The organism is Streptomyces sp. NRRL S-1022, assembly GCF_000720135.1.
In the GTDB taxonomy this organism is placed as follows: domain Bacteria; phylum Actinomycetota; class Actinomycetes; order Streptomycetales; family Streptomycetaceae; genus Streptomyces.
Genome location: NZ_JOIU01000006.1, coordinates 111,897 through 168,386, shown reverse-complemented (window position 1 = coordinate 168,386; position 56,490 = coordinate 111,897). Strand labels below are relative to the sequence as shown.

53 protein-coding genes and 2 pseudogenes (2 of these 55 running past the window's edge) are annotated in these 56,490 nt (G+C 74.7%); 30 read left to right on the top strand and 25 right to left on the bottom strand.

Features of this window, described 5'->3' with window-relative positions:
* The 4 genes from IG05_RS0108835 to IG05_RS0108820 all read right to left on the bottom strand — a co-directional run.
* A protein-coding gene (locus tag IG05_RS0108835; RefSeq protein WP_030340729.1) for a helix-turn-helix domain-containing protein crosses the window boundary here: on the bottom strand, positions 1-3,251 show its 5' portion. Its footprint begins 601 nt before the window's first position; the window shows 3,251 of its 3,852 coding nt (coding positions 1-3,251); the start codon lies at positions 3,249-3,251; its stop codon lies off the left edge, out of view.
* 215 nt (positions 3,252-3,466) lie between these two features.
* A complete protein-coding gene (locus IG05_RS0108830; protein WP_030340727.1) occupies positions 3,467-3,835 on the bottom strand; it encodes a hypothetical protein in 369 nt (122 codons plus the stop codon).
* A 252-nt stretch (positions 3,836-4,087) separates the two neighbouring features.
* Complete coding sequence (locus tag IG05_RS0108825) at positions 4,088-4,936, bottom strand: class I SAM-dependent methyltransferase (RefSeq protein WP_030340726.1); 849 nt, start codon at positions 4,934-4,936, stop codon at positions 4,088-4,090.
* A gap of 87 nt (positions 4,937-5,023) precedes the next feature.
* Entirely contained in the window at positions 5,024-6,340 is a 1,317-nt protein-coding gene (locus IG05_RS0108820; RefSeq protein ID WP_234335799.1) for an arginine deiminase family protein, read from the bottom strand.
* 439 nt (positions 6,341-6,779) lie between these two features.
* On the opposite strand from IG05_RS0108820, the gene IG05_RS0108815 reads away from it, so the two are divergent.
* The 6 genes from IG05_RS0108815 to IG05_RS0108790 are packed head-to-tail and all read left to right on the top strand — an operon-like array spanning position 6,780 to position 15,987.
* A complete protein-coding gene (locus tag IG05_RS0108815) occupies positions 6,780-7,940 on the top strand; it encodes an acyl-CoA dehydrogenase family protein (RefSeq protein WP_158838831.1) in 1,161 nt (386 codons plus the stop codon).
* A 1-nt stretch (position 7,941) separates the two neighbouring features.
* Positions 7,942-10,848: an amino acid adenylation domain-containing protein gene (locus IG05_RS0108810; protein WP_030340722.1), complete on the top strand. Its 2,907-nt coding sequence runs from the start codon at positions 7,942-7,944 to the stop codon at positions 10,846-10,848.
* Positions 10,841-11,650, top strand: coding sequence for a thioesterase II family protein (locus IG05_RS0108805; protein ID WP_030340721.1), 810 nt, complete (start codon positions 10,841-10,843; stop codon positions 11,648-11,650). Before IG05_RS0108810 ends, IG05_RS0108805 begins: the two co-directional genes overlap by 8 nt.
* On the top strand, positions 11,647-13,662 hold the full coding sequence (locus IG05_RS0108800; protein ID WP_030340720.1) for a primary-amine oxidase: 2,016 nt from the start codon (positions 11,647-11,649) through the stop codon (positions 13,660-13,662). Before IG05_RS0108805 ends, IG05_RS0108800 begins: the two co-directional genes overlap by 4 nt.
* A complete protein-coding gene (gene thpD / locus IG05_RS0108795; protein ID WP_030340719.1) occupies positions 13,643-14,554 on the top strand; it encodes an ectoine hydroxylase in 912 nt (303 codons plus the stop codon). Before IG05_RS0108800 ends, thpD begins: the two co-directional genes overlap by 20 nt.
* A complete protein-coding gene (locus IG05_RS0108790) occupies positions 14,551-15,987 on the top strand; it encodes an aminobutyraldehyde dehydrogenase (RefSeq protein WP_030340718.1) in 1,437 nt (478 codons plus the stop codon). The genes thpD and IG05_RS0108790 overlap by 4 nt, the downstream gene beginning before the upstream one ends.
* Before the next feature lie 14 nt (positions 15,988-16,001).
* Here the strand turns inward: IG05_RS0108790 and IG05_RS0108785 are convergent, their stop codons facing one another.
* Positions 16,002-16,850, bottom strand: coding sequence for an EamA family transporter (locus IG05_RS0108785; protein WP_030340717.1), 849 nt, complete (start codon positions 16,848-16,850; stop codon positions 16,002-16,004).
* A gap of 142 nt (positions 16,851-16,992) precedes the next feature.
* On the bottom strand, positions 16,993-18,219 hold the full coding sequence (locus IG05_RS0108780; RefSeq protein WP_030340715.1) for a glycoside hydrolase family 88 protein: 1,227 nt from the start codon (positions 18,217-18,219) through the stop codon (positions 16,993-16,995).
* Positions 18,220-18,384: 165 nt separating this feature from the next.
* Between IG05_RS0108780 and IG05_RS0108775 the strand changes: the two genes are divergently transcribed.
* On the top strand, positions 18,385-19,491 hold the full coding sequence (locus IG05_RS0108775) for a diaminopropionate ammonia-lyase (RefSeq protein WP_037813362.1): 1,107 nt from the start codon (positions 18,385-18,387) through the stop codon (positions 19,489-19,491).
* A gap of 172 nt (positions 19,492-19,663) precedes the next feature.
* The gene (locus IG05_RS0108770) at positions 19,664-20,299 is read left to right on the top strand and encodes a hypothetical protein (protein ID WP_030340713.1); all 636 of its coding nucleotides are present in this window, start codon (positions 19,664-19,666) and stop codon (positions 20,297-20,299) included.
* Positions 20,300-20,320: 21 nt separating this feature from the next.
* Here IG05_RS0108770 and IG05_RS0108765 read toward each other — a convergent pair whose 3' ends face one another.
* A complete protein-coding gene (locus tag IG05_RS0108765; protein WP_030340711.1) occupies positions 20,321-21,217 on the bottom strand; it encodes an NAD(P)-dependent oxidoreductase in 897 nt (298 codons plus the stop codon).
* A 391-nt stretch (positions 21,218-21,608) separates the two neighbouring features.
* On the opposite strand from IG05_RS0108765, the gene cpt reads away from it, so the two are divergent.
* A complete protein-coding gene (gene cpt, locus IG05_RS0108760; RefSeq protein ID WP_030340709.1) occupies positions 21,609-22,130 on the top strand; it encodes a chloramphenicol phosphotransferase CPT in 522 nt (173 codons plus the stop codon).
* Between the two features lie 29 nt (positions 22,131-22,159).
* A pseudogene (locus IG05_RS44795) lies at positions 22,160-22,392 on the top strand (alpha/beta hydrolase); the annotation flags it as partial.
* Between the two features lie 20 nt (positions 22,393-22,412).
* On the opposite strand, the gene IG05_RS0108750 reads toward IG05_RS44795, so the two are convergent.
* Positions 22,413-23,486, bottom strand: coding sequence for a CPBP family intramembrane glutamic endopeptidase (locus tag IG05_RS0108750; protein WP_234335797.1), 1,074 nt, complete (start codon positions 23,484-23,486; stop codon positions 22,413-22,415).
* A gap of 166 nt (positions 23,487-23,652) precedes the next feature.
* Between IG05_RS0108750 and IG05_RS0108745 the strand changes: the two genes are divergently transcribed.
* The 3 genes from IG05_RS0108745 (at position 23,653) to IG05_RS0108735 (ending at position 27,488) form a co-directional block, all read left to right on the top strand.
* Positions 23,653-25,986: a histidine kinase gene (locus IG05_RS0108745; RefSeq protein ID WP_158838829.1), complete on the top strand. Its 2,334-nt coding sequence runs from the start codon at positions 23,653-23,655 to the stop codon at positions 25,984-25,986.
* 8 nt (positions 25,987-25,994) lie between these two features.
* A complete protein-coding gene (locus IG05_RS0108740) occupies positions 25,995-26,654 on the top strand; it encodes a response regulator (protein WP_030340702.1) in 660 nt (219 codons plus the stop codon).
* An 84-nt stretch (positions 26,655-26,738) separates the two neighbouring features.
* On the top strand, positions 26,739-27,488 hold the full coding sequence (locus IG05_RS0108735) for an SDR family oxidoreductase (RefSeq protein ID WP_030340701.1): 750 nt from the start codon (positions 26,739-26,741) through the stop codon (positions 27,486-27,488).
* Between the two features lie 22 nt (positions 27,489-27,510).
* Here the strand turns inward: IG05_RS0108735 and IG05_RS49110 are convergent.
* From IG05_RS49110 to IG05_RS0108715, 5 genes and pseudogenes are all read right to left on the bottom strand, one after another.
* Positions 27,511-27,646 (bottom strand): annotated as a pseudogene (locus tag IG05_RS49110) (ribonuclease BN); the annotation flags it as partial.
* A gap of 207 nt (positions 27,647-27,853) precedes the next feature.
* Positions 27,854-28,303: a peptidoglycan-binding domain-containing protein gene (locus IG05_RS0108730; RefSeq protein WP_030340699.1), complete on the bottom strand. Its 450-nt coding sequence runs from the start codon at positions 28,301-28,303 to the stop codon at positions 27,854-27,856.
* 161 nt (positions 28,304-28,464) lie between these two features.
* Positions 28,465-29,067 carry a hypothetical protein gene (locus tag IG05_RS0108725; protein ID WP_030340697.1) on the bottom strand — a complete coding sequence of 201 codons (603 nt, stop codon included), beginning with the start codon at positions 29,065-29,067 and terminating at the stop codon, positions 28,465-28,467.
* 153 nt (positions 29,068-29,220) lie between these two features.
* Positions 29,221-29,958 (bottom strand): TIGR03943 family putative permease subunit, encoded by a 738-nt coding sequence (locus IG05_RS0108720; RefSeq protein ID WP_030340696.1) that lies wholly within the window; start codon positions 29,956-29,958, stop codon positions 29,221-29,223.
* Entirely contained in the window at positions 29,955-30,980 is a 1,026-nt protein-coding gene (locus tag IG05_RS0108715) for a permease (RefSeq protein ID WP_030340694.1), read from the bottom strand. Before IG05_RS0108715 ends, IG05_RS0108720 begins: the two co-directional genes overlap by 4 nt.
* A gap of 195 nt (positions 30,981-31,175) precedes the next feature.
* Between IG05_RS0108715 and IG05_RS0108710 the strand changes: the two genes are divergently transcribed.
* The 3 genes from IG05_RS0108710 to IG05_RS0108700 all read left to right on the top strand — a co-directional run bounded on the left by IG05_RS0108710 (position 31,176) and on the right by IG05_RS0108700 (position 32,958).
* Complete coding sequence (locus tag IG05_RS0108710; protein ID WP_030340692.1) at positions 31,176-31,994, top strand: serine hydrolase; 819 nt, start codon at positions 31,176-31,178, stop codon at positions 31,992-31,994.
* 178 nt (positions 31,995-32,172) lie between these two features.
* The gene (locus IG05_RS0108705; RefSeq protein ID WP_030340690.1) at positions 32,173-32,403 is read left to right on the top strand and encodes a response regulator transcription factor; all 231 of its coding nucleotides are present in this window, start codon (positions 32,173-32,175) and stop codon (positions 32,401-32,403) included.
* 141 nt (positions 32,404-32,544) lie between these two features.
* On the top strand, positions 32,545-32,958 hold the full coding sequence (locus tag IG05_RS0108700) for an SRPBCC family protein (RefSeq protein WP_030340689.1): 414 nt from the start codon (positions 32,545-32,547) through the stop codon (positions 32,956-32,958).
* Between the two features lie 133 nt (positions 32,959-33,091).
* Here the strand turns inward: IG05_RS0108700 and IG05_RS0108695 are convergent, their stop codons facing one another.
* Positions 33,092-34,687 carry a hypothetical protein gene (locus IG05_RS0108695; protein WP_420707571.1) on the bottom strand — a complete coding sequence of 532 codons (1,596 nt, stop codon included), beginning with the start codon at positions 34,685-34,687 and terminating at the stop codon, positions 33,092-33,094.
* A gap of 184 nt (positions 34,688-34,871) precedes the next feature.
* On the opposite strand from IG05_RS0108695, the gene IG05_RS47735 reads away from it, so the two are divergent.
* From IG05_RS47735 to hypA, 9 genes are all read left to right on the top strand, one after another.
* On the top strand, positions 34,872-35,015 hold the full coding sequence (locus IG05_RS47735; RefSeq protein WP_158838827.1) for a hypothetical protein: 144 nt from the start codon (positions 34,872-34,874) through the stop codon (positions 35,013-35,015).
* Between the two features lie 145 nt (positions 35,016-35,160).
* Entirely contained in the window at positions 35,161-36,624 is a 1,464-nt protein-coding gene (locus tag IG05_RS0108685; RefSeq protein WP_234335796.1) for a hypothetical protein, read from the top strand.
* Entirely contained in the window at positions 36,621-37,709 is a 1,089-nt protein-coding gene (locus tag IG05_RS0108680; protein WP_030340681.1) for a hydrogenase expression protein HypE, read from the top strand. Before IG05_RS0108685 ends, IG05_RS0108680 begins: the two co-directional genes overlap by 4 nt.
* Before the next feature lie 84 nt (positions 37,710-37,793).
* The gene (locus IG05_RS0108675) at positions 37,794-39,587 is read left to right on the top strand and encodes a nickel-dependent hydrogenase large subunit (protein WP_030340679.1); all 1,794 of its coding nucleotides are present in this window, start codon (positions 37,794-37,796) and stop codon (positions 39,585-39,587) included.
* The gene (locus IG05_RS0108670) at positions 39,580-40,134 is read left to right on the top strand and encodes a NifU family protein (RefSeq protein ID WP_030340678.1); all 555 of its coding nucleotides are present in this window, start codon (positions 39,580-39,582) and stop codon (positions 40,132-40,134) included. Before IG05_RS0108675 ends, IG05_RS0108670 begins: the two co-directional genes overlap by 8 nt.
* Positions 40,131-40,727 (top strand): DUF5947 family protein, encoded by a 597-nt coding sequence (locus IG05_RS0108665; RefSeq protein ID WP_030340676.1) that lies wholly within the window; start codon positions 40,131-40,133, stop codon positions 40,725-40,727. Before IG05_RS0108670 ends, IG05_RS0108665 begins: the two co-directional genes overlap by 4 nt.
* 20 nt (positions 40,728-40,747) lie before the next feature.
* On the top strand, positions 40,748-40,954 hold the full coding sequence (locus tag IG05_RS0108660; RefSeq protein ID WP_030340675.1) for a hypothetical protein: 207 nt from the start codon (positions 40,748-40,750) through the stop codon (positions 40,952-40,954).
* 20 nt (positions 40,955-40,974) lie between these two features.
* Entirely contained in the window at positions 40,975-41,163 is a 189-nt protein-coding gene (locus IG05_RS0108655; protein ID WP_234335808.1) for a hypothetical protein, read from the top strand.
* 7 nt (positions 41,164-41,170) lie between these two features.
* Positions 41,171-41,527 (top strand): hydrogenase maturation nickel metallochaperone HypA, encoded by a 357-nt coding sequence (hypA, locus tag IG05_RS0108650; RefSeq protein WP_030340672.1) that lies wholly within the window; start codon positions 41,171-41,173, stop codon positions 41,525-41,527.
* 20 nt (positions 41,528-41,547) lie between these two features.
* Here the strand turns inward: hypA and hypE are convergent, their stop codons facing one another.
* The 10 genes from hypE to IG05_RS0108600 form a co-directional block, all read right to left on the bottom strand.
* A complete protein-coding gene (gene hypE, locus IG05_RS0108645) occupies positions 41,548-42,630 on the bottom strand; it encodes a hydrogenase expression/formation protein HypE (protein WP_030340670.1) in 1,083 nt (360 codons plus the stop codon).
* Positions 42,623-43,768 carry a hydrogenase formation protein HypD gene (gene hypD / locus IG05_RS0108640; RefSeq protein ID WP_030340668.1) on the bottom strand — a complete coding sequence of 382 codons (1,146 nt, stop codon included), beginning with the start codon at positions 43,766-43,768 and terminating at the stop codon, positions 42,623-42,625. Before hypD ends, hypE begins: the two co-directional genes overlap by 8 nt.
* Positions 43,765-44,055, bottom strand: a complete 291-nt coding sequence (locus tag IG05_RS0108635) for a HypC/HybG/HupF family hydrogenase formation chaperone (protein ID WP_030340667.1) — start codon at positions 44,053-44,055, stop codon at positions 43,765-43,767. Before IG05_RS0108635 ends, hypD begins: the two co-directional genes overlap by 4 nt.
* A 3-nt stretch (positions 44,056-44,058) precedes the next feature.
* Positions 44,059-46,416: a carbamoyltransferase HypF gene (gene hypF / locus IG05_RS0108630; protein WP_030340666.1), complete on the bottom strand. Its 2,358-nt coding sequence runs from the start codon at positions 46,414-46,416 to the stop codon at positions 44,059-44,061.
* A complete protein-coding gene (hypB, locus tag IG05_RS0108625; protein ID WP_030340665.1) occupies positions 46,413-47,138 on the bottom strand; it encodes a hydrogenase nickel incorporation protein HypB in 726 nt (241 codons plus the stop codon). Before hypB ends, hypF begins: the two co-directional genes overlap by 4 nt.
* Before the next feature lie 74 nt (positions 47,139-47,212).
* A complete protein-coding gene (locus IG05_RS0108620) occupies positions 47,213-47,776 on the bottom strand; it encodes a hydrogenase maturation protease (RefSeq protein WP_030340664.1) in 564 nt (187 codons plus the stop codon).
* Positions 47,773-49,482, bottom strand: coding sequence for a hydrogenase maturation protein (locus tag IG05_RS0108615; protein WP_030340663.1), 1,710 nt, complete (start codon positions 49,480-49,482; stop codon positions 47,773-47,775). The genes IG05_RS0108620 and IG05_RS0108615 overlap by 4 nt, the downstream gene beginning before the upstream one ends.
* 66 nt (positions 49,483-49,548) lie before the next feature.
* Positions 49,549-49,917 carry a low affinity iron permease family protein gene (locus tag IG05_RS0108610; RefSeq protein WP_030340662.1) on the bottom strand — a complete coding sequence of 123 codons (369 nt, stop codon included), beginning with the start codon at positions 49,915-49,917 and terminating at the stop codon, positions 49,549-49,551.
* Between the two features lie 94 nt (positions 49,918-50,011).
* Positions 50,012-50,536 (bottom strand): hypothetical protein, encoded by a 525-nt coding sequence (locus IG05_RS0108605; protein ID WP_030340660.1) that lies wholly within the window; start codon positions 50,534-50,536, stop codon positions 50,012-50,014.
* 89 nt (positions 50,537-50,625) lie between these two features.
* Positions 50,626-51,951 (bottom strand): FAD-dependent oxidoreductase, encoded by a 1,326-nt coding sequence (locus tag IG05_RS0108600; protein WP_078893981.1) that lies wholly within the window; start codon positions 51,949-51,951, stop codon positions 50,626-50,628.
* Between the two features lie 172 nt (positions 51,952-52,123).
* On the opposite strand from IG05_RS0108600, the gene IG05_RS0108595 reads away from it, so the two are divergent.
* The 4 genes from IG05_RS0108595 (at position 52,124) to IG05_RS0108580 (ending at position 55,114) form a co-directional block, all read left to right on the top strand.
* Positions 52,124-52,615 carry a DUF1360 domain-containing protein gene (locus IG05_RS0108595; protein WP_030340657.1) on the top strand — a complete coding sequence of 164 codons (492 nt, stop codon included), beginning with the start codon at positions 52,124-52,126 and terminating at the stop codon, positions 52,613-52,615.
* A 117-nt stretch (positions 52,616-52,732) separates the two neighbouring features.
* The gene (locus IG05_RS0108590) at positions 52,733-53,167 is read left to right on the top strand and encodes a DUF2267 domain-containing protein (RefSeq protein WP_030340656.1); all 435 of its coding nucleotides are present in this window, start codon (positions 52,733-52,735) and stop codon (positions 53,165-53,167) included.
* Positions 53,168-53,335: 168 nt separating this feature from the next.
* Complete coding sequence (locus IG05_RS42010; RefSeq protein WP_078893979.1) at positions 53,336-53,728, top strand: ANTAR domain-containing protein; 393 nt, start codon at positions 53,336-53,338, stop codon at positions 53,726-53,728.
* Positions 53,729-53,941: 213 nt separating this feature from the next.
* Complete coding sequence (locus IG05_RS0108580) at positions 53,942-55,114, top strand: AI-2E family transporter (protein ID WP_030340652.1); 1,173 nt, start codon at positions 53,942-53,944, stop codon at positions 55,112-55,114.
* Between the two features lie 26 nt (positions 55,115-55,140).
* On the opposite strand, the gene IG05_RS0108575 is transcribed toward IG05_RS0108580, so the two are convergent.
* The gene (locus IG05_RS0108575) at positions 55,141-55,698 is read right to left on the bottom strand and encodes a TetR/AcrR family transcriptional regulator (RefSeq protein ID WP_030340650.1); all 558 of its coding nucleotides are present in this window, start codon (positions 55,696-55,698) and stop codon (positions 55,141-55,143) included.
* A 105-nt stretch (positions 55,699-55,803) separates the two neighbouring features.
* On the opposite strand from IG05_RS0108575, the gene IG05_RS0108570 reads away from it, so the two are divergent.
* Positions 55,804-56,490: the 5' portion of an FAD-dependent monooxygenase gene (locus IG05_RS0108570; protein ID WP_030340648.1), read on the top strand. Its footprint extends 480 nt past the window's final position; the window shows 687 of its 1,167 coding nt (coding positions 1-687); its start codon is at positions 55,804-55,806; its stop codon lies beyond the right edge, outside the window.

Sequence of the window (56,490 nt, the reverse complement as noted above, 5' to 3'; positions counted from 1 at the left end):
ACGGCGAGCGGGCGGTGGCCGGGGACGTCCCAGAGGCGTACGGTGCGGTCGGCGCCGGCGGAGGCGAGGGTGCGGCCGTCCGGCGCGAACGCCACCGCGAACACGGCGCCCTGATGGCCGTGCAGTACGGCGCGGGGGCGGCGGGCCGCCGGGTCCCACAGCACCACCGTGCCGTCGGAGCCGGCCGAGGCCAGGGTGCGGCCGTCGGGGGCGAACGCCACCGTGGTGACGCTGCCGCTGCCGCCCGTCAGGGTCGTGGGTGTCCCGCGCCGCCGGGCCGGGTCCGGGTCCCACAGCCGTACGGTGTGGTCGGCGTCCGCGGTGGCCAGCAGCCGCCCGTCCGGGCGGTAGGCGACGGCGGAGACCGGGGTGAACGGGCGTGCGGCCAGGGTCCGGCCGCGCAGGTCCCACAGGACCACGGACTGGTCGAAGCCGCCGGTGGCCAGCAGTGTGCCGGTGCTGTCGACCGCCACCGACATCACGTAGTCGGTGTGTCCGGTGAGGGTGGTGACGAGCCGTCCGCTGCGGACGTCCCACAGTCGGGTGGTGCCGTCCCCGCTCGCGCTGACGACGGTGGTGCCGTCGGGGGTGTAGGCGACGGCGTTGACGTCGTCGCTGTGTCCGGTGAGCGTCGCCGTGACGCGGCGGCCGTCGACGTCCCACAGGCGGACCGTGCGGTCCACTCCCCCGCTGGCCAGGCCGCGGCCGTCGGGCGCGAAGGCCAGGCCGAGCACGCCGTCGGTGTGGCCGCGCAGGACGGCCCGTTGCCGGGCCCGGCCGGCGTCCCACAGCCGTACGGTCCGGTCCGTGCCGGCCGAGGCGAGGGTGCGGCCGTCCGGGGCGAAGGCGAGCGCGTCGATCTCGCCGGAGTGGCCGGTGAGACGGGCCGTCCGCCGGGGGGTGCCGGCCGTGTCCCAGAGCTGGACGGCGCCGCCGGCGACGGCGACGGCGAGGGTGCGGCCGCGCCGCGCGAAGGCGAGCGCGCGGGCCGCGCGGGTGCCCGGGAGCAGGGTGGTGCGGGCCGGGCGGCCCGGGGACCACAGCCGTACCGGCCCGTCGGTCGCCGTGACCGCGAGGGTACGGCCGTCCGGGCCGAAGGCGAGGGAGCGGATCCGGCCGGGGACGGCGAGGCTCGCGGTCGTCCGGTGGTCGCTCAGGCGCCACAGCCGGACGGTGCCGTCCGAGCTGCCGGTGGCGAGGAACCGGCCGCCGGGTGCGAAGGCCACCGTGTTGACCGGTCCGCGGTGGCCGCCGAGCCGGGCCGTGAAGGGCTCGGCCTGGGTGCTCAGCAGGGCTCCGCGGGTCGTGGCGGTGGGTTCGGTGCGGTAGGCCTCGGCGGCGAGCAGCATGGACGCCTCGGGGCGGCCGCCGGCCAGCAGGGTGGACCGGACGGCGAGGGCCTGGGAGCGGGCGAGGCGTTCCTGGGCGAGTGCGTCGGCGCGCTGCCGGTGGGCGATGCCGCCGGCGGCCAGGGCGCAGCCGAGCAGTACGACGAGCGTGGCCACCAGAGCCTGGCGCAGGCGGGTCTGACGCCGGGTCCGGCGCTGCCCGGCCTCCTCCTCCGCCTGGCTGGCGCGCAGGAACGCCTCCTCGACCGGGCCCGGCGGGCCGAGGCCGTCGGTGTCCGCCGCCCAGGCGCGTACGGTGTCCAGGCGGGTGCCGCGGTAGAGCGCCGACGGGTCGCGGCCCTCGCGTTCCCAGGCGGCCGCCGCGTGGGTGAGTCGCTGGCGGACGAGCAGGCCGGCCCGGTCGGCGCTGATCCAGGCCCGCAGCCGGGGCCAGCTGTGCAGCAGGGCCTCGTGCGTGATCTCCACGCTGTCGCTGTCGACGGTGAGGAGCCGGGCGCGGACGAACACGTCGAGCGCGGTGTCGGCGCCCTCCGCGTCGGCCAGTTGTGTCATCAGGGCGGTGCGGCCGACCCGGCGGCGGGTGGCGCCGGCCCCGTCGGAGACCTGCACCAGCCGGGACAGGATGCGCCGGATGGTCTGCTGTTCGGCGGGATACAGCTGGGCGAACGCGTCCTCGGCGGTGCGCGCCACGGCTCCCTGGATGCCGCCGGTGCTCTCGTACCCGGCGACGGTCAGGGCGCCCGCCGCGCGGTGGCGCCAGGTGGCCAGCAGGGCGTGGGAGACCAGGGGCAGCGCTCCCGAAGGGACGCCGTGGGCGCCGGGTTCGCCGGTCAGTCCGGCGTCCCGCAGCAGCACCGGGACCAGGCCGGGGTCGAGGGTGACACCGGCGAGTTCGGCGGGACGGGTGATGGACTCGACCAGCTCCGCCGTGGTCATCGGGGGCAGGACGCAGAGGCCGTCGGTGAAGACGGGGGCGAGTTCGGGCAGGTCGAGACATCGGCCGGAGAAGTCGGCGCGCACGCCGAGGACGACCACCGCGGGGTCGTGCCCGGGTGACGGCGGCGGTGCGGCCAGCGTGCACAGCACGCGGGCGAAGGTGCGGCGTTCGGTGTCGTCGGCGCAGAGGGTGAACAGTTCCTCGAACTGGTCGACGAGCAGGACGAGCCGGGGCGGTGGTGGTGGCCGGCGCCCGGCGGGGGTCGCGTCCGCGCGGGTCCGGACGGCGGCCAGGAGGGCCTCGGGCCGCTCGGCCAGCCGGGCCGCGGTGACGTCCGGGTCGCCGCCCAGCACCTTGGCGGTGCGTTCCAGCAGTTCGTCCACCGGGTGCGCGGTGGGGGTGAGGGTGACGACGGGCCAGCGGTCGGCACCGGCCATCGGGAAACCGCCGGGCCGCCGCAGGGCGGGCACCAGACCGGCGTTGAGCAGCGAGGACTTGCCCGCGCCCGAGGGGGCGACGAGCAGCAGGGGCCCCTTGCCGACTCTGCCGAAGACGCGTTCCACGAGGGCGGCCGTGGCCCGCTCCCGGCCGAAGAAGCGGCCGGCGTCCCGCGGGGTGAACGCCGACAGGCCCGGGTAGGGGCAGGCCGGTCCCGTGACATCGTTGCCGTCGGCGGGGGCCGCCCTGCGCGGTGGTGCGACCAGGCGCAGCAACGCGCCGTCGGCGCGCAGGGTCTGGTCGCAGCGGCGGGCCACGTCGACGGTCGCGCGCTTCGCGCCGGTCTCGATCTTGCTGAGGTACCCCTTGCTGTAGTGGGTCTGTCTGGCCAGGTCGGCCAGGGACAGGCCGCGCTGCTGCCTCAGTCGTCGTAGCTGTGCGGGGAAGGACGGTGTGGTCGGCACCGTCCCGCCCGCGTCGTTGTCGTTCCGGTTGCCGGTGTCGGCTCCCTGTTGCGGCTCCCCCAAGGCGTCCCCCATGGCAAGCGTGCCCAGGCCGTGAGACGGCGGGAGCCCAGGCTACTGCCGGGGTGTGACAGGTGGCCCAGCCATGTGTGCGCAGTGGCCGAAAAAAGCTTCCGGAACCGCGGTCGCGGTTCCGGAAGCTTCCCCCGTGATGCCCCTCGGCCGGCCGTCGGTGGGGTGCGGCGGGCCGCGGGTCGTGGACCTGCGGGCCGTCCTGCCTACGGGCGGTTCAGGGTGATGGAGTTGATCGGCGTGAGGTCGGCGTACACGCCCGTGCCCTCGGCGATGGGCGTGCCGCAGCCGACGCCGTTGTAGCCCGTGCACAGGCTCGCCGTGGCGCCGCCGTACTGGTTGTTCAGGACCCAGTGCCGGCCGACCTGGTTGCTGAGGTTGTGCGGCCCGTAGCTGTAGAGGACCAGGCTCGGCGACTGGGCCGGGTTCTGGTTCTGCGGGTACACGCACACCGCCCCGTCCGGGCAGCCGGCCCACGGGTCGGCGGCCGGCTCGGCGTGGGCCGCGCCGCTCATCGTCAGTACCGCCGCCGCGGCGGTCGCGAACGCGGCGCCGGCACGCATGGTCTTGCGCATGGTTCCCCCTTGCGGTTCTCCTGCCTCGCGGCAGGCCGTACCTGGTGGTGACGACCACCACGTTGGCGCCGCGGCCGGCCGGAGTCGACGGGTTTCCCGTCGCCCGTCGCCGCGGCGTCCGGGAAACCGCGCTTGACCGGCGGGAACGGAAGAGGCGGGCAACCGCGTGATCCTCCGCGACGGCCGTGGTGGGGGCCGGCGCGGAGGGGCGGTGTCCGCGGGTCACGCGGACGGCACTTCGGCGGCCGGGCGTCAGACCGCCGGCTTCACCGCCTCCACGAGCAGGTGGTAGCCGAAGTGGTTGAAGGGCGGTATCTCGCCGAGGAACCGCTCGATCCGGTCGACGAAGGAGCGCACGGAGGAGTCCTGCAGGACCTCGTCCGCCAGCCAGGCCGCGAGGGGCGAGTTGCCGCGGATCCTGGTGACCGTCATCCCGGCGCCCGCGAACAGTGCCGTGAGGTCCTGCGGGCTGAAGCTGTACCAGGGCGCGAGGTAGTCCTCGCCGCTGCGGGTCCGGGTGAACATCAGCTGCTTGCCGGCCACGTCCGTGACGTCGACCGAGGCGAACCGGTCACCGGTGAACATCTCCTCGAACAGGGCGTTCTTCACCCCGAGCAGCATCCGGCCGCCGGGCCGCAGCACGCGGCGCACCTCGGCGAAGACCGCGGGCCGGTCCTCCAGGGGCAGGTGCATGAGGGCGAGCATGCTGGTGACGGTGTCGAAGGAGCCGTCCGGGAACGGCATGTGCGCCATGTCGCCCTCGCGCAGGTCCGCGGTCAGGCCCCGGTCGCGGAGTTTGCCCGCCGCCACCTCCAGCATCGCTCCCGACAGGTCGAGTCCGCTGACCTCGGCGCCCAGTTCGGCCATGGGCACGGTGAAGCGGCCGGTGCCGCAGCCGATGTCCAGGACGCGTTCGCCGGCCCGGATCTTCTCCAGCAGGAAGCGGTGCTCGGTCGTGGTGAACAGCTCGTCGCACGGGCCGAGTCCGGGGATGCGCTCGTCGTACTCCTCGGCCACCCGCCGGTAGACGGACTTGACCTGGTCCTTCTGCTGCTCGGCCGCGTCGGCGGGGGTACGGGTGCGGTGGTCGTACGTCGTCATGTGTTCCTCCTGGAACGAGGGATCGGGAAGGACTGGCGGAAAGGACTGGAAGCACAGGTACGGAGGAGGTGCGGGAGGAGGTACGGGTCAGGTGTGCGGTGGGTCGCGGACCAGGGGGCAGGACAGGCAGTGCGGGCCGCCCCTGCCCCGGACCAGTTCGGCGCTGGGTGTCGTCAGCACCTCGATGCCGGCGGCACTCAACTGCTCGTTGGCGACGACGTTGCGGTCGTAGGCGATGACCGTGCGCGGGCGGACGGCCAGGACGTTGGCGGCGTCGCTCCACTGCTCGCGCTGTGCGGCGACGCCGGTGTGGTGGCCGCCCGCGGTGATCACTCTGAGCACGGGCAGGCCGAGGGACCCGGCGAGGCGGCGCAGGGGGTCGTCGACGCTCGCGGCCACGACCGCGCCGTCCCGGTCGAGCCGCAGGGCGAACCACCGGCACGCCCGCAGATGGGGATCGCCGGCCAGGAAGGTGTCCCCGTCGACCATGGTCAGTACCGTGTCGAGGTGCATGCACTGGCGGCCCCGCGGCAGCAGGACGGCGAACACGTGCCGGGCCCGGCCGGAGGCGAGCAGCGCGCGGGCCGGCTGCTCCGCCGCCGCGGGCGTGGTGCGTTCACCGACACCGACGAGGACGCAGCCGGGCCCCGCGAGCAGGACGTCGCCGCCCTCCGCGGGTTCGGCCGGGCCGTGGACGGCCAGCGGACGTGCTCCGGCGGCGCGGGCGGCCGCGCCCAGCACCAGGCCCTCCGCCCGCCGGGCCGGGCGGGCCATGCGGTGGGCGATGTGGCAGGGGCCCAGCCGGCTGCTGCTGTCCCGCACGAAGAGGGCGTTCACCAGGGGTGGCAGCACGAACGCGTCGGGGGAACGGGTCAGGGTGTCCAGCGAGGACGCGACCGCACGCGGGTGCTCGGCGGCGAGTTCCCGCACGGTGATGCCGGCCAGCAGCAGTCCGGCCCGTTCACGGGCCGGCACCGCGTGGCACAGGGCGTCCACCGCCGCGGCCACGGGCGGCCCGAGCCGCTGGGCGGCCACGAGCGCCCGCACCGTCCGCCGGCCGGCCTCGGCGTGCGCCAGGGCGGCGGACAGGACCGACTCCAGCTCCACCACCTCGACCCCGTGGCGGCGCAACAGCCCGGTGAAGGCGTCGTGTTCGGCCTGGGCGCGCTGCACCCACGGCACGTCGTCGAAGAGGAGGTCGCGGCAGTTGCCGGGGCCGAGCCGGCTCAGTTCGGCGCCCGGGCGGTGCGTGAGCACGCGGCGCAGGACGCCGGTCTCGTCGTCGACGTACGTGTCGCGCAGGGCCGCCAGGTCCGGTGGCCGGGCGGGCTCCGGGGCGGGGTCGTTCGTGGGGGCGCGCTGCCGCGGAGGCGGGTCGTCGTAGAGGGCAGGAGAACGCCTCATGGCCGCTCCTGGGAAGAGGGAGGGGGACCGGGGTCTGCTCGGGAAGGCACGCGGAAAGCGAGCGGCGCATTACCCCGGTCGGGGAAGCGGTGCCGTGTGTCGTCAACCTAAGGAAATCCGGGCGCGGACGTCAACGGACCGTCCGGGAAACGATCGCGAATGCTGCCGTTGAATGTCGGTCGACCGCCCCGGGAGATGGTGGTGACCTGCACGGACTGACATGATCTGAAGGTTGTGTGAAGGCGCTCCATTCATGACGCCGGCACGGACCGGAAAAGGCGACGCAAAGTCGCGGGTTTGAATCCAGCGAGCGGGGAACTACCGGGTCGCGGCCGCTTCGGTCCTCTGCTGCATAGCCCTTGACAGGAGGTCTGCCGCTGTCCTCACACTGGAAATGGCTGTACTGCCGACAGGACCGTCGAACGAGTGGGAATTATTCGTGTCCGGTTCACTTGCCCCTGCGGAGAACCCCGATTTACGCGCTGAAGTACGGCAGCTGCTGGCAGCACCGGAATTACGCGAAGAACTGAACGCTATTTGGAGAACTCCGCCGCACGAGGAGTGTCCGCTCCCCCGGCTGACCTATCGGGAGCTGGGCGCCCGGGGCCTGCTCGCCCCGCACTGGCCACCCGAGTACGGCGGCCGTGGCGCCGATGTGACCGCCACCGCCGTGGTGGCCGAGGAACTCGCCCTGCACGGGGTGCCCGACAGCGCCCGCGTGAACACCATCGACAACGCCGGCGCCACGCTCCTGTCGTTCGGCACCGAGCGGCAGCGCCGCCGCCACTGCCCGGAGATGGCCGCGGGCCGCGTCGTCTTCTCCGTGCTGTACACGGAACCGGACGCCGGCAGCGATCTCGGCGGCATGACCACCCGAGCCGAACGCACCGCGGGAGGCTGGCGGTTGACCGGTGCCAAGACGTGGAACGCCACGACGGCGGACGCCCGGTACGGCGTCTGCGCGGCACGGGTCACCGACGGCGGTGACAACGCCTACGCGGCCACCGCCCTGTTCGTCGTGCCCCTGGACCAACCCGCGGTGCGGATCGAGGCGTTGCCGACGGTCAACCCTGAGCGGTTCTTCACCGTCCACCTGGACGGTGCCGAGGTGGACGACGATGCGCTGATCGGTGCTCCGGGTGCGGGATGGCCGATGCTCACCCAGGCCCTGGGGCTGGAGCGCACCGGCATCTGCTTCGCCGGGCGGGCCCGGCGCTGGCTGGACCAGCTCGTCCGCGCCCTGGAGACGACCGCAGGACCGGCCCGCGCGAGCGGCGCCGGCCGACTTCCGCGGCTGGACGCCGAGGTGACCGCGGCGCGCCTGCTGGGCTGGCGGGCCGTGGCCGATCTCGCGGCCGGGCGGCTCGGCGCCTCCGCCGCCGCCGCTGCCAAGTGGTGGAGCAGTGAACTCGCCCAGCGGATCGCCTGGCTGGCGTGGGACCTGCTCGGTCCGCAGGGGTCTGCCGCCTTTCCGGACCTCATGGTGGCCGTCCGCGAGGCGCCCGGCCTGACGCTCGCCGCCGGCACCTCGGAGATGCAGTTGTCGACCGTGGTCACCGACCTGCTGGACGGTGGCGACCCCTGGGAGGAGCACGTCTGACATGCCCCGTCACAGCGCCTGGCAGCAGCAGCTGCTCCAGGACTTCGCCGCCACCCTCGACTCCTGCGACCCGGCCAGCGTCGCCGACGTGCGCCGCTCGCTCGCCCGGGACGGCTGGCACGCCGCCTGTCTGCCGGCCGACGACGGGGGTCTGGGGCTGACGGCCGCCGACGCCGCCGGCCTCGCCGGGCAACTGGGCCTCGCCCAGGGCCCGAGCGATCCCCTGGACACCCTGATGGCCCTCCCCCTGCTCACCCGCACGGCCCCCGACCTGGCGCGCCAAGTGCGCGCGGGGGACTGCGCCGTGGGGGTGGCCGTACCGCGCCCGAGCCGGGACACCCCCGGGCGGGACGGACCGCACACCGGGTACGACGGCCGCCCCGAACCGGCCCTGTTCACCCAGGAACAGCCGGACCTCCTGCTGCTCCCCTCCCCCGGCGCCCCGGACACCGTGACCGGCTGGCGGCCGGCCACGGCGACACCCCACCCCACCCCGGGCGACCCGCTCCTGGCCGTGGCCACGGACCCGCCCGGCACCGCGTACCCCGGCCTGACCGGTGTGCCCGCCGGTCCGCTCTGGGCCGGCTGCGTGCTGCTGCGCAACGCCCATCTGCTGGGCCTGGCCCGTGCCGCGCTCGGCAAGGCCGTCGACCGTGCCCGCCGGCGGCTCCAGTTCGGCCGCCCGATCGGCACCTACCAGGCCGTCGCGTTCCCCCTCGCCGCGCAGCGCGCACGGCTGGCGGGGCTGCGGCTGGCGAACGACGCGCGGCTGCGGGAACTCGACGCCTGCGCGGAGGAGTTGCCGCCCGGGCGGGCCGGGCGGCTGCTGGCCGACGCGCTGGCGCTGACCGCCGCGGTCACCGCACTGGTGAAGGACTGTGTGCGCCACGCCGTGCACGTCCACGGCACGTTCGGCCTGTACGACGGGAGCCCCGTCGCCGCCTGCCACCGCCGGCTGCTGACCGAGACGGCACGCTGGGGAGCGTACGCGCACCTGGACGGCCCGCTCCCCGCGCCCGACACGGCGGAGCCCGGTCACCACCGGGGGGCCGCGCCGCGCCGGCTGGCCCGTCTGCGAGAACCGGCGCCTGTGCGCGACACCGCGGTGCGCTATCCGGCCGGCCGGTGCGTGCACGAGCTGGTGGAGCTGGCCGCGGCCCGCCACCCCGACGCGGTCGCCGTCCGCGGCTCCGGCGCCGAACTCACCTACGCGCGGCTCGACGCGGACGCCGAGCACCTGGCCGGGGCGCTGCGCCGCCGCGGCATCGGCGCCGGTGACCTCGTCGGGCTGTACATGGAGCACGGCCCCGGGGCGGTGACGGCCATCCTCGGCGTCCTCAAGGCGGGTGCCGCCTACCTGCCGCTCGACCCCGCCCACCCGCCGGAGCGCACCGCCTTCCTGGCCGGGGACGCGCAGGCCGCCCTCGTGCTGAGCGATCCCCGGCTGCTCGACCGGCTGCCGCCGCCCGGCACCCCGGTGACCACCGTGCCGGACCTGACCCGGGGCCCGGCGGAGCCCCGCGGGGAGAAGCGGCCGGCGGCTCCCGACTCGCTGGTGTACGTGCTCTACACATCCGGTTCCACCGGTACCCCCAAGGGCGTCGAGGTCGAGCACCGCAATCTCACCAACCGGCTGTACTGGGACGCGGCCGCCTTCCCGCTGCACCCCTCGGACGCGGTCCTGCACCACACCTCCCTCGGCTTCGACATCTCCGTATGGGAGATCTTCGCCCCGCTCGTCTCCGGCGCCACGCTCGTCGTCCCGCCGCCGGGGGCGCTGCGCGACCCCCACCGGATGCTCACCCTGATGCGGGACACCGGCACCACCGTGCTGGCCTGCGTCCCCTCGCTGCTGGACGTGCTGCTGGACGAGGACGACCCGGCCCTGACCGACGTGGCCGGCCTGCGCTACGTCTTCTGCGGCGGCGAGACCCTGCCGCCGCGGCTGGTCGAACGGTTCCACGCGCTGGGCACGGCGGCGCAGTTGCACAACTTCTACGGCCCCAGCGAGTGCACCGTCGACGTCACGTCCTGGCGCTGCGACGCCGGGGCCGGTGACGCGCCGGTGCCGGTCGGGGTGCCGCTGGCCAACGTCGGCGTACACGTGCTGGACGAGCACGGGACCGTAGTGCCGCCCGGCCGTACGGGCGAGCTGTACGTCGGCGGCGCCGGCGTGGCCCGCGGCTACCGCCGGCGTCCCGGACTGACCGCGCGGCGCTTCCTGCCCGACCCGTTCGCCGGCCTGCCCGGCGCGCGCATGTACCGCACCGGCGACCTCGTCCGCCTGGACCGGGACGGTGTCCTGCACTTCCTCGGCCGGACCGACCGCCAGGTGAAGATCCGCGGCCACCGGATCGAACTCGGCGAGATCCAGCACGCCCTGGAACGCCACCCCGGGGTCCGCGCGGCGGCCGTCGTCGCCGTCGGGGACCGGGTCGAGGCCCATGTCGTCGCCGCCGGCGGTGATCCCCCGGACCCTGCCGAACTGACCCGGCACCTGAGCCGGACCCTGCCCGCCTACATGCTCCCCGGCGCCTACGGCTTCCTGTCCGCGCTGCCCGTCACCGGCAACGGCAAGACCGACTACGCCGCGCTGCCGCCCCTGCGGCCCGGGCCGCGGGGCACGGGGGCGGACGGCGGCCGGCCGGACGCCCTGGAGGACGCCCTCGCCGCGCTCGCGGGCCGGCTGCTCGGCCAGGACCGGCTGGACCCGGGCGAGGACTTCTTCGCCGCGGGCGGCAGCTCGCTGCACGCGGCCCGGTTCGTCTCCCGGGTCCGCGCCGAACACGGCCTGGACGTCCGCCTGGAGCACTTCCTGGCCTCGCCCACGGTCCGGGACCTCGTCAAGAGCGCCGCGCACGCAAGGGACACCGCGCACGCAAGGGAAGGCGACCACCTCGATGACTGACCCGCAGCACCCGCCCGCCGACGCCCGGATCCGCCTGTTCTGCTTTCCGCACGCCGGCGCCGGCAGCGGTGTGTACCGGGCCTGGACCGCCGCGCTCGCCCCGGACATCGACGTGCGCCCCGTGGAGCTCCCCGGGCGCGACGGGCGCTACGCCGAGCCGCCCCGCACGAGCGTGACCGCCCTCGCCCGCGGCTGTGCCGACGAACTGGCCGCAGTCATGGAGCAGGCGGCGGACGACCTCCCGTACGCCCTGTTCGGGCACAGCCTGGGCGCCGTCGCGGCCTATGAGACCGCCCGCGCGCTGCTGCGCCGGGGCAGGCCGCCGGCGATGCTGGTCGTCTCGGGCAGCGAGCCCCCGCACCGCCTGACCGCGCCCGCCCGCCCCTGCCACGGCCTGCCGGACGACGCCTTCCTGGCCGAGGTCATCCGGCTGGGCGGCACCTCACCGGAGATCCGCGAGGAGCGGGAACTGCTGCGCCTGATGCTGCCGGCGCTCCGCGCGGACTTCACCGCCGCCGAGACCTACCGGCACCGGCCCGGCGGCCTGCCGCTGCCCACGCCGATCGCCGTCTACGCCGGATCCGAGGACATGACGCTCGTGCCGCGGCACCTGGACGACTGGGGTCAGCTGACCCGCGTCCCCGTCGTGCGGCACCGGCGCTTCCCCGGCGACCACTTCTACCTGGACGCGGGCCGCCCGCTCGTCCTGCAGGCCCTGCGGCACGACCTGCTCCAGGCGGCCGCACAACGGCCCGTCCCGCCCCGGACCCCCACCGCCCACCTGTCCAGGAGGCCCTTGTGACCGTCTCCCCCGCCACGACGACCGTGGTGACGCGGCACCCGCTGGAGCCGCTCACCGCCGACGAGATCCGGCGCGCCGCCACGCTGCTGAGGTCCCGGCGCGGACTGGCGGCCGACGTGCGGTTCGTCATGATGTCGCTCAAGGAACCGGACAGGGAACGCCTGGCCGACGACGATCCGGGACGGCGTCCGCCGCGCGAGGTGTCCGTCGTCCTGCGCGACCGGCGGCACCGCCGTACCTACGAGGCCGTGGTGTGCCTGGACACCGGGGAGGTCCCGGTGTGGCGGCCGCGGCCGGATGTCCACACCGCCATCACCGAGGAGGAGTTCGAGCAGTGCGACGCCGCGGTCCGCGCGGACCCGCGCTGGCAGGACGCCATGCGCCGGCGCGGGGTCACCGACTTCTCCCTCGCCATGGTCGACGCGTGGCCCACCGGCCACACCGGTGACCACCCCGACTGGCCGGGACGGCGGCTGTCCTACGCGCTCACCTTCGCCCGTTCCCACCCCCGCGACAACGGCTACGCCCGTCCGGTGGAGAACCTCGTGGCCCTGGTGGACCTGGATTCGGTGGAGGTCCTGGAGGTCACCGACGAGGGCGTGGTGCCGCTGCCCCCGCTGTCCGGGAACTACGACCCGCAGGAGCGCTCCGCCGACGGCAACTGGCCGCCCGTGGTGCGCGAGCGCACCGATCTGAAGCCCATCGAGATCACGCAGCCCGAGGGACCGAGCTTCACCGTCGACGGGTACGCGGTCCGCTGGCAGAAGTGGCGGCTGCGCCTCGGATTCACCGTCCGCGAGGGTCTCGTGCTGCACCAGCTGGGCTACGAGGACCAGGGCCGGGTCCGGTCGGTGCTCCACCGTGCCTCGCTGGCCGAGATGTACACGCCGTACGGCGACCCCGGCTTCACCCACTACCGCAAGAACGCCTTCGACGAGGGCGAGTACGGCGCCGGGTTCATGGTCAACGCCCTGGAACTCGGCTGCGACTGCCTCGGCGAGATCCACTACTTCGACGCCGTGGTGCACGACCAGGACGGCGAGCCGGTCACGCTGCCGCACGCGATCTGCATGCACGAAGAGGACATGAACATCGCCTGGAAGCACACCGACTTCCGCACCGGCAGGGTCGTCACCCGGCGGCAGCGCCGGCTGGTCATCTCCTCCTTCGCCGTCCTCGGCAACTACCAGTACGGCTACTTCTGGTACCTCTACCTGGACGGCACGATCGGCTTCGAGGTCAAGCTCACCGGCATGATCTCGACGGGGGCGTTCTCCGGCTCCTGCCCGCCGTACGGCACGGCGGTGGCGCCCGGCCTGTACGGCCCGCATCACCAGCACTTCTTCTCCATGCGCCTGGACATGGCCGTCGACGGGCCGCGCAACTCGGTGTACGAGGTCGACTCGGTGCCGCTGCCGATGGACGAGCACAATCCGTACGGCAACGCCTGGCGCCTTCGGCCGCGCCTGCTGGCCACGGAACGGCAGGCCGAGCAGCGCACCGCGCGGTCCGCCACCGGCCGCTTCTGGAACATCGTCAACCCGCACCGGCGCAACGGCCTGGGCGAACCGGTCGGGTACAAGCTCGTGCCCTCCTCGGGCCTGCTGCCCATGCAGCCGCGCGGCAGCCAGGCCTGGCACCGGGCCCGCTTCACCTACGGCCACCTCTGGGTCACCGCGCACGACCCCGCCCAGATGTACGCCTCCGGCGACTATCCCAACCAGCACCCCGGCGACGGGGGCCTGCCCGAGTACGTACAGGGCGACCGGCCCACGGCCGACGCCGACATCGTGCTGTGGCACACCTTCGGCGAGCACCACGTCGTACGGCCCGAGGACTGGCCGGCGATGCCGGTGGTGGCCACGGGGTTCACGCTGCGGCCGAACGGCTTCTTCGACGGCAACCCGGCCCTGGACCTGCCCGCGCCCGACGCCTGCCGCGCCGGCTCCCGCCACGACCGACTGCCCGACGAACGCACCGGAAAGGCACACCATGACCACCACGCTCACTGACCGCTACCCCACCCGGCTCCTGGAGCCCGGGCCCAGCGTGCCCCGGCCCGATCCCGTGGTGTGGGGAGACCCCGCAAAGGGCCCGCTCACACCGGGCGAGTGCACCGGCTTCGCCGACCGCGGCCACCACCACGGTCCGCACCCGCTGTTCGGCCCCCACGAGGTGGACGCCCTGCGGCAGGAGGCCGCGCGCCTGGCCGAGGACCCCGACCTGCGCGCCGACGAACGCACCGTCGTGGAGGAGGACTCCCAGGAGGTCCGCTCCGTCTTCGAAGTGCACCGCGTCAGTCCCGTCTTCGCCCGGCTGGCCGCCGACCCGCGGCTCGCGGACGTGGCCCGCCAGCTCCTCGGCTCCGAGGTGTACGTGCACCAGAGCAGGGTCAACTACAAGCCGGGGTTCACCGGCGGGCCGTTCTACTGGCACTCCGACTTCGAGACCTGGCACGCAGAGGACGGCATGCCGCGGCCCCGCGCGCTGAGCGTCTCGATCGCCCTGACGGAGAACTTCCCGTACAACGGCAGTCTGCTGATCATCCCCGGATCGCACCGCACCTTCGTGCCGTGCGTCGGCCGCACCCCGCCCGGCCACCACCGCACCTCGCTGCGCACCCACTCCCCCACCGTGGGCATGCCGGAGCAGGACGCGGTGCGCGAGCTGACCGGACAGGCGGGCGGGATCGACCAGTTCACCGGGCCGCCCGGGTCCGCGACGTTCTTCGACGCCAACTGCATGCACGGCTCGAACGGCAACATCACGCCGTATCCGCGGTCCAACATCTTCCTGGTCTACAACAGTGTCGACAACACGCTCGGGCCGCCGTTCGCCGCGCCCGAGCCGCGGCCGCCGTACATCGCCTCCCGCGACTTCACACCCGTGGGGGAGGCCCGGTGAACCCCGGCGAACCGCTGCCCAACTTCATCGGCGGAGCCCGGCGTCCGGCCCGTACCGACGAGACCGTCCCCCTGGTGAACCCGGCCACCGGCCGCCGCGCCGGTACGGCCCCCGTCTCCGGCGAGGCCGACGTCGACGCGGCGGTACGCTCCGCCCAGGACGCGTTCGAACGCTGGCGGGACACCCCGCCCGGCGAACGGCAACGCGCCCTGCTGAGGATCGCGGACGCCCTGGAGGAGCGGGCCGGGGAGTTCGCGGCGGCGGAGACGGTCCACACGGGCAAGCCCCTGCACCTCGTCACCGGCGAGGAGATGGGCCCCATGACGGACCAGATCCGGTTCTTCGCGGGAGCCGCCCGCATGCTGGAGGGCAGGGCCACCGGCGAGTACCTGCCCGGCCACACCTCGTCGGTGCGCCGGGAACCGGTCGGCGTGTGCGCCCAGGTGACCCCCTGGAACTACCCGCTGATGATGGCGGTGTGGAAGTTCGCGCCCGCCGTCGCCGCCGGCAACACGGTGGTGCTCAAACCGTCGGACACCACTCCGTTGACCACGCTGATGCTGGCCGAGCTGGCGGCCGAGTTCCTGCCGCCGGGCGTGCTCAACGTGGTGTGCGGCACCCGGGAGACCGGGCGCCGGCTGGTACGGCACCCCGGGCCGGCCATGGTGTCGGTCACCGGCAGCGTCCGCGCCGGCACCGACGTGGCCTGCGCCGCCTCCGCCGACGTCAAACGCGTCCACCTGGAGCTGGGCGGCAAGGCGCCGGTGCTGGTCGCGGCCGACGCGGACCTGGCGCACGCCGCGCGGGGCATCGCCGGGGCGGCCCTGTACAACGCCGGGCAGGACTGCGCGTCGGCGTGCCGGATCATCGTCGACGCCTCGGTGCACGACGCGTTCGTGGAGCACCTGGTCGCCGAGGTGAAGGAGCTGACGCCCGGCCCGCCCGACGACGCCGGCGCCTACTTCGGGCCGCTCAACAGCGCGGCGCAGCGCGACCGGGTCCACGGCTACCTGGAGCGGCTGCCCGCGCACGCCCGGACCGTCGCCGGGGGTTCGGCGCTGCCCGGCGAGGGCTTCTTCCACGAGGCCACGGTGGTCACGGGACTGCGCCAGGACGACGAGGCGGTCCAGGAGGAGATCTTCGGGCCCGTCCTCACCGTGCAGGCGTCCGCCGACGACGAGGAGGCGCTGCGCATGGCCAACGACGTGCGCTACGGACTGGCCTCGTCGGTGTGGACGCGGGACCACCGCCGTGCCGTGACCATGGCCCGGCGGATCGACGCCGGCATCGTCTGGATCAACTGCCACATGCCCACGGCCGCCGAGATGCCGCACGGCGGCTTCAAGCAGTCCGGGTACGGCAAGGACCTGTCGGCGTACGGGCTGGAGGACTACACGCGGGTCAAGCACGTCATGACGTACACCGGCGCCTGAGCCGGCCGGCGGGTTCAGCGCAGGGCGATGAGGGCGATGGCGGCGGCCGCGCACACCAGCCCGGCGGCCTGCCACCGGGTCAGCCGCTCCTTCAGGAAGAGCAGCGCCAGCAGCACCGGGATGGCCGGGTAGAGCGCCGAAAGCACGGTGGCCACGGCCATCAGCTGGTGCCGGGTGGCGGCGAGGTACAGGATGATGGCGACCGTCCCGACCGCACCGGCAGCCGCGGCCACCGCGGTCAGCCGGCCGGGCATCGTCAGCGGGGAGCGGTACAGGGCCAGCACCGCGGCGATGACCACCACGGAGGCGAGCCGGCTGACCAGCACGGGCCACAGGCCGGCGTCGGCTCCCACCTGGGCCATCGTGAGGAACTGCACCCCGAAACCGGCGCTCGCGACCAGCGCGGCCGGTACGCCCGCGGTCACCGGCGCACGGCCGCCGTCCGGGCCGGGTCCCGAGGCCTGCGCGACGAGCCAGAGGGCGGGCACGGCCGCCGCGATGCCGACCCAGGCGACGGCGGCCGGCCGTTCGCCCAGGAAGGCCACGCCCACCAGGACGGGGAGGGCGACGGCGCCGACATCGCTGACCGGTACGACGACGCTCATCTTCCCCTGGGACATCGCCCGGTAGAGGAACGCGACGCCCACGCCCGTCCCGACGCCCGAGAGCGCCCCGTACCCGTAGTCCCCCGCCGTCGCGGAGCCGCCGGGGAACGCCGGCGCCGCCACCACCGCGACCACGCTCCCGGCGAGCTGGGCCCAGAGGGCCACGGTGATGCCGTCGATCCGGCGGGAGACGAGCCCGTTCGCGAAGTGGGTCACCCCGAAGCAGAGCGCGGAGGCCAGCGCGAGCGTCTCACCCACGGCCCCTCCCCGCGAACGGCTGCGGGCTCTTCCAGGACGCTGGGGCATCGGCACGCAAAGGCATACGGGCGCCCTACCCGGGATCCCCGCGATGATGACACCCCGGCCCACGGCCCGGTGCACCGACGGCCGCCACCGCGCGTCACCCCGGCAGCGACAGGTCGACGGCCCGGTCGACGTCCTCGGGCCGGAGCACGCGCAGGAGGCCTTCGAGCAGGTAGTAGTCGGCGTAGGGCAGCGAGATCTCGATCCCGTCCTCGGCCGGGCGGTTGCGGGTGCAGCGGGCCACCACCGCGTCGGCGCGGGCGGAGTTCCTCGTCAGGCAGGTGTCCGACAGGGCGGTGAGCATGCGCAGCGCCACCTCCCGGTAGGTGTGCCGGCCCGTCGCCGCGTGCAGGTCGAGCAGTCCGCACGCCATGACGGCCCCGGCGGAGGCGTCCTTGATGTCGTACGGCTGCTGCGGTGCGCGGTAGTCCCACACCGGGACGTGGTCCGGGGTCAGCGCTCCGATGGCGAAGTCGGCGAGTTTCCGCGCCGTGTCCCGGAACTCCGTGATCCCGGTCCGCCGGTACATCGTCGTGAAGCCGTAGATGCCCCAGGCCTGTCCGCGCGACCAGCAGGAGGCGGGGCTGTACCCCTGCACCGTGCCGGGGCCGATGGGGGCGCCGGTGTCCGGGTCGAAGTCGAAGACGTGCGGGGTGGATCCGTCCGCGCGGGGGAAGACCCGCTGCGCGGTCCTCGCGTGCTCGACGGCGATGTCCAGGTACGTGTCGTCGCCGGTCTGCCGGCTCGCGAACGCCAGCAGGTCCAGGTTCATCATCGTGTCCATGATGACGCGGCCCGCGTTGGTCCGGTCGGTCAGCGCACCCCAGGCCCGGATGAACTTCCCGCGCGGGTTGTACCGCTGTGCCAGGGAGCCGGCCGCGCGTACCGCGCCCGTCCGCCATTCCTCGTCGCCGGTCAGGCGCCAGGCGGTGACCCACGAGGGCGAGAAGAGGAATCCGAGGTCGTGCGTGCTCGTGTCGTACTGGCGGGGCGCGAGGTCGCGGGCGGAGCCGGCCGCCCACGCGCGGAAGGAGTCGTCCCCGCTGTACAGCCAGGCCATCCACAGCGTGCCGGGCCAGAAGCCGCCCACCCAGTCCCCGCCGCGCGAGTACGTCCACTTCTCGAACCTGGTCCCGACCGGGAAGCCCGTCACACCCGGCGCGACGCTGCGGACCTTCTCCACGGCGTAGTCCGCCGCCGCCCGGAGCGACCGCAGGCTCACTCCCGCCTCCTGCCGGTCCGCCGCCGCGGCCGGTCCCGCGGCGGTGCCTGCGGCCGCCGCACCCGCCGCCGTCGCCAACAGCGCACGCCGGGAAACGCTCATGGTCGTCCTCCAACTCCGCCTGACCCACGAGAAGTTGACCGAGCCTTGCACAGGAGCCGCCATGATGTACACCCACGTGAGCAGTGTTCATGTGCTTGAACACCACCTCGGGAGGGCGGGTTCGTGTCCTGGACCGGCGGCGGAGGGAGGCGGCAGGCTGAGAGGATGCGTGAGGACACTTCACCGTCCGGCGGACCGGTGCCATGGCTCGTACGGCCGTCCGCCCGGTCCTGGCACTGCGCGCCGGCCCCCGCCGAGGTGCGCGGCTTCCACGCCTCACTGCCCGGTTACGCCCCGACCCCGCTGACCGAACTACCCTCGCTCGCAGGGGAGTTGCGAGTGGGCCGCGTCTTCGTCAAGGACGAGTCGGCACGTCTGGGCCTGCCGGCCTTCAAGGTGCTGGGCGCGTCCTGGGCGGTGCACCTCGTGCTGGCGGCGCGAACCCCCGGTCCGGTCACCCTGGTCTGCGCCACGGACGGCAACCACGGCCACGCCGTGGCCCGGCTGGCCCGGCTGCACGGCCGGCGCGCGCACGTCTTCGTCCCGCAGGACATCCATCCGGCCACCGCGGCGGCCATCGCCGGCGAGGGCGCGGAGGTGACCCGGGTGCCGGGCCCGTACGAGGAGGCGGTGCGCCGGGCGGACGAGGCGGCGCGGATGCCGGAGGCGGTGCTGGTTCAGGACACCGCGTGGGAGGGGTACGAGACCGTCCCCGGGTGGATCGTCCAGGGCTACTCCACGCTGTGCGCCGAGACGGACGAGCAGTTGGCCGCCGCCGGAGCCGCCGCGCCGGGACTGGTGGCCGTTCCGGTGGGAGTCGGCTCGCTGGCGCAGGCCGTCGTCACCCACTACCGCAGCCGTACGGCAACTCCGGCCACGGCCCTGCTGTCCGTCGAACCGGAGTCCGCCGCCTGCCTGCTGACGAGCCTCACCCGGGACGCTCCGGTCGACGTCCGCACCGGCGCGACCGTCATGGCCGGCCTGAACTGCGGGACCGTGTCCCGCACCGCCTGGCCCGTGCTGCGCGCGGGACTGGACGCCGCGGTCACCGTCACCGACGCCGACAGTGCCCGCGCGTCCCGCGACCTCGCCGCGCTGGGCGTCTCCTCGGGCCCCTGCGGCGCCGCCGCGCTCGCCGGTGTCCGCGCACTCCTCACCGGCGGCGGTGCCACGGAACGCCGGCACCGGCTGGGGCTGGGGCCCGGCTCGGTGGTCGTCCTGCTGAGCACGGAGGGCAGAGCCGCCAACCCGCACGCACTGCCCCACGGGTGACGCCGGCCGGGTCGGCGGTTCCGTCGGCCGGGCGGGCCGCCGTCGCCGGCCGAGGCGGGTGAGGGCCCCGTACCGCGGGGCGTCCGCTTCGGATTGCCGCCTCGCCAACGGTGAAAACGGGTTGACCCACCCGTATCATCCAGGTGTCGCACCGTCAGGAGCGGAGGGAAAGATGCCGGAAAGCGCTGGGCCCGTCAGCGAACTGACCTCTCAATACGTCAGCCAGGTGACCAACGACCTCGAACACAACCTCAAGGAACAGGACCGCATCACGGCTGAACTCGCAGTGTTGCAGGAGCAGTTGGCCACCCTGCAACGCGACCACGCCGTCCTGCTCAACATGCAGCAGGCGCTCGGCATCGCCGCGGCGGCCGGTGGCGTGGCCGTACCCTCCCCTCGGAAGAAGAGCGGCGGCGCGCGGCGTACCGAAGCGAGGAAGCCGGCGGCCAAGCCGGCCACCGCCAAGGCGACGGCGAAGAAGCCGGCCGTGCAGAAGCCGACGGTGAAGAAGGCGACTTCCGAGGCCGCCCAGCCCACGCTCGTCGAACTCGTCCGCCGGCACCTGGCCGAGCAGCACGAACCGCGCTCGGCCGCGGAGGTCACCGAGGCGCTCGACCGGGCCCACCCGGACCGCGGCGTCCAGACCAAGGTCGTACGCGCCACGCTGGAGAACCTCGTCGCCAGGAACGGCGCCCAGCGCACCAAGCAGGGCTCGTCCGTCTTCTACACCGTGCCCGGGGAACCCGCGGGCCGGGCGGCGCAGGAATCCGCGGCGGACACGGCGGCGAGCACCGGCACGGGAAACTGACCGCCGCGCCGCCGGGTCCCGTCAGGCGGACGGCCGGCCGGCGGGGTCGAAGCTGGCGAAGTAGGCGGCGGCCATGTCCTCGTCGGCGTGGCCCTGCGCGGCGGCGCGTTCCAGGCGCGCGGCGCTCGCGGCGGCCACGTCCAGCCGCACACCGTGCGCCTCGCCCGCCCGGACGATGAGCCGGGCGTCCTTGACGGCCGTGGCCACCGCGAACTGGGGCGGGGTCAGCTGCTCGTCCAGGATGAGCCTGGACTTGGCGTGCAGGTAGCCCATGTCCAGCGGGCCGCCCGCGATCGCGTCGAAGAAGCCCTGCGGGTCCACGCCGAGCGCCTGGGCCAGGGCCAGCACCTCACCGGTGGCGGCGGTGGCCGCGAGGACCCAGCTGTTGGCGACCAGCTTCAGCCGGGTCGCGGTACCGGCCGCGCCGTCCTCGCCGGTCCACACGGTACGGGCCCCGACCGCGTCGAACACCGGGGCCACGGCGGCGCGGTGGCCGCTCGGGCCCGCGGCCAGGACGAGGAGCTGGCCGGCCTCGGCGGGCTGGCGGGTGCCAAGCACCGGCGCGTCGAAGAAGACCAGTCCGTGGTCGCGGGCGAAGGCGGCCAGGTCGCCGATGGCGTCGAGGCCGGCGGTGGTGGACTGCACCCAGGCGGTGCCGGAGCGCAGCGCCGGGGCGGCCTCGCGCAGCACGTCCAGGGTGGCCGGGCCGTCGTAGAGCATGGTCAGGACGACGTCCGCGCCCTCGACGGCCTCGGCGGGCGTGCCGGCGATGTAGGCGCCGTCGGCGGCGAGTGGTTCGGCCTTGGCGCGGGTGCGGTTCCAGGCGCGGACGGTGTGTCCGGCCCGTACGAGGTTGCGGGCCATCGCGGCGCCCATGATGCCGGTGCCCAGGACGCTCACGGTGAGCTTGTCGGTCATGACGTCAACTTCCTGCGTTTCGCGGGCTTCGTGCGGCGCGGACCAGGCCGCCCAGCCACGCCTGATGTCCGTTGAGCATCGGGTTCGGCGGCGGGCCGGCCGCTCTGCGCCTCCTGGGTGAGGATACGGGCCGGGCCGCCGGGAAGACGCTCCACCGGCCAGGCGTGCGCGTCGAGCCGCTCCTGCGGTGTGCCGTCCTGCCGCGGCGTCCGGGACAAGCCGGCCTGAACCGTTCGCCCGGCAACCCGCCGCCCAGCTCGCGGGTCCGCTCGGTGCACTCGCCGCGCCGGAGGGCGCCGGCCCGTCGGCCGGGTACTGGTGGCGGGGCGGCGCCGGAATGCGTCACCCGCCGTCCCCGGACCTTCCGTAGTGTGGCCCGGTGACGATTCAGGTGATCCTTCTCAACGGTGGTTCCAGTGCGGGGAAGTCCGGCATCGTGCGGTGTCTGCAGGAGGTGCTGCCCGGGCCCTGGCTGGCGTTCGGCATCGACTCGCTCGTGGACGCGCTGCCACGGAGGCTGCGAGGTGCCGACGGCGGGATCGAGTTCGCCGAGGACGGCGGGGTGCACGTCGGGGCCGGCTTCCGCGCCGTGGAGGCGGCCTGGAGGGAGGGCGTCGCGGCCACCGCCCGCGCGGGTGCCGGGATCGTCGTGGACGATGTCTTCCTCGGTGGGGCGGCCTCCCAGCAGCGCTGGCGGAAGGCCCTGGCCGGACTGGCCGTGCTGTGGGTCGGCGTCCGGTGCGATCCCGAGGTCGCCGCGGCCCGGGAGCTGGCCCGGGGAGACCGCGCGCCGGGCATGGCGGCTGCCCAGGCGGGGCCGGTGCACCGGGGCGTGGAGTACGACCTGGAGGTGGACACCACCCACACCGAGTCCCTGGCCTGCGCCCGCATCATCGCCGCCCGCGTCGGCTGACCGGTGGCGCGGGGGCGCGGGTGCCGCACCTTCGCGCCACCACCGAGCAGCTCCCGGCCTGCCCCTGGCACTCGTCGTCACCGGCGAGGCCGACGTCCTGCGCGACGAGGGCGAGACCTACGCCGACAAACTCCGCGCAGCCGGTGTCCCGGTCACCGCGGTCCGCTGCCAGGGCAGCATCCACGACTTCGTGATGCTCAACGCCCTGCCCGGCACCCGCGCCGCCATCGACCTCGCGGTCCGCACCCTGCACACCGTCTGATCCCGGCTCCGGGCTGCGGCTCACCCGCCGTCGGCGCCGTCGCCCGAGCCGCCCCGGGAGGCGGGCGGTACCGCCGTGCCCGGTCCCGGCCGGCCGGGCCACCGCGGCGGTACGGGGGCGCTATCGGCGTACGGGTACACCGGCGGGAGCGGGTAGGCCGGCGGGAGAACCGGCGGCGGTGCCGGGTGCTGGGGCGCCGGGGCGGTGCGGTCCAGCCGCCGGCGGCGCAGCCACCAGGCCACGGCCGCCGTGTACAGCGCGATGCCCGCGACGTCGAGCGCGACCACCTGCCACGGCGCGTCGGCCGCGCTCTCGTCGCTGCTCAGCCCGCCCACGACGGCGGCCGAGGCGCCGAAGGCGAGGAGGTTGTTGACCGCGTGCAGGGCGATGGACGCCTCAAGACCGCCCGTCCGCCAGGTCAGCCAGCCCGCGGCCGTCCCGAACACGACCAGGTCGGCGAAGCCCCAGGGGGTGCCCCAGCCGTGGGCGGCGGCGAACAGGACGGCCTGGGGCAGGAGGGCGGCCCACGGCGAGCGCAGGTACGCCCCGGCGGCCTGCGTCAGCCAGCCGCGGAACAGGTACTCCTCGGCCGCCGCCTGCACCGGTACGAGCACCACCAGCACGGCGAGGGCCCGGGCGAAGGCCGCCCAGCCCGCCCACGGGCCCTCCGCCCCGCCGTCCGCGGGCAGCAGGAACATGCCTGCCATCGCGAGGGCGAGGACCGGCAGGGCGGTCAGCGCGCACCGCAGCAGCCAGCGCCATCGCAGCCGCCCGGTCACGGAGGAGACCGTGCCGGGGCGGCGCCGGCCGATCCAGCGCACGGTCAGCGCCACGACGGGTATCGCCACCGCGATCGAGAGCAGGTCCACGGCGGTGCCCGAGACGGGGCCGAACTCCGGCCAGCCGTCGTTGTCCTCCCGGTACCCGAGGGACAGGCCCAGGGCCACACTGCAGAACATCAGGATCACCACGGCGACCAGATAGGTGACGGCCGCCACCAGCGTTCCGAGCAGGGGGCGCCACCACCGGTAGCGGGGGGAGAGGCGGGCCAGGCGGTGGTAGGGCAGTCGCCCGGTGAGCTGTGGCTGTGTCATGCCGTCAGCCTGCCCCACCCGTCCCGGCGTGCCATCGGCCCGGAGCACGACCGCGTGCTCTGTCCCGGGTTGGTACCCGCTCCCCGTCTCTATCCCTGGTGGGAGAGACCCCTCCTCCTCAGGTCCGGTGCCCGGCGCGCGGGCGGCCTCTACGCTCGTCGGCGACATGGAGACGATACGCAACTGGCTTCTGCCCCTGCTGCTGGCGGCCGGGCAGGGCGCCCTGCTGTGGCCCGGCGTGGGCCCGGACGGCACTCCCGGCGGACCGGCGCTGCTCTGCGTGCTGGGCGCGCTGGCCCTGGAGACGGCCGCGCTGGGGCGGCGCCGGACCGTCCCGGTGCGGGCGCTGGCCTGCACCCTGGGCGCCCTGGTCCTGGGCGGGCTCGCCTGGCCGGACGGCTACCTGGGCCTCGGCACGCCGGTCGCCCTGTACTCCGTCGCCGTGCGCTGCCCGGTGCCGGTGACGGTGCGGGCCGTCGGGGCCGTGGTGGGTGTCGAATGGGTGCTGTCCGCCGTGGAGGAGGGCCCCCGGCCCGCGCTGCTGTCCGACATGGCGATCGCGCTCGGTGTGTACCTGCTGTGCGCGGGGCTCGGCGAGGCACGGCGCCAGTGGCTCGCCGGCCGGCTCACCGCGGCCCGGCGGCTGGCCGGGGCGGAGCACGTCCGCCGGCTGGCGGCCGACGAGGAGCGCCGGCGACTGGCCCGGGAACTGCACGATGTGAGTGCCCATCACCTCACCTCGGTGGTGGTGACCGTCGACGCCGCGCGCCGGCTCCAGGACAGCAGGCCCGACCTGGCCGCCGAGGCACTGGCGTTCGCCGAGCGGACCGGCGCGGAGACCCTCACGGCGCTGCACCGGCTGGTGGGGCTGCTGCGGGACACCGACCGCCCGGACCACCGTCCGATGAGCGGGCGGATCGAGGAACTGGTCGCGGGTTTCGGCCGGCTGGGCCGCCCGGTCGGCGCGCGGATCCCCGGTGACCTGGCGGGCCCGTCGGCCGAGGCGATCCACAGCATCGTCCGTGAGGCGCTCACCAACGCGCTGCGGTACGCGCCCGGCGCCGCCGCCCGGGTGCTGGTCGTGCGGGCGGACGGTCTGCTCCGGCTGACCGTGGAGAACGCGCCGCCGCGCACCGCGCAGCAGGGTGCCGGGGGGCTGGGCGCGGGGCGCGGCGTGGCCGGGATGCGGGAGCGGGCCGCGGCGGCCGGTGGCGAACTGACCGCCGGGCCCACGCCGGAGGGCGGCTGGCGGGTGTGCGCGACGCTTCCCGACGGTGCCGAGCCGCGGCGGCCGGACGAGCACGGCCGGCGGCGCGACGTCCTGCGGGAGCAGCGGCTCGCCGATCCCGCGCTCGTACTGGCGTCGATGATCCTGCCGGTGTCGTGCGCCCTTGCGCTCACGGAGGACTGGACGGCCGCCGCCCGGTGCGCCGCGCTGCCGGCGCTGCTGGTCGTCTGCGGGTTGCTGGTGCTGCACGCGCTGCCCCTGCTGTGGCGCAGACGGGCGCCGTGGGCCGTCCTCCTCGGCGTTCTGGCGACGGCCTGGCTGGGGCCGGCGGCCGTCGCCGGGTGGCAGCTGCCGGCCCGGGTGGCGCAGTTCCTCCCCGCCGGGACGCTCGTGGAGACGCTGGCCGTGTACGCGGTCGCCGCGTACGGGCGGGGGCCCGGGCGCACCTGGCCGGCGCCGGCCGCGGCGACACTCGGCGTGGCCGGCGCCGTGACGGCCGTGTCCGCGGCCGACGGTTCAGTGGCGGGCGAGCCGACGGGCGTGGCCGGCGCCGTCCTGCTGGTGATCTTCCTGTCCGTCCTGCTGGCCCCGGTGTTCGCCGCGGTGTGGGGCGCCGGCCTGTTCGTACGGCGCCGCCGGCTGCGGGCCCTGGCCTACGACGAGTTCGCCTTCGCCAGCTCCATGTGGCAGGCGGACCGGGCCGCCGAGGCCGAACGGCAGCGGCTGGCGGCCACCCTGCGCGACGCCGTGCCGGCGCACACGCGGGCGCTCGTCGGCGCGGCCCGGCGGGGCGACCTGGCGGAGGTGGCCGGTACGGCCAGGGCGGCGCTGGCCGCGATGCGGGAGGTGCTGCACAGCCTGGGCGACGGCGGCGGACCGAGCGGCCGGCTCGCTCCGTCGCCCGCCGTGGGCGACCTGGAGGCCCTGTGCCGCGCGCTGCGGTCCGGTGGCCGTGACGTACGGCTGCGGGGCCTGCCGGAGGCCGGCCGGGACCTGCCGTCGTCGGTGCAGGTCTCGGTGTACCGGATCGTGGAAGCGGCGCTGGGCGCGGGCGACGCGGGGCCGGCCCGGGTGACCCTGCGGCGGCGGCGCGGCATCCTGCGGGTCACGGTGACGGGGGTACGCCTCGCCGTCGCCGGCCCGGTAGCCGAGCGGTTGCGGGTGCAGACCGCCGCGGGCGGGGGGCGGATCGAGTGCGAACCGGCCGGTACGCTACGGGTGGTGTTGCCGGCCGGAGCCGTTCCGGCCCCGGTCCAGGAGGTGTTCCCGTAGCCGTACGCGTGATCGTCGTCGACGACCAGGCCGTGGTCCGGGCCGGATTCGCGGCCATCGTGGACGCCGAACCCGATCTGACCGTGGTGGCCGAGGCCGGTGACGGGGCGACGGCGGTGTCGCTCGCCGCCGCCGGGGAGGCCGATGTCGTCCTGATGGACATCCGGATGCCGGGCATGGACGGGCTCACCGCGACCCGGCTGGTCACCGCGCCGGCCGGCGGGCCCCGCGTGCTGGTGCTCACCACGTTCGACCTGGACGAGTACGTGTACGAGGCGCTGCGCGCGGGGGCGTCCGGGTTCCTGCTGAAGGACGCCGAGCCCGAGCAACTGCTGTCCGCGATCCGGGTGGTCGCGGCCGGCGACGGCATCCTGGCGCCCGCCGTGACCCGGCGGCTGATCGACACGTTCGCCCGCAGCGCCCCGCCGCCGCCCCCGGCCGGCGGGCCCCTCGGCCGGCTCACCCAGCGGGAGCGGGAGGTCCTGCTGAAGATCGCCTCCGGGCTGACCAACGCCGAGATCGGTGCCGAACTCGGCGTCACCACGGGCACGGTCAAGAGCCATGTGAACGCGCTGCTGTCCAAGCTCGGCCTGCGTGACCGGGTCCAGGCCACGATCCTCGCCTACGAGACCGGCCTGATCACCCCGGGCGCCGTCCCGCGCGGCTGACCGCGGTGCCCGCCCGCCGGGGCCGCCGAGGTCGATGTCCGTTCCCCGCCGGTGCTCCCCGCTGCCGGCGGCTGGGATGGAGTCATGACTTCACGACTGGAACTGCGGGGCAGGACGGCACTGGTCACCGGCGGCAGCCGGGGCATCGGCGCGGCGACGGCACGGCGCCTGGCCCGGGAGGGCGCGGACGTGGCCCTGACCTATGTGCACGGCAAGGACGCGGCCGAGGGCGTCGTACGGGACATCGAGGCGCTGGGGCGGCGGGCGGTGGCCCTGCGTGCCGACTCCGCGGACGCGGCGGAGGCGGCGGGCGCGGTACGGCGCGCGGCGGAGGAACTGGGCGGTCTCGACGTGCTGGTGGGCAACGCGGGCATAGGGATCATGGCGCCGTTGGAGAGCCTGTCCCTCGCGGACGTCGACCGGCTGCTGGCGGTGAACGTGCGGGGTGTGTTCCTGGCCGCCCAGTCGGCCGCCGCGCTGATGGGGGCCGGCGGGCGGATCATCACGGTCGGCAGCTGCGTCGCGGCGCGCGTGCCGGGCCCCGGGGCCACGCTGTACGCGATGAGCAAGGCGGCCGTCGTCGGGCTGACCAAGGCCCTGGCGCGGGAGCTGGCCGGGCGGGGCATCACGGCGAACGTCGTGCACCCGGGCCCCACCGACACCGACATGAACCCCGCGGACGGGCCGTACGCGTCGGGGCAGGCGGCGTTGACCGCCCTGGGCCGCTTCGGCACGGCCGAGGAGGTGGCGTCCATGGTGGCGTTCCTCGCGGGGCCGGAGGCGGCGTACGTGACGGGCGCGGAGTTCTCGGTGGACGGCGGGCACGCGGCGTGACGGGGCCGGGAGGGCGTCCGCGTCAGGTCTCGTCCAGGCGGCGTACGTCCTCCTCGTCCCACGTCCCGGTGTCGCGGGGCCGGGGGCACGGCGCGCGGCGGGTGGCCGCCGGCGATGGCCCGCTGCCGCAGGGTCTCCGCGTCGAACTCCAGGCCGAGCGGGAACGGCCCGCCGGTGGTGCCGCCGGGGCACGCGCAGCTTCGCCGTACCGGCCGGGTTGCCCGGCGGGGCGCCCTCAAGCCCGCCGCCGAAGCGGTTCACCCGCCGGTGCCCCGCTCCCCCGCACCGGTACCGGTTGGTCCGCCCGGCGACCTCCGCCCCGCTGTGGGGCGGAGGGTGTTCCGGGCGGACCGGGGTGCCGTACCTCAGTGGGCGTTGGCGAACCGCTTGAACGCGGACTTGGTGCCGGAGCCGGCGATGCCGTCGATGGAGCCGCGGTAGCCGTAGCCGCTCTTCAGGAGCCGCTGGAGCGCCTTGACCGTCTCCTTGCCGACGACGCCGTCGATCCGGCCGTTGTAGTGCCAGTACTTCTTCAGGCAGCGCTGGAAGGCCTTCCAGCTGTCGGGGCCGAGCTTGCCGTCGATGGAGCCCCGGTAGCCCCAGTACGTCTTCAGCCAGCGCTGGACCTTCTTCGCCTGGGCGGCGTTCAGCCCGAGGTTGGTCACCGCCTGCGGGGTGACGGCCTCGCTGACCGCAGCCGGCCGGGCCGCCGCGGGGGCGGCGAAGCTGGTGCCCGCCGCGGCCAGGCTGCCCGCGGCCAGCGCCACGGTCGTCGTGGCGGCGAGGAGGGTCCTGGTGAAGATGTTCGTCTGCATGTGTATCCCCCTGATTGACGAGTGCCTCACGGCACGGCACAAAAGCTACGTGCCGGGGCTCGGCCCGTCGCCAACCCGGGAGTTGATCCCTGGCTCCACCGGCCGCGGTACGCGGGGCCGGTGTACAACCTGCGCGGTAGGTCCGGCGGCGCACACGGCGCTCAGCCCCTGCCTCCGCTCAGGTTTCCCCACCGGGGTCCGATCTGCTTCCACTCCTCGTCCCACTCGGCCATGCGCCGCCGGATGAGCCGGCTGCGGACCAGCCACCCGGCGCCCCAGACCAGCGCACCGGCCGCCGGGGCGACGAGGGCACCGGTGAGCGCCGACTGCAGGTCGGCCGCCGCTCCGGTGACGGGGGCGGGCACGACCCGGTCCGACCGGTTCGTCCACACGGTGATCCGGGTGCCGGCGGGCGCGCCCGGGACGACCTTCGCCCGGTCGGTGTGCACCGAGCCGTCCGCGTCCGTCCAGCGCACCGCCGCCCACACCCGCCCGTCGTCGTATCCGCTGCCCGCGGCCGGGGGGCGCGCCGCGTCGTCGGTGAGGACGGCGGCCACGGGGTGCACCTGGGACAGCCTCGCCGTGAACGCCGACTGGGAGGTCCCGGCCGCCAGCACGCCCGCGAACACCCCGGCGAGGAGGGCCAGCAGCCAGCCGGCGAGGACGATCCAGGCCTCGACGACGTCGCTGTGCCGCTTCAGGGGGTTGCGCCGCCACCGCCACAGCCGCACCGGGGTGACCGTCGTGGGAGGTGTCCGTGTCATCGTCACCGCCTCCTCTCGCACACCGGCGGCCCGAAGCCGGGGCGGCCCCCGCGGTCTCCCGGACCCGGCGACCGGAGCGGGGGTCATGACACCATCCTGCACCTCCGCACGCCGGTCGTCCCTTGGGGAGCGGGGATCGTGCGGGAGGCACCCCTAGGAGGGCGTGAGCGGCAGGTCGTCGGTGTAGGCGTTGACGGGCTGGGCGACGGGTGTGGCGTCCCGGACGTCGAGCGCCGCCTCCGCGGTGCCGGTGCCGAGGGTGCCGTGCGGGTGCCAGGTGCCGGTCACCGCCAGCCAGGTGTCGGCGGGCGGCGCCCCGGTGCCGTACATGCGCACCTTGACCGTCTGCGAGTCCGCCGCGCAGCAGGTGAAGATGATGCGGGTCAGGTACCAGCCGCCGTCCTCGCCGGCCGGGGTGACGAAGCCCGTCAGCCGCACGGTGCGGTCGCCGACGGCCCGGCTGCGGTCCTGCTGGACCCGCCGGGTGAAGTCGGTGAGGGTCAGCGGCAGCGGCGAGGTCGCGGGCAGCGGGGCGAACCCCTTCTTCTGCACGCTGACGGGCTTGCTGCCGGCGCGGGCCGCGGTGTAGGCGCCGAGTGCGGGCGGGGCGTACAGCAGCAGGCTGAGCGCGGGCAGGAAGAGCAGCCAGGCGATGCGCGGGGTGCCGGTGTGGTCGTGGCCGTGCTCGGCCCCGGTGTCCCCGCGGAGGTGGTGCCGGTCCCGGACGGCCGCTCCCGCCAGGCCGAGCAGCAGCAGGACCAGCCCGGAGGCGATGAGCAGCGGGCGCAGTCCGGCCTTGACGTAGCGCAGGTAGGTGTCGGTGAACAGGGCCGCGTGCAGCAGGCCGATACCGGTCAGGGCCAGGAGCAGGGTCTGGACGGGGCGTTTCACAGCAGCGCGCCTCCGGTCAGGACGCTCGCGGCGATCGCCACGACGGTGGTCGCCGTGCAGAACCGCCAGGCGAAGGCACGGCCGAAGGTGCCGGCCTGAAGGGCGATCAGCTTCAGGTCGACCATCGGGCCGACCACCAGGAAGGCGAGCCGGGCGGTCGGCGAGAAACCGGTGAGGGAGGCCGCGACGAACGCGTCCGCCTCCGAGCAGACGGCCAGCAGCACGGCGAGGCCGGCCAGGAAGAGCACCGAGAGCCAGGGCGAGCCGGAGAAGGTGTCGAGGACGGAGCGGGGCACGGTGACGTTGAAGGTGGCGGCGGCCATGGCGCCGAGCACCAGGAAGCCGCCGGCGTGCAGGAAGTCGTGCTGGAAGCCGAGCCGGAACTCGGTCCGGCGGCTGTGGCCGTGCCGGTGGCCGGTGTGCCGGTGGCGCAGCAGGGGGCGCAGCCACTCCTCCTTGCCGAACCAGAGCCACAGCCAGCCCATCACGGCCGCCGTGCCGAGGGAGGCCAGCAGCCGGGCGGCGACCATCGCCGGGTTGCCGGGGAAGGCGACGGCGGTGGCCGTGAGCACGACGGGGTTGATCGCCGGGGCGGAGAGCAGGAAGGCGAAGGCGGCGGCCGGGGGGACGCCCCGGCGGATGAGGCTGCCGGCGACGGGGACGGAGGCGCACTCGCAGCCGGGCAGGATCGCGCCGGCGGCGCCGGCGACCGGTACGGCGAGGGCGGCCCGCTTCGGCAGCACCCTGGTGAAGAGGTCGGCCGGCACGAACGCGTTGATGGCGCCGGACAGGGCGGTGCCGAGGAGCAGGAAGGGGAGCGCCTGGACGGTGATGGCCAGGCAGACGGTGCGCCAGGCCTGGACGGCCGGATCGTCGAGCCACCGGGTGCCGGCCGGCAGGAGCACGGCGGTGGCGGCGGCCGTGAGCACGAGGGCCGCGCCGAGCGGCCGGATCCGGGCGCGGCGCACGGCCGGGCCGAGGCGGCCGGCCGCCACACCAACCAGTTCATCCGTTTTTTCCATGGTCACTCCGGATGTCGGTGTCCGGCCGACGATAAGCGAGGAGGACGGCCCGGCCACGCGTACACGCCGCCCCGGGAGCGAGCCGGGCCCCACAATGCGCCCCATCGGTGGGTTTTCTCACAATCCGGGCGAATCGGGGCCGAAGGTGACCGGGACCACGTCGCCGGGCGCGTGCGGTGGCTACGTTCGTGACCCATGTCCTCCTGCCCCACCCGCACCGCGCGGACCAAGGCCGGCGCCCTGCTGGCCTCGGCAGCCGCCCTGCTCTCCGCCGGCCTCCTGTACCCGGCCCCGGCCATGGCCGCCGGCACCGCATCCTCCGGACACCCTCCGGCGCACGCCACGGCGGCCGTGCTCGACCTGGACGGCGCCGGCGGCACCCCGGTGCTGCACGGCGAGGACCGGGCGTACGACACCGCGAGCATCGTCAAGGTCGACATCCTCGCGGCGCTGCTGCTGCGGGCGCAGGACGCGGGACGGCAGCTCAGCGCGCAGGAGAAGGGGCGAGCCGAGCCCATGATCCGGCGCAGCGACAACGCGGCGGCGAACGCGCTGTGGCGGCAGATCGGCCGGGCCCCCGGCCTGGCGGCGGCGAACAAGCGCCTGGGGCTGACCTCGACCACGGGCGGCCCGGGCGGCAAGTGGGGCCTGACCCGGACCACCGCGAGTGACCAGATACGGCTGCTGCGGGCCGTGTTCGGTACCGGGGGCACGGTGCGTGCGGGCTCCGGCGGGCTCGACGCGCGGTCCCGCGCCTATGTCCGCACCCTGATGGGCCAGGTCGTACCCGAGCAGAGCTGGGGCGTCTCCGCGGCCGGCCCCGAGGACGCCGGGCGGGCCCTGAAGAACGGCTGGCTGGAGCGGAACACCACGGGCCTGTGGGACGTGAACAGCGTCGGCCGGGTCACGGTCAAGGGGCACCGGTACCTCGTCGCGGTCCTGTCCGACGGCAGCGCGTCCATGGGCGACGGCGTGTCCCTGGTGGAGCGGACGGCCCGCGCGGCCCTGTCCTGAGCCGGGCGGGCCCGGCCACCGGGCCACCGGGCCGGCCGGCGCGCACCGGCCCCGGCTCCCCGTGACACGCCTGTGACAGTCGGCGGACAGCCTCATGAAGTCCCGCGAGCAATCTGGTGGAACAAGGGCAAATCACCCTTACCGGACAGCCCCCAGCCGTTCCGCCGGAGGAATCACCATGAGCGCCATCCTCGCCCCCTCGCCCGCCGAAGCCCCCGCCCCCGCGCTGGCTCCGCGCGAGCGGGAGACGCTCCGGCACATCGCCGCCGGCCGCACCTACCTGCAGACGGCCCGCCACATGGGACTGTCCACCCACACCGTGGACGCCTACCTGCGCCGCATCCGGGCCAAGTTCAACATCACCAACACCGCCGAGCTGACCCGCACGGCCATCGCCCTGGGCCTGTGAGCCGCTGCCGCAGTGTCCCGCCTTCCGGAACGGAGGGCCGCGTGGGCGGGACGGGCGCGAGGTGCCGTCGGGGCTTTTCGGCCGCCTCGGAAGGGGCACGCGGTCGGGGTACGACTTCCGACCGGAAGGGGCGGTACCACGATGGCCGAGTACGAACGTTCCCGCACCATGCCCGCACAGCCCGAGCAGGTCTTCGACCAGGCGGCCAACGTCGGCCGGCTCGACGCCTGGCTCCCGGACGCCCTGCACGTGGACCCCGGGGAGCCACCTGCCGTGACCGTGCACGAGGACCGCTCCGGCCAGGACATGGCCGCTCTGCTGCGCTCCGAGCCGGAGCAGATGCGCCTGGAGTGGGGCACCCGCGAGCAGGGCAGCTACACCGGCTGGCTCCAGGTGGCGGGCATCGGCAGCGGGGTCAGCGAGGTGACCGTGCACCTGTCCTTCTTCGACAAGGGCCACGACCCGGGCGAGCAGGCGGTGTGCGACGCCCTCGACGGCAGCCTGCGGAGGCTGGAGGAGCAGGTGCGGCTGCGGGTCGACAACGCGGGCGGCTGAGGTGCCGCGCCCGGTGCGCCGGCACCCGCTGCGCCTGAGGTGCGGGTGACCGGCCCCGCGGACGTCCTGTGCGGCTACGTCCCCGGCCCGGAGGCCGGCATCCGGGCGCCGGGGCGGGACGGCAGGCGTCCGGTCAGTGACCGGACCCCAGCCGCTGGGTCGAGTAGGCGCACTCGGTGTAGAGGTAGCCGGGCCTGAGTTCGGCGGTGTCCGAGGCCGGGGTGGCGGTGCTGTCGCCGTCCGGCTTGTGCACGAACCAGGTGGTGCCGACGGGCAGGCTGATGGTGCGCTGCGGGTAGTGCCTGCCGCTGTCGTTGCAGGGCTTGAAGGTCTTGAACACCGTGTCCGCGAACGTGTACGCCTTGCAGCCGCCGCAGCCCTTGAGGGTGAAACTGCCGGTGACCGGGCCGGTGTACAGGACGGTGATGTCGTCCGGGCTGTCGTTCTTGACGGTGACGGAGATGCCGCCGCCGGAGGCCGTGGTGGGCAGCTTCCGGCCGGCCGCGGGGAGCGTCCGGGCGACCTCGGCGGCTATCGCGATCTTCTCGGCGCGGGCCCGGTTCCGGTCGTGCCTGTGGCCGGCGGCGAACTGCTCCATGGTCTTCTGCGCCGCCTCGAACTCACCGTCCTTGTACTGGTCGACACCGCAGGCGTACGTGCCCGAGTCACCGCTGCGGCCGGCCCGGCTCGCGGTCCTCGCCAGGGCGCCGTCCGCGTCGCGGGCCGGGCCGGCCAGGTCGCCGATCCGGGTGCCGAGGTCGCGCAACCGCTCGACGGCCGTGCAGGGATCATCACCGTCGACGGCCTTCTCCTGCTTCTTCACCGCCGCGTCGACGGCGGGCGCCACCTTGGCCGCCGCCCCGGACCGCGGGAAGGTGTCCAGCAGGTCGCCGAAGCGGTTCACCCAGTCCGCCTCACCGGCCGCCAGGGACTGCTCCCCGCACCCGTACAGGGCGTTCGCGAGCCGGTCGTCGGGCCAGCCGGCCAGCGGGCCGAGCTGCTCCTCGGGCATCGTGTCCGGCAGCGTGCGCAGGTACTTCAGCGGCTCCACGGCGTCGCAGTACCGGCCGTGGCCGTAGGCCGCGCCGACGGTGGTGTAGAAGGTGCGCAGGCTGTCGTGGACCCTGCGGGCGGCGCGGGAACCGGAATGGTGCACGGCGATGTCGCGGTAGACGTCGAGGGCTGTGCGGTAGTCCGGCGTGGCGGAGCCGAAGGACCGCCGGCCGCCCTCGGCCACCAGGTCGTCGGCGCGCTCCAGGCGGCCGAGCAGCGCCTGCTCCACGGCTTCCCGGTGGGCGTCCCGGTACCAGAGGGCACCGCCGGCCGGCACGGCGAGCAGCAGTACGCCAAGCAGCAGCGCGAGGGGCGCCCTGCCGGGCCAGGTGAGCCGGGCGCGCAGGCCGGCGAACCCGCCGTGCACGGCCGCCGAGAGCAGGAGTACGGCGTAGCCGGCGAGCGCGGCCCCGGGTACGCCGTCGGCGTCGGCGGGGAGCGCCACGAGCAGCAGCGCGGCGGTCGCCGCCCAGCAGGCCGCGGCCGGCACCCACCGGCGCAGGAGCACGTAGCCGAGGCCGAGACCGCTCAGGTTGAGCAGGGCGGTCGCGGCGGCCCGCCAGGCGTCCGGCGGCGCGGGCGGCGGGCTCGCGGGCCGGGGTGGCGGCTTCGGCGGCATGGGCGGCAGCGGCGGTCCGCCGTACCCCTGGTTCGGACCGTACGGACCTCCGGACATGATGGCTCCCCCCGGTCAACTGCGCCCGCATGTCTGCGGATCCGCAGTGTACGGGCGCGGGTACGTACCCGACAGAGGGCCGAAAGCGGGTCCTTTCCTACACGGGGCCCGGAACCGGCGCGGCCGCTTCCTCGACCTGACCGCCCACGTCGAGACGCACGCCGGCCGGCCGCTGGAGGCGGTGGTGGCCGGTCTGCGCCGCGAACTCGTCCGCCATGTACACGGCGACCTGGGCGACGACGCGGCACTGGTGGCGCTGGAACGGCTGCCCGGCGGCCCGGACTCCCCGCACCCCGGCACCCCGGCACCCCGGCACCCCGGACCGTGACGGTCTCCCTCCTGCACCTCCGTACGCCCGGACAGCCGCAGGATTCCACCCTCCGGCCCAATGACGGTGCGCCTGAGGGGCGGGCGGGCGCGACCGGTGTGAACGTGGGGTGAGGACCCGCGATCACGAGTGGCGAGGAGAGAGCATGGCGAACGGAGTCGGCGAGGGCTGTGCGCAGCTGAGTGCCGTGGCGGACGCCGTGCTCTACGAGGGGTACCTGCTGTATCCCTACCGCCGCTCCTCGGCGAAGAACCGGGTCCGCTGGCAGTTCGGGGTGCTGCTGCCCCGCGACTGGGTGGAGCGGGACGCACCGGTCACACCCGGCGTCTCCGGCTCCGCCGACTCCTGGTACCAGCGGACCGAGTGCCTGCTGCGGGTGTGCCGCGCCGACGCGGCCGTCCGCGTGCGGGTGCGGTACCTGCAGCTCCAGCACAAGCAGGTGGAGGCCGCTGAGGAGAACGGCGGGCACCGCCCGGTCGAGTCGCTGCGGACCGCCGACGGGGTCACCCACCTGTCGTTCGAGGAGGCGGTGCCCCGCGAGACCGAGCTGGTGCTGCCGCTGGCGGAACTGCTGCGGGAAGGTCGGACCACCGCCGTGGGCGCGCCGGCCGGCACGGAGTACGAGCCGCTGCCGGACGGCGCGGGCCGGACGGTGCGGCGGCGCGGGCAGGTGCGGGCGCGGACGACGGTCGTGGCCGAGCCGCTCGGACCGGAGCTGTACCGGCTGCGGGTGCGCACCGAGAACACGGCCGCGGCGGCCGACCCGCAGGCCCCGCGCGGTGCGGTGCTCGGGCAGGCGCTGCTCGCCACGCACACCCTCCTCGCCGCCGACGGGGCCGAGTTCGTGTCGCTGATCGACCCGCCCGCCGGCCTCGCCGAGCAGGTCCGCGGCTGCCGCAACGCCTTCACGTTCCCGGTGCTCGGCGGGCCGCCACGGCCGGCGGGCGACGACGGCGCGACGGGGGCGTTCCTGCTCTCCGCTCCGATCATCCTCCCGGACCACCCGCAGGTGGCCCCGGAGAGCCCGGGCGACCTGCACGACGCGGCGGAGATCGACGAGATCCTGACACTGCGCACGATGCTGCTGACCGATGAGGAGAAGGCCGAGGCCCGGGCCACCGATCCGCGGGCCGCGCGGATCCTCGACCGGGTGGACACCATGCCCCCGGAGGTCTTCTCCCGGCTGCACGGCGCCATCCGCTCCCTGACCCCGGCCCAGCGCCCTGCCACCGGGCGGCCCGCCTGGTGGCAGGAGGGCGGGGACGACGGACTGTCCCCGGCCACGGACACCGTCCTGGTGGACGGGGTGGCCGTGGGCGGCGGCAGCCGGGTGCGGCTGTGTCCGCGCGGCCGGGGCGCCGACGCCCAGGACATGTTCCTGGACGGGCGGACCGCACAGGTGGCCGCGGTCTTCCACGACGTGGACGGCAGCGTCCATCTGGCCGTCACCGTGGACGACGATCCCGCCGCCGAACTGCACGACTGGTACGGGCGGTTCCACTACTTCCGCCCCGACGAGGTGGCACCGCTCGACCCGGCCGAGTGCGCCGCGTCGGCCGCCGCCCACGACCCACTCCGAGACCGGCTGCAACGGAGGCCGCAGACATGACCACACAGAGCGGTACCACGGAAGTCCAGGGCGAGCCCGGCAGGGCCGAGGCACGGGAGGGCTTCGACGAGATCACCATCCTGTGGATCTCGGAGGGCATGAGCTGCGACGGCGACACCGTCTCCCTGACCGCGGCCGGCCAGCCCTCCATCGAGGACGTCGTGCTCGGCCTCATCCCGGGCCTGCCGAAGGTGAACCTGGTCAACAAGGTGCTCTCGCCGAGCCTCGGCGGAGAGCACTTCCTGGCCCCGTACCGGGCCGCGGCGCGCGGTGAGCTGGAGCCGTTCATCCTGGTCATCGAAGGCTCGATCCCGAACCAGAACATCATCGAGGGCGAGGGCTACTGGACGTCGTTCGGCAACCACCCGGACACCGGTGAGCCGCAGACACTGAACGAGTGGATCGACGACCTCGCCCCCAAGGCGTGGGCGGTGATCGCGGCCGGCACCTGCGCGACGTTCGGCGGCATCCACGCGATGGCCGGCAACCCGACGGGCTGCATGGGCCTCGCGGACTACCTGGGCTGGGATTTCAAGGCGCGGTCGGGGCTGCCGGTGGTCAACGTGCCGGGGTGCCCGATCCAGCCGGAGAACTTCATGGAGACCCTGGTCTGGACGCTCCAGCACGCGGCCGGTGCCGCTCCCCCGCCGCCGCTGGACCACATGCTGCGTCCGCAGTGGCTGTTCGGGAAGACCGTGCACGAGGGCTGTGACCGGGCCGCGTACTACGAGCAGGCCGACTTCGCGCGGGACTACAACTCCCCCAAGTGCCAGGTGAAGGTCGGCTGCTGGGGCCCGGTGGTCAACTGCAACGTGCCCAAGCGCGGCTGGATGGCCGGCATCGGCGGCTGCCCGAACGTCGGCGGCATCTGCATCGGCTGCACGATGCCGAGCTTCCCGGACGCCTTCATGCCGTTCATGGACGAACCCCCGGGCGGCACGCTGTCGTCGATGGTGATCAAGCCGTACGGGGCGGTCGTCCGCCGGCTGCGCGGCCTGACCAACGACCTGGTGAACCACGAGCCCAAGTGGCGCCACAACAAGAGCAAGCTGACCAGCGGTTACGACCCGCACTGGCGTGCCTGACGCCGTCCGTTCCCGTCCCCTTCCCCGTCCCGCCACCGATCCGACCGATCCGATCGACCCGAACAGCGAGGGGCAGTACCGCAGATGACCACCACCGAGTCCCGGCCCACAGAACGCAAACCCGCCCAGCTCGTCGACATGTCCTGGGACCCCATCACCCGGATCATCGGCAACCTGGGCATCTACACGAAGATCGACTTCGCCAACCGGGAAGTCGTGGAGTGCCACAGCACCTCGTCGCTGTTCCGCGGCTACTCGGTGTTCATGAAGGGCAAGGACCCGCGGGACGCCGGGTTCATCACCTCGCGCATCTGCGGCATCTGCGGCGACAACCACACCACCTGCTCCAACTACGCCCAGCAGATGGCCTACGGCGTCAAGCCGCCGAAACTGGCCGAGCACATCACCAACCTCGGCGAGGCGGCGGAGTACATCTTCGACCACACGATCTTCCAGGACAACCTGGTCTTCGTGGACTTCTGCGAGGCGATGGTCAAGGCCACCAACCCCGGTGTCCTGGCCCGCGCCGAGCGCACCGACGCACCCCGTGGGGACGTCCACGGCTACCGGACCATCGCCGAGATCATGAAGGCCTTCAACCCCTTCGAGGGCGAGGTCTACAAGGAGGCGCTGAAGGTCAGCCGGATCACCCGGGAGATGTTCTGCCTGATGGAGGGACGGCACGTGCACCCCTCCACGCTGTACCCGGGCGGGGTCGGCACGATGCCGCAGCCGAACACCTTCACCGACTACCTCAGCCGGCTGATGCGCGTCATCGACTTCATCAAGAAGGCGGTGGCGATGAACGACGACGTCTTCGACTTCTTCTACGAGGCCCTGCCCGGCTACGAGGAGGTCGGCAAGCGCCGCATCATGCTGGGCTGCTGGGGTGCCTTCCAGAACCCGGACGTCGTCGACTACCGCTACGCGACGATGAACGAGTGGGGCCGGGCGATGTACGTCACGCCGGGCATCATCGTGGACGGTCAGCTCGTCACCAACAACCTCATCGACATCAACCTCGGCCTGCGCATCATGCTGGGCAGCTCCTTCTACGAGGACTGGGTCAACGAGGAGCCGTTCGTCACCCACGACCCGCTCGGCAACCCCGTCGACATGCGGCACCCGTGGAACCAGACCACCGTGCCGGTGCCGCAGAAGCGGGACTTCGAGGGCAACTACAGCTGGGTGATGAGCCCGCGCTGGTACCACCCGGGGACGGGTGAGCACCTCGCCCTGGACACCGGTGGCGGCCCCCTCGCCCGGCTCTGGTCGACCGCGCTGAGCGGCCTGGTCGACACGCCGTACGTCAAGACCACCGGCGGCGGCATCCGCATCACCCTGCCCAGGGGCGAGAAGCTGCCGGAGACGACCCTGGAGTGGCGCATCCCGAAGTGGAGCAACACCCTCGAACGGGACCGCGCCCGGCCGTACTTCATCGCCTACGCCGCCGCCATGGCGCTGCAGTTCCTGGAGGAGGCGATGGGGATGCTGCGCAACGGCGACACCAAGGTGTACGAGAACTTCGAGGTGCCGGACGAGTCGATCGGCTGCGGCTTCCACGAGGCGGTGCGCGGTGTCCTCTCGCACCACCTGGTGATCCGGGACAAGAAGATCGCCAACTACCACCCGTACCCGCCCACCCCGTGGAACGCCAGCCCACGCGACATCTACGGCACCCCCGGCCCGTACGAGGACGCCGTGCAGGGCCAGCCGATCTTCGAGGAGAACGGGCCCGACGACTTCAAGGGCGTCGACATCATGCGCACCGTCCGCAGCTTCGACCCCTGTCTGCCGTGCGGCGTCCACATGTACATGGGCAAGGGCAAGACCCTGACCACCGTGCACTCGCCGACGTACGGAGCCAACCATGGCTGAGACCGCCGTACGGCTGCCCGACCCGGCGGTCGAGGCGCGCCTCGCCCGGCTCGACGAGGTGCTGGCCGGCCTGGAGACCGTGCCGGGCCCGGCGCTGGAGGCGGTGCGGCTGCTGACCGAGGTCTACGGCGAGGCCCTCGCCCGGGTGCTGGACCTCGCGGATCAGCCGCTTGCGGAGCGGCTGGCCGAGGACGAGCTGCTCGGGCACCTGCTCGTCCTGCACGACATCCATCCGGAGCCGCCCGAGCGGCGGGCCGCCCGCGCGGTGGAGAAGCTGCGGCCCGCGGTCCGCGAGCGCGGCGGCGACCTGGAGTGGGCCGGCGTCGACGGGCGGGTGGCCCGGGTGCGGCTGAGCACCGGCGGCTGCGGTGCGGGCTGCGGCGGCGGCGGTTCGGCCGACCCGCTGGAGGCCGTGCGGGCCGCGGTCCTCGCGGTGGCGCCGGAGCTGGAGGCGGTCGAGCCCGTCGCCCCGGAGCGCCGGCCGGCCCCCGCGTTCGTACCGCTCGGCACGATCAAGCGCCGGGTCCTGCCCCAGGAGGCGCGGTGACCGCGCGCGGCGCGCTGGCCCGGGTGATCCGCTCCGCCGCCGACCGGGCGGGGCGGGACGAGGCCGAGGTCTGCGAGCTGTGCGCGGCCCGCGTGGCCGTGGAGCACGCCCACCTGTACGACACCGGGGCCGCCGAGGTCCGGTGCGTGTGCGGGCCCTGCTCGGTGCTGTTCGCCGACGGCGCGGTGGGCGAGGGCCGCTACCGGCTCGTGCCCCGGCGCCGGCTGCGGCTGCCGCCCGTCGACACCGGCGTGCTGGGCGTCCCGGTGGGGCTGGTGTTCTTCGTGCCGCGCTCCGACGGCACGGTGACCGCGCAGGGCCCTAGTCCGGCGGGGGCCATGCGGTGGGAGGTGGACGCGGCGGCCTGGCAGCGGCTGGCCGGCGCGGTGCCGCAGCTCGCCGCCATGACCCCGGATGTCGAGGCGCTGCTGGTGAACACGGTGCGCGGCTTCGACGCACACTGGATCGTGCCGGTCGACGACTGCTACCGGATGATCGCCCTGGTCCGCCGCGAGTGGCAGGGCCTGTCCGGTGGCGGCCGGCTCTGGCCGGCGGTGGAAGAGTTCTTCGAGGAGCTGACCGAGCGGTCGTGAGGACCGGAAGGAGACCCCAGATGGGCAGCATCCGAGTGGGCCGCCCCCAGGCGAAGCCCGACACGCCCACCCACGTGCGCGGACTGCACCAGGGCAACAAGGGCCCCTACAAGCAGCAGCAAGGACACCACGAGGACGGCAGCTCCGACGCGCGCCGCTCCACCGGTATCCACTGGAAACGGCATGACGCCCTGGTGAAGGACATGCCGAACATCTCGCCGGGATGAGGGAGCAGAAAGTGACCGTCATGAACATGGGCATGAGAAGACGGACCGTACGGCGGGGGATCTCGGGACGGCAGCTGCTCGCGGCCCAGGCCGCGGTGGCCGGCAGTCTGGCCGCGGCCCTGCTGGTCAAGGAACTGCCGGGTATCGTGCGCGAGTTGCGGATCTACCGGATGACCGGCGGCCTGCGCGCGGGCCACCGGTACCCGTGAGGCCGGCGTGCACGAGCTGTCGATCGCGACCGCGATCGTGGAACAGGCGGCGGAGATCGCCCGCGCGGACGGCGCGGACGGCGTGTCGTCGGTGACGGTCAGGGTCGGTGAGCTGGCCGGTGTCGTCCCGGACGCGCTGCACTTCGCCTTCGAGGTGGCCCGCGACGGCACGGCCCTCGCCGGGGCCCGGCTGATCGTGGAGCAGGTGCCGGCGCGAGCCTGGTGCGGCGGGTGCGCCGAGGAGTTCGCGGTCGGCATGCCGCCGTTCTTCTGGTGCCCGGGCTGCGACCGGCCGTCGCAGGAACTGCGCGGCGGACGGGAGCTGGAGATCACGGGGGTCGCGCCGGTCCCGGCCCCGGCCTGACGGCGGGGCCGGGGGGCGGCTCAGCAGATCCGGGGCAGCTGCTCGCCGAGCGGCAGGTCCAGCACCCGGGTGCCGCCGAGCGCGGTGGCGACGACCACCATGCCCGGGTGGTCGGCCACGCATTCGCCGATGCGGGTCGCGCCGGCGCCCTGCGGGTGGGCGCGCATCGCCGCCAGGACGGCGTCGGCGTGCTCCGGGGGCACGAAGGCGACGAGCCGGCCCTCGTTGGCGACGTACAGCGGGTCGAGGCCCAGGAAGCCGCAGGCGTTCGCGACCTCGTCCGGCACCGGGATCGCCCGCTCCCGCAGCCGTACACCGGTTCCGGAGGCGCGGGCGATCTCGTTGAGGGAGGCGCCGAGGCCGCCGCGGGTGGGGTCCCGCAGCACGTGGAGGTCCGGGGTGACCGCCAGCATGGCCGCGACCAGGCCGGCGAGCGGCGCGGTGTCGGAGGTGATCTCCACGCCGAACTCCAGGCCCTCCCGCACGCTCATGACGGCCACGCCGTGCAGGCCTACGGGGCCGCTGACGAGGACGGCGTCGCCGGGCCGGGCGCGCTGCGGGCGGATGTCGACGCCCTCGGGGACGAGGCCGACGCCGGCGGTGGTGAGGTAGACGCCGTCGCCGTGCCCGGACTCGACCACCTTGGTGTCGCCGGTGGCGATGGTGACGCCGGCCGCCTCGGCCGCCGCGCCGACGGCGCGCGCCACGCGCTCCACGACGGCCAGTTCCACGCCCTCCTCCAGGATGAAGGCGGCGGACAGGTACGCGGGCCGGGCGCCGCTCATGGCCAGGTCGTTGACGGTGCCGTTGACGGCGAGGTCGCCGACGCTGCCGCCGGGGAAGAACAGCGGCCGTACGACGTAGGAGTCGGTGGAGAAGGCCAGCCGGGTCCCGCCGAGGCCGAGGACGGCCGAGTCGGTGAGGGCGGCCAGGGTGGGGTTGCCGTAGGCGGGTGCGAAGACCTGCTGCATCAGCTCCGCCGACAGGGCGCCGCCGCCGCCGTGGCCCATGACGACGACCGGCTGGTCGCGCAGGGGGGCGGGGCAGGTCCAGTTCGCGGGGTCGACGACCGCCTGGGGGGATTCGGTGGCGAGGTCAGCCAACGGGGTTCATCTCCTCGCGCGGGATCCGGGACCCCTGGGGTGCCGGTGTCTCGGTCATCCTGCGGTACAGGTAGTAGGCCGCACAGGCGCCCTCGGTGGAGACCATGGTGGCGCCGAGCGGGGTGCGCGGGGTGCAGGTGGTGCCGAACGCCGCGCACTCGGTGGGTTTGATCAGGCCCTGGAGGACCTCGCCCGCGCGGCATTCGGCGGGTTCCTCGGTGCGGATGCCGGTGACGTCGAAGCGGTGCTCGGCGTCGTAGGCGCGGAAGGCGTCGGTGAGCCGCCAGCCGCTGTCCGGGATGCGGCCGATGCCCCGCCAGTTGCGGTCGGTGACCTCGAAGACCTCCTCGATCATGCGGACGGCCGCCGGGTTGCCCTGCTCCCGCACCGCGCGGGGGTAGGCGTTCTCCACCCGGTGCTCCCCGCGTTCCAGCTGGTGGACGGCGCGGCGGATGCCTTCGAGGATGTCCAGCGGTTCGAAGCCGGTGACGACGACCGGGACGCGGTGCTTCTCGGCGAGGTCCGGGTACTCGGCGGTGCCCATCACGCTGCACACGTGCCCGGCGGCGAGGAAGCCGCGCACCCGGCAGTCGGGGGCGGTCATGATGGCCTCGATCGCCGGGGGGACCCGGACGTGGGAGACCAGCAGGCTGAAGTTGGCCAGGCCCAGGCGGCGGGCCTGGTGCACGGCCATGGCGTTGGCGGGGGCGGTCGTCTCGAAGCCGATGGCGAAGAACACCACCTGCCGGTCGGGGTGCTTGCGGGCCAGGTCCACGGCGTCCAGCGGTGAGTAGACCACCCGGACGTCACCGCCCTCGCCCTTGACCCGGAACAGGTCCCGGCCGGTACCGGGCACGCGCAGCATGTCCCCGAAGGAACAGAAGATCACCTCGGGGCGTGCGGCGATCGCCAGGGCCTTGTCGATGACGTCGAGGGGTGTCACACAGACCGGGCAGCCCGGGCCGTGGATCAACTCCACGTTGTCCGGGAGCAGTTGGTCGATGCCGTGGCGGATGATGGAGTGGGTCTGGCCGCCGCAGACCTCCATCAGGGCCCAGGGCCGGGTCGCCGTGGACCGGATCTCGTCCAGCAGCCGGCGCGCCAGTTCCGGGTCGTTGAACTCGTCGATGTACTTCACCGGGCCTCACTTCCGCTCTCCTGGCGTGCCGCCTGTTCCCAGGCGTCGCCGAACTCCTCCTCCAGCAGCCCGAGCTGCCCGAACAGCTCCAGGGAGGCCCGGGCCGACTCCTCGTCCAGGCGCTGCAGCGCGAAGCCGACGTGGACGATGACGTACTCGCCCACCTGGATGTCGGGGAGGTACTCCAGGCAGGCCTGTTTGTGTACGCCGCCGAAGTCGATCAGGCCGGTGAGCGGGTCGGCGCGGTGGTCGATGGACACGACCTTGCCGGGCACTGCCAGACACATGGGTCACTCCGTCTCGTGGTTGGCTGCTGTTCCCGCGACCATCAGCTGGCCGAGTGCCAGGCCGCCGTCGTTCGGGGGTACCTCGCCGTGCCGGAGGACGGTGAAGCCGGCCGTGGTGAGCAGCGCGGCGGCGTCCTCCTCCAGCAGGGCGTTGGCGAAGACACCGCCGGTGAGGGCGACGGTGGTGCGGCCGGTGTCCGCCCGGGCCCGGCAGCAGATGTCCGCGACCGCCCGCGCGACGCCCCGGTGGAAGCGGGCGGCCAGGACGGGTACGGGGGTGTGGCGGGCCCGGTCCTCCAGCAGTGCGCGCAGGGCGGGGGCGGGGTCCATCTCCCACGGCAGCCGCCCGGCGGTGATCGCGAACGGGTAGGCCGCCGCGTCGGCGTCACGTGCCTCCAGCGCCGCCGCCTCCAGTTCCAGCGCGGCCTGCGCCTCGTAGCCGGCGCGGTGGCACAGTCCCGCCAGGGACGACACGGCGTCGAAGAGCCGGCCCATGCTGGAGGTCGGCACACAGGCCAGTTGCCGGGTCAGCTGCCGGTGCAGGACGGTGCGTTCGGGCCCGGTGCAGGCCTCGACGCTGGGCAGGCCCGGGGTCCACGGCAGGCCGGCCGCCCACAGCCGGGCCAGGGCCAGGCGGCAGGGATTGGCCACGCCGGCGTCGCCGCCGGGCAGTGGGGCGGGGGTCAGGCGGGCGAGGCGCCGGTAGCCGGTGTAGTCGGCGAGCAGGATCTCGCCGCCCCACACCGTGCCGTCGTCGCCGTATCCGGTGCCGTCGAAGGCGACGCCGAGCACGGGTTCGCTGCCGTCGAGGCCGTGTTCGGCCATGGCGGCGGCGATGTGGGCGTGGTGGTGCTGGACCGGTACCGGGCCGCGCAGCCCGAGCTGGGTGGCGCGGCCGCGGGCCCGGCGGGTCGAGTGGTAGCCGGGGTGGCGGTCGGCGGCCACCCGCCGCGGGGTGACGCCGGTGAGGCGGGCGAGGTGCCGCTCGGCCCGCTCGGCGGCCCGCAGTCCGGCGAGGTCGGCCATGTCGCCGATGTGCGGCCCGAACCAGGCCTGGTCCGCCTCGCCCAGGCAGAGGGCGTTCTTCAGGTCGCCGCCGACGGCGAGGGTCGGCCGGACGGGGAGCGGCAGGCGCAGGGGGCGGGGGACGTAGCCGCGGGAGCGGCGCAGGACCTGTTCGGTGCCGTCGGCGCGGACGCGCAGGAGGGAGTCGTCGCAGGGGCACGCGATGGGCCGGTCGTGGGTGAGCCAGGCGTCGGCGATGCCGGCCAGCCGGGTCAGCGCCTCGGTGTCGTCGGTGACGATGGGCTCGCCGGAGCGGTTGCCGCTGGTCATGACCAGCAGCCGGGGTCCCGGCGGGTCGCCGGGCAGCCCGAACAGCAGGGTGTGCACGGGGGTGTAGGGCAGCAGCAGGCCGACGTGCGGGCTGCCCGGGCAGACCTCGCCGGCCAGGCGGGGCCCCTCCCCGTGGGCGCGGCTGCGCAGCAGGACGATGGGGCGGCGGGCGCTGGTGAGCGCGGCCCGTTCGGCGGCGGAGAGCACCGCGACCCGCTCCGCCGTGCCGAGGTCGGCGCACATCACCGCGAAGGCCTTGCCGCCCCGCTCCTTGCGGGCGCGCAGCGTGGCGACGGCCCGGGCGTCGGTCGCGTCGCAGGCCAGGTGGTAGCCGCCGACGCCCTTGACGGCGACGATCCGCCCGGCGGCGAGCAGCGCCCGTGCCGTGGCGAGGGCCCCGGCGTCCCGGGCCGCGCGGACGCCGAGGCCCGCGGCCGGGACGAGGGTGAGGCGGGGGCCGCAGTCGGGGCAGGCGACGGGCTGGGCGTGGAAGCGGCGGTCGGCGGGGTCACCGTACTCGCGGGCGCAGGCGGGGCACATCGGGAAGCCGGCCATGGTGGTGGCCGGCCGGTCGTACGGCATGCCGGTGGCGATGGTGAACCGGGGGCCGCAGTGGGTGCAGGTGACGAACGGGTGGCGGTGCCGGCGATCGCCGGGGTCGGCGAGTTCGCGCAGGCAGTCGGCGCAGGTCGCGGTGTCGGGCGGGAGCTGGGTGCGGCCCGGGGACCGTTCGGTGGCGCGGATGGCGAAGGGGCCGGTGGTGCCGGTGGCGGGGACGTCCTCGCAGCCGACTGCGGTCACGGTCGCCAGCGGGGGCGGCTGCTCGGTCAGCAGGCCGGCGAACCGGTCCACGTCGTCCGGCGGGCCCTCGATCTCGATGAGCACGCCGTCGGCGGTGTTGCTCACGAACCCGGCCAGCGCGAGGCCGGCGGCCAGGCGGTGCACGTAGGGCCGGAAGCCGACACCCTGCACCGTGCCGCGCACGGTGATCCGGCGGCGGACCGAGCCGGTGGCGGGCGCGGTCACGTGACGGGGGCGGACGCCGGGTGGTGGTGCGAGTGCGGGTGCGGGGCGAGCGGCGGGTGGTGCGCCGGGCCGCCGTCGCGGGCGGCGAGGGCGTGGTCGAGGAGGGTGCCGACGCCGGTGCCGGTGCGGGCGCACGACCGTACGATCTGCACGCCCGGGTTGACCTGGTGCACGTTCTCGTGGAAGAGGCTCTCGTCGAAGCCGGCCGGTCCGGCCAGGTCGGTCTTGGTGATGACGACGAGGTGGGCGGAGCCGAACGCGGTGGGGTACTTCAGCGGCTTGTCCTCGCCCTCGGTGACCGCCATCAGAACGATCCGCAGGGTCTCACCGAGGTCGTAGGAGGCCGGGCAGACCAGGTTGCCGACGTTCTCCACGAAGAGCACGGAGGTGTCCGGCGGCAGCCAGTCCGCCAGGCGGGCGCGGACCTGGCCGGCCTCCAGGTGGCACAGTCCGTCGGTGAGGAGCTGCCGGACGGGCGCGCCGGACCGGGCGAGCCGGACGGCGTCGTTCTCGGTGGCCAGGTCGGCGGTGAGCGCGGCCACCGGCACGCCCCGCTCCCCCGCCCGGGCCAGCACCCGGGCGAGGAGTTCGGTCTTGCCGCTGCCGGGGCTGGACAGCAGGTTGACCAGGGTCACCCCCTGCCGGGCGAGATCGTCGCGCAGGCTCGCGGCCAGCCCGTCGTTCTTGGCCAGGACGGCCTGTCTGAGGTCGGACCGGCACATGGGCGCTGCTCCTCGGGTGCGGTGGCGGGGGCCCGGGCCGCTTCCGGCGGTCCGGGGTTCCACCGATCTTGGGCTCAGCGGGGTCCCGTACCGGGCAGCGCAGCCGAGTGCGCGGTCCCGGATTCCACCGGGCGGCCCAACGGGGGCAGCGGCCCGGCGGGGTCGGCGAGCAGGGCGGGGACGAGCGTGTGCAGCGCGTCCACGGCCCGGCCGACGGCTTCCCGCACCGGTGTGCTGAGTCCGGGCAGGAGGTCGTCGTCGCTCGGCAGCACGCCGGGTTCGCAGGCCAGCACGAGGACCCGGGGCAGGGGCTCGTCGCCCAGGTGGGTGGCGAGGGCCAGTACCTTCGCCGGGTCCATGCCGTGGGCTTCGGGCGCGGCGGTGCCGTCGGGGGGTTCGGCCTCGATCAGGGTGAGGGTGCCGGGGTGGTGCCCGCGCGGGGCCGCGTCGACCAGGACGGCGGTGGTGTACCCGGACAGCAGGTCGTAGGCGAGGTCCAGGCCGCGGATGCCGTAGTCGCGCACCCGTACCCCGGGCGGCAGGGGGCGAGGTCCGAGGGCGCGGATCACCTCGGGGCCGAAGGCGTCGTCGGCGAGGAAGATGTTGCCGACGCCGGCCACCAGCAGCCGGGGCGTCACCGGAGGTCTCCGGCGGGCGCGGCCAGCGGCCGGGGTGAGCCGCCGGGGGTCTTGCGGACGAAGGCCGCGCGCAGGGCGTGGTAGGGGGCCTCGGGGTCGAAGAAGAGGGCGTGCATGCGGGCCAGCTCGTCCTCCCGGTAGCGGGCGAGGGGCCGGCGCCGCTCGTCCTCGGCGCGGGCCGCCGCCTTGGCGGCGAGCCGCCGGTCCAGGTCCGGGACGGCGGCGAGCCCGGCCGCCAGCAGTTCCACCTCGGCCGCGAAGCCGCCGGGTGCGGCCGGTACGAGCCGGTCCACGAGGCCGAGCCGCTCGCCGCGGGCGGCACTGACCGGCAGCGCCTCGGTGGTCAGCCGCTCGGCCTGCTCGGGGCCGACGCGGCGCGGCAGGGAGTACGTCCAGAACTCGGAGCCGTACAGGCCCATGCGCCTGTAGTGCGGGTTGAGGACGACGCCCGTGCGGCACCACACCTGGTCGGCGGCGAGGGCCAGCATGACGCCGCCGGCCGCCGCGTTGCCGGCGAGCGCGGCGACCACCAGCCGGTCGGTGGTGCGCAGCACGGCCTCCACGAGGTCGTCGATGGCGTTCAGATTGGTCCACGACTCCTCGGCGGGGTCGGGGGCGGCCTCGACGACGTTGAGGTGGATGCCGTTGGAGAAGAAGTCGCGGGTGCCGCCGAGGACGAGGACGCGGGTGGGGCGGGTGAGCGCCTCGGTGTAGGCGGCGAGGAGTCTGCGGCACTGGTCGGTGCTCATCGCGCCGCCGGGGAAGGAGAAGCCGAGGAAGCCGACGTCGCCGCGCTGCCGGTAGCGGATGTCGCTCCAGGTGCGCCGGCCGGGCGGGATGTCCGGCGGGGCGGGGACCTCGGGCAGCGCGAGGCCCGGCTGGTGCGCGGCGAGGACCGCGGCGGCCGGCCGGCGGAAGGGCGCCGGGTCGCCGGAGTTCTTGCGGGGGCGCAGTTCCGGGATCCAGACGGCGCCGTCGCGGGTGGCCCGGCAGACGGCGCCGGCGCGCTGGGCCAGCAGGGTGCCGGGCCGGCCGCGCAGCCGGTCCTCGGGGTGCCCGCCGTGCAGGAACACCTCGTGGCCGAGGAGTTCGTCGAGGACGCCCGGCTGGGAGTCGGCGCCGCGCAGCTTGCGCAGGACCGTCTCGGTGTCGTCCCGCTCCCAGTCGATCCGGCGCTGCTCCTGGCGGTGGAAGTCGCGCCAGACGACGGTGACGGACTCGTCGGTCTGCGCGAGCGGTTTGTGGTCGCCGGCGGCGTAGCGCCGTACGGCCGTCAGGACGGCGGTGACGGCGGCGTCGGAGGCCTCGTTGCGGTAGAGGTCGCTCTTGCCGACGGGTGGTACGGGAAACGGCTCGGCCGCCCAGACCGGGCCCGCGTCCATGCCGGCCTCGGCCTGGAGGACGGTCACGCCCCACTGCGCCGCCCCGCCCGCGATGGCCCAGTCCAGCGAGGACGGGCCGCGGTCGCCGATCGGGCCGGGGTGCACGATCAGGCAGGTGTGCTCCCGCCAGACGTCCTCGGGCAGGGCCGTCCGGAGCATCGGCGCGACGATCAGTTCGGGGCGCAGCTCGCGCACGGCGGCCCGGACCGGGCCGGGGCCGTGCGTGGCGAGGACGACGTCGACCTGGTGCCCGTGGTCCGAGAGTTCGGCGTACAGGCGCTGGGAGAGGCTGTTGAACGCGCTGGCGACGAGCAGAATGTCCATGACACGGCATGGTCGTCGCTCGGCGGGGTGCCGGGAAGAACCGCCGCGGCGTTTCGCCGCCCCGGGTCAGGTCTCTTCCTCCATCCGGATCGCATTCCGCAGATCCTCGTACGCCTGGCTCCGGTCGTCCCGGTGTGCCTCCAGCAGGGCGGCGGCGATCGCGTCGAGCTTGCGCTGGATCGCGTGCTCGGCGCGCATCTCGGCGTTCTTCAGAAGCGCCAGGAGCAGCAGGGTCACCGCCGTCATGGACTCGCCCGCGAGCAGCAGCAGCTCGGTCGGCAGATGGGCGACGTGGGAGGCGGCGAAGAAGGCGACGAACAGCAGGCAGAACAGGAAGAACAGCGGTGAGCTGGTGAAGTTCGAGGCGTACTCGGCGAACTGGTCGAACCGGCCGCGGCGCGGGCCGCCGCGGTATACGGGATTCTTGAAGGCCATGGCCGAGCCTTTCCCCACGGCGGGGGTACCCCGGCCGCCTGCACCCGTCCGGGTGGCGGACGGCCGCCCGTGCGGGGGTGTGCGGCACGGGGTCTCAGGCCGCCAGGGAGCGTCCCTGGGCGAGGCGGTCGAGGAGCTGGTCGTGGTGGAGTCCGGCCACGGGGGCGAGCAGGTCGGGGTGGCGGAGCAGGGCGGCGGCGCGGTGGTCGCCGTCGTCGGGGGTGAGCAGCCGGCGGAACTCGGCCGGCCCCGCGGTGTGCTCGCCCTCGGCCAGGGCGGTGACGGCCAGCCCGGCCAGCTCGGCGTCGGTGAGCAGCGTGGCGGCCCAGCTGGCCACGACCTCGTCCACCCAGGTGCGCCAGGCCCGGTCCTCGGCCGGCTGGTCGGCGGGCGGCTCGGCGCCGGTGATCCAGTCGAGGCGGGCCGTGCCGCCCGGACCCGCCAGGGTGACCAGGCCGGCGTCGATCTCGGTGGGGTAGCGCAGCCAGGCGGCGACCGTCACCGCCTGCCGGGCCTGCACCTCGCACAGCGCCGAGGCCAGCGCACCGCCGCACGGCGGGTAGGCCGCCGTCAGCCAGCGTGCCGTGGCGGCTATCAGGGGGGACAGGTCAGTGGGCACAGCCGGGCCGTCCGGGATACGAGGGGTACAGGGGCTGGTCGCAACGGTAGCCCGGCACCGGGCGCGGCCGGGAGAGGGTGCGAACCAGGTCATATGTGACCTGACCCACGCCCCGCCCGGCCGGCCGGGCCGGGTCGGTCGTCGCCCGGGGAGCCGGCCGCGCGCGGCGCCCGGCCCGGCCGCCGGCGGACGGCCGCTTGCGGCGGGCGTTCGCGCCGGGCGCCGTAGGCGATGAAGTACGCGGGGAGGCGGCGCAGCAGGGGGGAGCCGGTGACCAGGGCGGCCAGCCGCCGCGCCCGGTCGGCGTCGCCCAGGGGTGGCCGGCCGCTCAGGACGGGGGCGACGAAGCGGGCGTGGGCGGCTCGTTGCAGGGCCTGGGTGGCGACCGTGGTGGGCCGGCGGCGGCGCTGGACCGCGCGTACGTCGCCCAGCCGTACGGTTCCGCGGCGCAGCGGCCCGGCCAGGTGCCGGGCGGTGGCCACGGCGTCCTGCACGGCGAGGTTGATCCCGATGCCGAAGACCGGGGACATGGCGTGCGCGGCGTCGCCGATGCACAGCAGACCTGGGCGGTGCCAGCGGCGCAGCCGGTCGAGGTGGACGTCGAGCAGCTTGACGTCGTCCCAGGAGCGCAGGGTGTGCGTGCGGTCGGCGATCCAGGGGACGGCCTCGGCGAAGGAGGCCAGGAAGCGGTCCAGGCCCGCGGCGCGGCGCTCGGCGTCGGTGCCCTTGGGGATGAGCGCGGCGCACTGCCAGTAGTCGCCCCGGTCGATCATCGCGGTGAGGAGGCCCTGGCCGGCGCCGGCGACCAGTCCGCTGGGGTCGCCGTCCCGGCGCGGCAGGCGCAGCCACCAGGCGTCCATCGGGCAGGGGAAGCGGCGCAGTCCCAGTTCGGGGAGGGAGCGGGCCAGCGAGCCGCGGCCGTCGCAGGCGACGGTGAGGACGGCGCGCAGCTCGCCGGTGCGGCCGTCGGAGGTGCGGTAGCGCACCCCGGTCACCCTGCCGGACTCGACGAGGAAGGACGTCGCCTGCGTGTTCATCCGCAGCTCGAAGGACGGCTCGCGCCGGGCCTCGTCGGCGAGCAGGTCCAGCAGGTCCCACTGGGGGACCATCGCCACGTAGTTGTGGGGGCCGCGCAGGACCGAGAGGTCGCCGACCGTGACCGGTGAGCGGCCGGGCCCCACCGGCAGCTGGACGGTGCGCACCCGGCGCTGCGGCAGCCGGGCGAAGGCTTCGGCCAGCCCGAGGTCGTCCAGCAGGGCGAGGGTCGACGGATGGACGGTGTCACCGCGGAAGTCGCGCAGGAAGTCGGCGTGTTTCTCCAGGACGGTCACCTCGATCCCGGCCCGCGCCAGCAGCAGGGCGAGCACCATGCCCGCCGGACCGCCCCCCACGACACAGCACGTGGTCTTCTCCATCGCCGTCCTGCCCTTCGCCGGAGCAGCCCGAGCAGGCTGCCTCAGTAATTCATCAGCCGATGAATAGCGTACCCCGGACTGCCCCGGGTGGTCACGTGTCGCCCGCGCGTCGGCGGGCACTCGGTGCGCTCGTGAAGGGCCGCACACGCAGCCGGGAGGTCGAGGAGGACTCATGACGGCGGACGACGCACGCTACGACGACCAGGGCGAAGTCCCGCTGGGCGGATACGCCGCCCTCGCCTCCGTGTTCGCGGTGGGCGTCGGCACCTTCGCGCTCGTGGCCCGGCGCCGGGGGGTGCAGCTGCCGCAGCAGGTGCCGCCCTGGGACGTGGCACTGCTGGGCGCGGCGGCGTACAAGGCGTCGCGGCTGCTGACCAAGGACAAGGTCACCAGCTTCCTGCGGGCGCCGTTCACCCGCCGAACGGGCCAGGGACAAGGCAACGAGGTCATCGACGAAGGCCGGGGCAGCGGGCTGCGCCGGGCCACCGGCGACCTGCTGTCCTGCCCGTTCTGCACCGCCGCCTGGGCCACCGGCGCCCTGGTGTGCTCCTATGCGGCGGCGCCCCGGCTCACCCGGCTGGTGTGCGGCGGCCTGGGCGCGCTGACCGTGTCGGACTGGCTCCAGTACGCCTGGACGTGGACCCAGCAGACGGTCGAGGACTGAGCCGTAGCCGGTGACCGGGAGCGGGCGCGGGGTACTCGGCTCGCGCCGCTGCGCCCGCGGAACGGGGAACGGCGGACGGGCGCACCGTCGGCACTTCGTGCGGAAGGGACCGGTCTCATGCGGCACGACGAGATGATCGGAAAAGTGCAGGCGCTGGCCCAGCTGCCCGACCGGGGAACGGCCGAGCGGGCCGCGCACGCGGTCGTGAGCACGCTGTCGGAACGGCTGCCGTCCGGGCTGGCCCGGCACGTGGCCGCCCAGCTGCCGCCGGACATGGCGGCGGCCATGCGGGAGGCGGCCGACGCGTCCGCGGCCCGCGACTCCGGCAAGGCGGGCGAGCGCTTCGGGCTGACCGCGTTCGCCGGGCGCATCGCGGTGCGGGCCGGCACCGACGAGGACACGGCGCTGCGGGAGGCAGCCGCCGTCATGGAGGTCCTGGACGCCGCCCTCGCCCCGGAACTGACCGAGCGGATGGCCCACGCGCTGCCCGCGGACATCCGCGAGCTGCTGCCGGTGGAACGCGCAGCCCCGGGCACCTGGGAGTACGGCTAGCCGGCCGTGCGGGACGGGCACACGGTGGCGGGCGGCGGCGCACCGGAGGACGGCACCTCGTGACCGGAATCGGCGATGCTGGTTGAATTCGTATGCAAGCGCCCCCTGGGGGCAGGCGTAGCAGTGAAGCCCCCCACCAGTGACGCCCCCACCCGGAAAAGGTGCTCCATGGCCTTCTTCGCCCTCTCCCGGCATCAGCCGCTCGTCCTGCTCTCCGCCACCGACCTCACCTCGGAGTACGACCGGCTGCACGAGGAGAACCGGCAGCTCCAGCGCGCGGTGACCTCCCACGCCGTGATCGACCAGGCGATCGGTGCCCTCGTCGTGCTCGGACGGACAGCCCCGGAGGAGGCCTGGCGGGCACTGCGGGACGTCTCCCAGCGCACGAACGTCAAGCTGCGGACGGTCGCCGAGCACATCCTCGACTACGCGCAGGGCGGCACGCTTCCCGAGCCCGAGCGGCTCGAACTCGGCAGGGCGATCACCCGTTACCGCCGGTGCGCCGAGGACGCCCGGGCGCTCGCCGACGACCTGCCCGCGCCGGCCGGCGACCCCGGCTGACCACCAGGGCCCCCGCCGGGGCTGCGACCCGGTGCCGAGCCCTCGCCGGCCGGCGCAGGTCCGGCCCGCCCGGACCGCGGGCCCCGACCGCGCCCGTTCCGCCCACGCTCTGCCACCCGGATGCACTCCGCGCGCCGCCGGCGCGCCCTGTGCTTACGGTGCTGTGGAGGTGACCGGCCGTCAGCCGGGCGGCGCGGAGAGGAGGCGGGTGCGGTGGGCGATGCGCGCCGGCGGGTGGCCGGACGGAACGGTCCGCGCCGGGCCCGCGGCACGGTGCTGGGCAGCCGGCCGGCGCACTCCGTACGGCCGTCCGCCCCGCCCCCGGCGCAGCCGCCGCTGCCGCCGGCCGAGTGGACGGTGCCGTGGCTGCGGGTCGCCGCCGCCTACGCCTGGCGGCTGGTCCTCGTCGGCATCGCCGTCTACGGCGTGTTCATCGTCCTCGGCAGCTTCCAGCTCATCGCCGTCGCGCTCTTCCTCGCACTGGTCGTGACGTCCGTGCTGCGCCCGCTGACCGACCTGCTCGCCCGGTTCCTGCCGAGGCCGCTGAGCGTGGCGGTGTCGCTGGTGGGCAGCCTGGCGCTGCTGCTGGGCCTGCTCGCGCTGGTGGGCAGCTCGGTGGCCGGGGAGTCGGACCGGCTGGCCGGTGAGTTCCGCGGCGGCGTCCACCGCATCGAGGAGTGGCTGCAACGGCCGCCGTTCCGGCTCGGGCCCGGCGCGCTCTCCACGCTGCAAGGCCAGGTGACCCACTACGTGTCCGAACACCGGGCGTCCCTGCTCACCAGCGCGCTCGACGAGCTGGGCCGGGTGGTGGAACTGGTCACGGGCGGTGCACTGGCGCTGTTCGCCTCGGTCTTCTTCCTGCACTCCGGCGAGCGCCTGTGGGGCTGGGCCCGGGAGCAGTTGCTGCCGAGCGGTGCCCGCCCGGTGTGGGACCGGGCCGGACAGGCGGCCTGGCGGACCTTCGCGGGGTACACGCGCGGCATCATCATCGTGGCCGCCACCAACGCCGTGCTCGTGGGCGTGGGCCTGCTGGTGCTGCGGGTGCCGCTCGCGCTCCCGCTGACGCTGCTGGAGTTCTTCGCCGCGTTCGTGCCGCTGGTGGGCTCACCGGTCGCGCTCGGGGTGGCCACGATCGTCGCGCTGGCCGGGCGCGGTCCGCTGACGGCGATGGGCGTGCTGGTGCTGATCGTCGTGATCGGCCAGCTGGAGGGGCACGTGCTGCATCCGCTCGTGATGAGCTGGGCGGTACGGCTGCATCCGCTGGTCGTGGCCGTGTCGGTCATCGCGGGCAGCATCGTCGCCGGCGTGATCGGCGCCATCGTGGCGGTCCCGGTGGTCTCGGTCGTCTGGGCGGTGCTGAACGCGCTGCGCGCGGTGCCGCCCTGACGTACGTGCCGCCGGCGCCGTACGCATCAGCGCAGCGCTGTGGCGACGAGGCCGCGGATCTCCTCCTCCTGCACGCTCCCGCCGTTCACCAAGCGGTCGAAGACCAGCCCGTCCACACAGGTCAGCAGGGTCACCGTACGGTCCTCCGGGTCCGCCACCCCCTGCGCGGCGAGGAAGTCGCGGACGACCCGCCGGCCCTTGTTCTCGCGCGGCACGAGGATCTCGCGCAGTGCGGGGTGGTGCGCGCTCTCGACCGCGCAGGCGTAGCGCGCGAGGGACCGCCGGCGGCCCTCCCCGGTGAGCCGCGCCCCGACCAGCGCGGCGATGCCCGCCGTCAGCTCGTCCGCGCTGCGTGGCACCGGGGTGCGGGCTCCCCGCTCCTCCAGTTCCGCCTGGTCGAGCGCCACCAGGCGGCGGACCAGTGCGGTGAGGAGGGCCTGCCGGGTGCGGAAGTAGGCGGACGTGGTGCCGGGCGGCAGTCCGGCCGCCCGGTCCACGGCGCGGTGCGTCAGCCCCCGCATGCCGGTGCCGGCGAGCACGGAGATCGCCGTGTCGGCGAGCAGGGTACGTCGGTCTGTGGCCACTCCCTCTTTCTACACCGCCTTCTACATCCGTAGAAGGCCGCGCTAGGGTGCCTGTCCATTGCACTTCTACAGATGTAGAAGGCCAAGGGACGGAGGGGGATCCGCATGGGTCGTACGGCGGTGGTGGTCGGGGGCGGGATCGGCGGGCTGGCCGCGGCTCTGGGTCTGCGCCGGATCGGCTGGGAGGTCCGAGTGGTGGAGCGGGCCGCCGTCCTGGCCGACGCCGGGGCGGGCATCTCCCTGCACGCCAACGGGCTGCGCGCGCTGTACGCCGTGGGCGTGGGCGCCGCGGTCCGGGCGGCCGCGCGGCCGCAGTACACCGGGGGGACCCGCACCCCCGCAGGCCGGTGGCTCTCGCGCATGGACGGCACCGTGCTGGAACGCGAACTGGGCGCGCCCATCGTCGGCATCCCGCGCGCGGTCCTGCACCGTCTGCTGCGTGCGGCACTGCCCGCGGAGTGCCTACTCGTCGGCGCGACGGTGCACACGCTCGACCTGTCGGTCCCGGACCGGGTGGGCGTGCCGGCCGGGGACGACGTCCTGGAGGCGGACCTGGTGGTCGCGGCGGACGGTGTGCACAGCCGGCTGCGCGGACTGCTGTTCCCCGGCCGTCCCGGCCCGGTGTACGCCGGTTCGACGGTTCTCCGGGCCGTCACGGAGGACCCGTTCGAGGTGCCCACCGACTTCGAGCTGACCTGGGGTGCGGGGGCGGAGTTCGGGCACATCCTGTTCGCCGACGGCCGCGCCGAGTGGCACGCGGTGCTCAACGCGCCGCCCGGCGTCCGGCACGCC

Bases quoted from the DNA above. Each gene is read 5' to 3' on its own strand.
- IG05_RS0108770 (WP_030340713.1), top strand. From the start codon at position 19,664: ATGCCGGAAAGCGCTGGGCCCGTCAGCGAACTGACCTCTCAATACGTC.
- IG05_RS0108745 (WP_158838829.1), top strand. From the start codon at position 23,653: ATGGAGACGATACGCAACTGGCTTCTGCCCCTGCTGCTGGCGGCCGGG.
- IG05_RS0108615 (WP_030340663.1), bottom strand. From the start codon at position 49,482: ATGGACATTCTGCTCGTCGCCAGCGCGTTCAACAGCCTCTCCCAGCGC.
- IG05_RS0108705 (WP_030340690.1), top strand. From the start codon at position 32,173: ATGAGCGCCATCCTCGCCCCCTCGCCCGCCGAAGCCCCCGCCCCCGCG.
- IG05_RS0108710 (WP_030340692.1), top strand. From the start codon at position 31,176: ATGTCCTCCTGCCCCACCCGCACCGCGCGGACCAAGGCCGGCGCCCTG.
- IG05_RS0108735 (WP_030340701.1), top strand. From the start codon at position 26,739: ATGACTTCACGACTGGAACTGCGGGGCAGGACGGCACTGGTCACCGGC.
- IG05_RS0108675 (WP_030340679.1), top strand. From the start codon at position 37,794: ATGACCACCACCGAGTCCCGGCCCACAGAACGCAAACCCGCCCAGCTC.
- thpD (WP_030340719.1), top strand. From the start codon at position 13,643: ATGACCACCACGCTCACTGACCGCTACCCCACCCGGCTCCTGGAGCCC.
- IG05_RS0108655 (WP_234335808.1), top strand. From the start codon at position 40,975: ATGAACATGGGCATGAGAAGACGGACCGTACGGCGGGGGATCTCGGGA.
- IG05_RS0108830 (WP_030340727.1), bottom strand. From the start codon at position 3,835: ATGCGCAAGACCATGCGTGCCGGCGCCGCGTTCGCGACCGCCGCGGCG.
- IG05_RS0108715 (WP_030340694.1), bottom strand. From the start codon at position 30,980: ATGGAAAAAACGGATGAACTGGTTGGTGTGGCGGCCGGCCGCCTCGGC.
- IG05_RS0108600 (WP_078893981.1), bottom strand. From the start codon at position 51,951: ATGGAGAAGACCACGTGCTGTGTCGTGGGGGGCGGTCCGGCGGGCATG.
- IG05_RS0108730 (WP_030340699.1), bottom strand. From the start codon at position 28,303: ATGCAGACGAACATCTTCACCAGGACCCTCCTCGCCGCCACGACGACC.
- IG05_RS0108810 (WP_030340722.1), top strand. From the start codon at position 7,942: ATGCCCCGTCACAGCGCCTGGCAGCAGCAGCTGCTCCAGGACTTCGCC.
- IG05_RS0108725 (WP_030340697.1), bottom strand. From the start codon at position 29,067: ATGACACGGACACCTCCCACGACGGTCACCCCGGTGCGGCTGTGGCGG.
- IG05_RS0108765 (WP_030340711.1), bottom strand. From the start codon at position 21,217: ATGACCGACAAGCTCACCGTGAGCGTCCTGGGCACCGGCATCATGGGC.
- IG05_RS0108775 (WP_037813362.1), top strand. From the start codon at position 18,385: ATGCGTGAGGACACTTCACCGTCCGGCGGACCGGTGCCATGGCTCGTA.
- IG05_RS0108700 (WP_030340689.1), top strand. From the start codon at position 32,545: ATGGCCGAGTACGAACGTTCCCGCACCATGCCCGCACAGCCCGAGCAG.
- IG05_RS0108820 (WP_234335799.1), bottom strand. From the start codon at position 6,340: ATGAGGCGTTCTCCTGCCCTCTACGACGACCCGCCTCCGCGGCAGCGC.
- IG05_RS0108680 (WP_030340681.1), top strand. From the start codon at position 36,621: ATGACCACACAGAGCGGTACCACGGAAGTCCAGGGCGAGCCCGGCAGG.
- IG05_RS42010 (WP_078893979.1), top strand. From the start codon at position 53,336: ATGGCCTTCTTCGCCCTCTCCCGGCATCAGCCGCTCGTCCTGCTCTCC.
- IG05_RS0108825 (WP_030340726.1), bottom strand. From the start codon at position 4,936: ATGACGACGTACGACCACCGCACCCGTACCCCCGCCGACGCGGCCGAG.
- hypB (WP_030340665.1), bottom strand. From the start codon at position 47,138: ATGTGCCGGTCCGACCTCAGACAGGCCGTCCTGGCCAAGAACGACGGG.
- IG05_RS0108590 (WP_030340656.1), top strand. From the start codon at position 52,733: ATGCGGCACGACGAGATGATCGGAAAAGTGCAGGCGCTGGCCCAGCTG.
- IG05_RS0108805 (WP_030340721.1), top strand. From the start codon at position 10,841: ATGACTGACCCGCAGCACCCGCCCGCCGACGCCCGGATCCGCCTGTTC.
- IG05_RS0108595 (WP_030340657.1), top strand. From the start codon at position 52,124: ATGACGGCGGACGACGCACGCTACGACGACCAGGGCGAAGTCCCGCTG.
- IG05_RS0108695 (WP_420707571.1), bottom strand. From the start codon at position 34,687: ATGTCCGGAGGTCCGTACGGTCCGAACCAGGGGTACGGCGGACCGCCG.
- IG05_RS0108685 (WP_234335796.1), top strand. From the start codon at position 35,161: ATGGCGAACGGAGTCGGCGAGGGCTGTGCGCAGCTGAGTGCCGTGGCG.
- IG05_RS0108660 (WP_030340675.1), top strand. From the start codon at position 40,748: ATGGGCAGCATCCGAGTGGGCCGCCCCCAGGCGAAGCCCGACACGCCC.
- IG05_RS0108610 (WP_030340662.1), bottom strand. From the start codon at position 49,917: ATGGCCTTCAAGAATCCCGTATACCGCGGCGGCCCGCGCCGCGGCCGG.
- IG05_RS0108635 (WP_030340667.1), bottom strand. From the start codon at position 44,055: ATGTGTCTGGCAGTGCCCGGCAAGGTCGTGTCCATCGACCACCGCGCC.
- IG05_RS0108780 (WP_030340715.1), bottom strand. From the start codon at position 18,219: ATGAGCGTTTCCCGGCGTGCGCTGTTGGCGACGGCGGCGGGTGCGGCG.
- IG05_RS0108750 (WP_234335797.1), bottom strand. From the start codon at position 23,486: ATGACACAGCCACAGCTCACCGGGCGACTGCCCTACCACCGCCTGGCC.
- IG05_RS0108670 (WP_030340678.1), top strand. From the start codon at position 39,580: ATGGCTGAGACCGCCGTACGGCTGCCCGACCCGGCGGTCGAGGCGCGC.